General features: G+C 60.0%; 52 protein-coding genes and 1 pseudogene (1 of these 53 only partly in view). 29 read left to right on the top strand and 24 right to left on the bottom strand.

The window, feature by feature from the left end; genetic code table 11:
- Window positions 1-62: 62 nt before the first annotated feature.
- Entirely contained in the window at window positions 63-950 is an 888-nt protein-coding gene (locus ELH03_RS26840; protein WP_128402168.1) for a LysR substrate-binding domain-containing protein, read from the top strand.
- Window positions 951-962: 12 nt separating this feature from the next.
- Here ELH03_RS26840 and ELH03_RS26835 read toward each other — a convergent pair whose 3' ends face one another.
- Both ELH03_RS26835 and ELH03_RS26830 read right to left on the bottom strand, forming a co-directional pair.
- On the bottom strand, window positions 963-2,615 hold the full coding sequence (locus ELH03_RS26835; RefSeq protein WP_130766938.1) for an acyltransferase: 1,653 nt from the start codon (window positions 2,613-2,615) through the stop codon (window positions 963-965).
- Between the two features lie 347 nt (window positions 2,616-2,962).
- Entirely contained in the window at window positions 2,963-4,909 is a 1,947-nt protein-coding gene (locus ELH03_RS26830; RefSeq protein ID WP_128402166.1) for a putative bifunctional diguanylate cyclase/phosphodiesterase, read from the bottom strand.
- A gap of 230 nt (window positions 4,910-5,139) precedes the next feature.
- Between ELH03_RS26830 and ELH03_RS26825 the strand changes: the two genes are divergently transcribed.
- Window positions 5,140-6,177, top strand: a complete 1,038-nt coding sequence (locus tag ELH03_RS26825; protein ID WP_128402165.1) for a class I SAM-dependent methyltransferase — start codon at window positions 5,140-5,142, stop codon at window positions 6,175-6,177.
- A gap of 138 nt (window positions 6,178-6,315) precedes the next feature.
- On the opposite strand, the gene ELH03_RS26820 is transcribed toward ELH03_RS26825, so the two are convergent.
- The 3 genes from ELH03_RS26820 to ELH03_RS26810 are packed head-to-tail and all read right to left on the bottom strand — an operon-like array spanning window position 6,316 to window position 8,762.
- Window positions 6,316-6,786 (bottom strand): cyclophilin-like fold protein, encoded by a 471-nt coding sequence (locus ELH03_RS26820; protein ID WP_128402164.1) that lies wholly within the window; start codon window positions 6,784-6,786, stop codon window positions 6,316-6,318.
- A 13-nt stretch (window positions 6,787-6,799) separates the two neighbouring features.
- The gene (locus ELH03_RS26815; protein ID WP_128402163.1) at window positions 6,800-7,546 is read right to left on the bottom strand and encodes an SDR family oxidoreductase; all 747 of its coding nucleotides are present in this window, start codon (window positions 7,544-7,546) and stop codon (window positions 6,800-6,802) included.
- A 28-nt stretch (window positions 7,547-7,574) separates the two neighbouring features.
- Entirely contained in the window at window positions 7,575-8,762 is a 1,188-nt protein-coding gene (locus tag ELH03_RS26810; protein ID WP_128402162.1) for an MFS transporter, read from the bottom strand.
- A gap of 95 nt (window positions 8,763-8,857) precedes the next feature.
- Here ELH03_RS26810 and ELH03_RS26805 point away from each other — a divergent pair, with 95 nt between their 5' ends.
- A complete protein-coding gene (locus ELH03_RS26805) occupies window positions 8,858-9,754 on the top strand; it encodes a LysR family transcriptional regulator (protein WP_128402161.1) in 897 nt (298 codons plus the stop codon).
- 82 nt (window positions 9,755-9,836) lie between these two features.
- On the opposite strand, the gene ELH03_RS26800 is transcribed toward ELH03_RS26805, so the two are convergent.
- Both ELH03_RS26800 and ELH03_RS26795 read right to left on the bottom strand, forming a co-directional pair.
- Window positions 9,837-10,583 (bottom strand): SDR family NAD(P)-dependent oxidoreductase, encoded by a 747-nt coding sequence (locus tag ELH03_RS26800; protein ID WP_130806823.1) that lies wholly within the window; start codon window positions 10,581-10,583, stop codon window positions 9,837-9,839.
- A 40-nt stretch (window positions 10,584-10,623) separates the two neighbouring features.
- The gene (locus ELH03_RS26795) at window positions 10,624-11,016 is read right to left on the bottom strand and encodes a DoxX family protein (RefSeq protein WP_128402159.1); all 393 of its coding nucleotides are present in this window, start codon (window positions 11,014-11,016) and stop codon (window positions 10,624-10,626) included.
- A gap of 158 nt (window positions 11,017-11,174) precedes the next feature.
- Between ELH03_RS26795 and ELH03_RS26790 the strand changes: the two genes are divergently transcribed.
- A complete protein-coding gene (locus tag ELH03_RS26790) occupies window positions 11,175-11,555 on the top strand; it encodes a winged helix-turn-helix transcriptional regulator (RefSeq protein WP_105008943.1) in 381 nt (126 codons plus the stop codon).
- A 66-nt stretch (window positions 11,556-11,621) separates the two neighbouring features.
- On the opposite strand, the gene ELH03_RS26785 is transcribed toward ELH03_RS26790, so the two are convergent.
- A complete protein-coding gene (locus tag ELH03_RS26785) occupies window positions 11,622-12,116 on the bottom strand; it encodes an Lrp/AsnC family transcriptional regulator (RefSeq protein WP_128402158.1) in 495 nt (164 codons plus the stop codon).
- Window positions 12,117-12,267: 151 nt separating this feature from the next.
- Here ELH03_RS26785 and ELH03_RS26780 point away from each other — a divergent pair, with 151 nt between their 5' ends.
- Entirely contained in the window at window positions 12,268-12,474 is a 207-nt protein-coding gene (locus ELH03_RS26780; protein ID WP_128409765.1) for a hypothetical protein, read from the top strand.
- A 28-nt stretch (window positions 12,475-12,502) separates the two neighbouring features.
- On the top strand, window positions 12,503-16,210 hold the full coding sequence (gene putA, locus ELH03_RS26775) for a trifunctional transcriptional regulator/proline dehydrogenase/L-glutamate gamma-semialdehyde dehydrogenase (RefSeq protein ID WP_130766937.1): 3,708 nt from the start codon (window positions 12,503-12,505) through the stop codon (window positions 16,208-16,210).
- Window positions 16,211-16,368: 158 nt separating this feature from the next.
- On the opposite strand, the gene ELH03_RS26770 is transcribed toward putA, so the two are convergent.
- The 4 genes from ELH03_RS26770 to ELH03_RS26755 all read right to left on the bottom strand — a co-directional run bounded on the left by ELH03_RS26770 (window position 16,369) and on the right by ELH03_RS26755 (window position 20,946).
- A complete protein-coding gene (locus ELH03_RS26770; protein WP_130766936.1) occupies window positions 16,369-17,568 on the bottom strand; it encodes a mandelate racemase/muconate lactonizing enzyme family protein in 1,200 nt (399 codons plus the stop codon).
- A 17-nt stretch (window positions 17,569-17,585) separates the two neighbouring features.
- The gene (locus ELH03_RS26765) at window positions 17,586-18,947 is read right to left on the bottom strand and encodes a mandelate racemase/muconate lactonizing enzyme family protein (protein ID WP_128409763.1); all 1,362 of its coding nucleotides are present in this window, start codon (window positions 18,945-18,947) and stop codon (window positions 17,586-17,588) included.
- Window positions 18,948-19,015: 68 nt separating this feature from the next.
- Window positions 19,016-20,182: a mandelate racemase/muconate lactonizing enzyme family protein gene (locus ELH03_RS26760; protein WP_128402154.1), complete on the bottom strand. Its 1,167-nt coding sequence runs from the start codon at window positions 20,180-20,182 to the stop codon at window positions 19,016-19,018.
- A 53-nt stretch (window positions 20,183-20,235) separates the two neighbouring features.
- Window positions 20,236-20,946 (bottom strand): GntR family transcriptional regulator, encoded by a 711-nt coding sequence (locus tag ELH03_RS26755; protein WP_018246003.1) that lies wholly within the window; start codon window positions 20,944-20,946, stop codon window positions 20,236-20,238.
- A gap of 211 nt (window positions 20,947-21,157) precedes the next feature.
- Between ELH03_RS26755 and ELH03_RS26750 the strand changes: the two genes are divergently transcribed.
- From ELH03_RS26750 to ELH03_RS38090, 7 genes and pseudogenes are all read left to right on the top strand, one after another.
- Entirely contained in the window at window positions 21,158-22,636 is a 1,479-nt protein-coding gene (locus ELH03_RS26750) for an ABC transporter substrate-binding protein (RefSeq protein ID WP_128402152.1), read from the top strand.
- A gap of 75 nt (window positions 22,637-22,711) precedes the next feature.
- A complete protein-coding gene (locus tag ELH03_RS26745; protein WP_128402151.1) occupies window positions 22,712-23,671 on the top strand; it encodes a carbohydrate ABC transporter permease in 960 nt (319 codons plus the stop codon).
- The gene (locus ELH03_RS26740; RefSeq protein ID WP_128402150.1) at window positions 23,668-24,558 is read left to right on the top strand and encodes a carbohydrate ABC transporter permease; all 891 of its coding nucleotides are present in this window, start codon (window positions 23,668-23,670) and stop codon (window positions 24,556-24,558) included. The genes ELH03_RS26745 and ELH03_RS26740 overlap by 4 nt, the downstream gene beginning before the upstream one ends.
- 10 nt (window positions 24,559-24,568) lie before the next feature.
- Entirely contained in the window at window positions 24,569-25,666 is a 1,098-nt protein-coding gene (locus ELH03_RS26735) for an ABC transporter ATP-binding protein (protein ID WP_128402149.1), read from the top strand.
- Window positions 25,667-25,699: 33 nt separating this feature from the next.
- Complete coding sequence (locus ELH03_RS26730; RefSeq protein WP_130766935.1) at window positions 25,700-26,863, top strand: mandelate racemase/muconate lactonizing enzyme family protein; 1,164 nt, start codon at window positions 25,700-25,702, stop codon at window positions 26,861-26,863.
- A gap of 20 nt (window positions 26,864-26,883) precedes the next feature.
- Entirely contained in the window at window positions 26,884-27,633 is a 750-nt protein-coding gene (locus ELH03_RS26725) for a ribonuclease activity regulator RraA (protein WP_130766934.1), read from the top strand.
- 3 nt (window positions 27,634-27,636) lie between these two features.
- Window positions 27,637-27,747, top strand: a pseudogene (locus tag ELH03_RS38090) (sugar ABC transporter ATP-binding protein); the annotation flags it as partial.
- Window positions 27,748-28,102: 355 nt separating this feature from the next.
- Here ELH03_RS38090 and ELH03_RS26715 read toward each other — a convergent pair.
- Window positions 28,103-28,936, bottom strand: a complete 834-nt coding sequence (locus ELH03_RS26715; protein ID WP_128402186.1) for a helix-turn-helix domain-containing protein — start codon at window positions 28,934-28,936, stop codon at window positions 28,103-28,105.
- A 304-nt stretch (window positions 28,937-29,240) separates the two neighbouring features.
- Between ELH03_RS26715 and ELH03_RS26710 the strand changes: the two genes are divergently transcribed.
- Complete coding sequence (locus ELH03_RS26710; protein WP_130766964.1) at window positions 29,241-30,134, top strand: helix-turn-helix transcriptional regulator; 894 nt, start codon at window positions 29,241-29,243, stop codon at window positions 30,132-30,134.
- A 134-nt stretch (window positions 30,135-30,268) separates the two neighbouring features.
- Here ELH03_RS26710 and ELH03_RS26705 read toward each other — a convergent pair whose 3' ends face one another.
- Window positions 30,269-31,105: an alpha/beta fold hydrolase gene (locus tag ELH03_RS26705; RefSeq protein WP_233943426.1), complete on the bottom strand. Its 837-nt coding sequence runs from the start codon at window positions 31,103-31,105 to the stop codon at window positions 30,269-30,271.
- Window positions 31,106-31,133: 28 nt separating this feature from the next.
- On the opposite strand from ELH03_RS26705, the gene ELH03_RS38085 reads away from it, so the two are divergent.
- A complete protein-coding gene (locus ELH03_RS38085; protein WP_245462530.1) occupies window positions 31,134-31,286 on the top strand; it encodes a hypothetical protein in 153 nt (50 codons plus the stop codon).
- A gap of 31 nt (window positions 31,287-31,317) precedes the next feature.
- Here the strand turns inward: ELH03_RS38085 and ELH03_RS26700 are convergent, their stop codons facing one another.
- From ELH03_RS26700 to ELH03_RS26675, 6 genes are all read right to left on the bottom strand, one after another.
- A complete protein-coding gene (locus ELH03_RS26700; RefSeq protein WP_128402143.1) occupies window positions 31,318-32,916 on the bottom strand; it encodes an MFS transporter in 1,599 nt (532 codons plus the stop codon).
- Window positions 32,913-33,356, bottom strand: a complete 444-nt coding sequence (locus ELH03_RS26695) for a DoxX family protein (RefSeq protein WP_128402142.1) — start codon at window positions 33,354-33,356, stop codon at window positions 32,913-32,915. The genes ELH03_RS26700 and ELH03_RS26695 overlap by 4 nt, the downstream gene beginning before the upstream one ends.
- Before the next feature lie 200 nt (window positions 33,357-33,556).
- On the bottom strand, window positions 33,557-35,539 hold the full coding sequence (locus ELH03_RS26690) for an amidohydrolase (protein ID WP_128402141.1): 1,983 nt from the start codon (window positions 35,537-35,539) through the stop codon (window positions 33,557-33,559).
- A complete protein-coding gene (locus ELH03_RS26685) occupies window positions 35,539-35,829 on the bottom strand; it encodes a XapX domain-containing protein (protein ID WP_027686870.1) in 291 nt (96 codons plus the stop codon). The genes ELH03_RS26690 and ELH03_RS26685 overlap by 1 nt, the downstream gene beginning before the upstream one ends.
- A gap of 67 nt (window positions 35,830-35,896) precedes the next feature.
- Window positions 35,897-36,586 carry a hydrolase gene (locus ELH03_RS26680; RefSeq protein WP_128402140.1) on the bottom strand — a complete coding sequence of 230 codons (690 nt, stop codon included), beginning with the start codon at window positions 36,584-36,586 and terminating at the stop codon, window positions 35,897-35,899.
- Between the two features lie 95 nt (window positions 36,587-36,681).
- Window positions 36,682-37,614, bottom strand: a complete 933-nt coding sequence (locus tag ELH03_RS26675; RefSeq protein WP_128402139.1) for a ring-cleaving dioxygenase — start codon at window positions 37,612-37,614, stop codon at window positions 36,682-36,684.
- A gap of 120 nt (window positions 37,615-37,734) precedes the next feature.
- On the opposite strand from ELH03_RS26675, the gene ELH03_RS26670 reads away from it, so the two are divergent.
- Window positions 37,735-38,634: a LysR family transcriptional regulator gene (locus tag ELH03_RS26670; RefSeq protein WP_128402138.1), complete on the top strand. Its 900-nt coding sequence runs from the start codon at window positions 37,735-37,737 to the stop codon at window positions 38,632-38,634.
- A gap of 43 nt (window positions 38,635-38,677) precedes the next feature.
- Window positions 38,678-38,806 carry a hypothetical protein gene (locus tag ELH03_RS38540; protein WP_261319706.1) on the top strand — a complete coding sequence of 43 codons (129 nt, stop codon included), beginning with the start codon at window positions 38,678-38,680 and terminating at the stop codon, window positions 38,804-38,806.
- 32 nt (window positions 38,807-38,838) lie between these two features.
- Here ELH03_RS38540 and ELH03_RS26665 read toward each other — a convergent pair whose 3' ends face one another.
- A complete protein-coding gene (locus tag ELH03_RS26665; protein ID WP_128409760.1) occupies window positions 38,839-40,032 on the bottom strand; it encodes an amidohydrolase family protein in 1,194 nt (397 codons plus the stop codon).
- A gap of 31 nt (window positions 40,033-40,063) precedes the next feature.
- Window positions 40,064-40,888 carry a DeoR/GlpR family DNA-binding transcription regulator gene (locus tag ELH03_RS26660; protein WP_233943769.1) on the bottom strand — a complete coding sequence of 275 codons (825 nt, stop codon included), beginning with the start codon at window positions 40,886-40,888 and terminating at the stop codon, window positions 40,064-40,066.
- A 238-nt stretch (window positions 40,889-41,126) separates the two neighbouring features.
- On the opposite strand from ELH03_RS26660, the gene ELH03_RS26655 reads away from it, so the two are divergent.
- Window positions 41,127-41,900 (top strand): SDR family NAD(P)-dependent oxidoreductase, encoded by a 774-nt coding sequence (locus ELH03_RS26655; protein ID WP_128402135.1) that lies wholly within the window; start codon window positions 41,127-41,129, stop codon window positions 41,898-41,900.
- A gap of 53 nt (window positions 41,901-41,953) precedes the next feature.
- A complete protein-coding gene (locus ELH03_RS26650) occupies window positions 41,954-43,042 on the top strand; it encodes a questin oxidase family protein (RefSeq protein WP_128402134.1) in 1,089 nt (362 codons plus the stop codon).
- Window positions 43,043-43,050: 8 nt separating this feature from the next.
- Here the strand turns inward: ELH03_RS26650 and ELH03_RS26645 are convergent, their stop codons facing one another.
- Window positions 43,051-44,559, bottom strand: a complete 1,509-nt coding sequence (locus ELH03_RS26645) for a flavin-containing monooxygenase (protein ID WP_128402133.1) — start codon at window positions 44,557-44,559, stop codon at window positions 43,051-43,053.
- A gap of 409 nt (window positions 44,560-44,968) precedes the next feature.
- Here ELH03_RS26645 and ELH03_RS26640 point away from each other — a divergent pair, with 409 nt between their 5' ends.
- The 9 genes from ELH03_RS26640 to ELH03_RS26600 all read left to right on the top strand — a co-directional run bounded on the left by ELH03_RS26640 (window position 44,969) and on the right by ELH03_RS26600 (window position 54,881).
- Window positions 44,969-46,264 (top strand): ABC transporter substrate-binding protein, encoded by a 1,296-nt coding sequence (locus ELH03_RS26640; RefSeq protein WP_128402132.1) that lies wholly within the window; start codon window positions 44,969-44,971, stop codon window positions 46,262-46,264.
- Window positions 46,265-46,438: 174 nt separating this feature from the next.
- Entirely contained in the window at window positions 46,439-47,338 is a 900-nt protein-coding gene (locus tag ELH03_RS26635) for a carbohydrate ABC transporter permease (protein WP_128409785.1), read from the top strand.
- A gap of 5 nt (window positions 47,339-47,343) precedes the next feature.
- A complete protein-coding gene (locus ELH03_RS26630; protein WP_128405047.1) occupies window positions 47,344-48,165 on the top strand; it encodes a carbohydrate ABC transporter permease in 822 nt (273 codons plus the stop codon).
- Between the two features lie 10 nt (window positions 48,166-48,175).
- On the top strand, window positions 48,176-49,321 hold the full coding sequence (locus ELH03_RS26625) for an ABC transporter ATP-binding protein (protein ID WP_128409758.1): 1,146 nt from the start codon (window positions 48,176-48,178) through the stop codon (window positions 49,319-49,321).
- Window positions 49,318-50,004: a cysteine hydrolase family protein gene (locus tag ELH03_RS26620; protein ID WP_128405049.1), complete on the top strand. Its 687-nt coding sequence runs from the start codon at window positions 49,318-49,320 to the stop codon at window positions 50,002-50,004. The genes ELH03_RS26625 and ELH03_RS26620 overlap by 4 nt, the downstream gene beginning before the upstream one ends.
- On the top strand, window positions 49,997-50,602 hold the full coding sequence (locus ELH03_RS26615; RefSeq protein ID WP_128405050.1) for a cysteine hydrolase family protein: 606 nt from the start codon (window positions 49,997-49,999) through the stop codon (window positions 50,600-50,602). The genes ELH03_RS26620 and ELH03_RS26615 overlap by 8 nt, the downstream gene beginning before the upstream one ends.
- A 10-nt stretch (window positions 50,603-50,612) precedes the next feature.
- The gene (gene atzF, locus ELH03_RS26610) at window positions 50,613-52,445 is read left to right on the top strand and encodes an allophanate hydrolase (protein WP_128409757.1); all 1,833 of its coding nucleotides are present in this window, start codon (window positions 50,613-50,615) and stop codon (window positions 52,443-52,445) included.
- A gap of 120 nt (window positions 52,446-52,565) precedes the next feature.
- On the top strand, window positions 52,566-53,366 hold the full coding sequence (locus tag ELH03_RS26605) for a BtpA/SgcQ family protein (protein ID WP_128409756.1): 801 nt from the start codon (window positions 52,566-52,568) through the stop codon (window positions 53,364-53,366).
- Window positions 53,367-53,381: 15 nt separating this feature from the next.
- Window positions 53,382-54,881, top strand: coding sequence for an FGGY-family carbohydrate kinase (locus ELH03_RS26600; RefSeq protein ID WP_128405053.1), 1,500 nt, complete (start codon window positions 53,382-53,384; stop codon window positions 54,879-54,881).
- Window positions 54,882-54,975: 94 nt separating this feature from the next.
- On the opposite strand, the gene ELH03_RS26595 is transcribed toward ELH03_RS26600, so the two are convergent.
- Entirely contained in the window at window positions 54,976-56,235 is a 1,260-nt protein-coding gene (locus ELH03_RS26595) for an amidohydrolase family protein (RefSeq protein WP_128405054.1), read from the bottom strand.
- 134 nt (window positions 56,236-56,369) lie between these two features.
- Between ELH03_RS26595 and ELH03_RS26590 the strand changes: the two genes are divergently transcribed.
- Window positions 56,370-57,671, top strand: partial view of a gamma-glutamyltransferase family protein gene (locus ELH03_RS26590; RefSeq protein WP_130766963.1) — the 5' portion only. The gene runs 255 nt beyond the window's last position; 1,302 of the gene's 1,557 nt are visible here — the first part of the coding sequence; the start codon lies at window positions 56,370-56,372; the stop codon falls past the right edge of the window.

The raw sequence follows: 57,671 nt of genomic DNA, 5'->3' as shown, positions 1-57,671 counted from the left end.
GCGTTTCAACGGCATAAAAAATCACGCTCGCATGAGTTTTTATCATGTGAAGAGGAGTTGCGATGCATTTCCGAAGACGGATCCCGTCGCTGACGGCACTGGTCACTCTGGAGGCGGTGCTCAGAAAGAAGAGCTTCACCACGGCTGCGACCGAATTGGGCGTCACCCAGGCGGCAGTCAGCAGGCAGATTGCATTGCTGGAGGAGGAATTCGGCCAACCCTTATTCGTGCGCAAGCATCGGGCAATCGAGCCGACAACGGCATGCATCAACCTCGGAGCCACCCTGGCGAAGAGTTTTGCCGATATTGCCGAGAGCGTGGAGGCGATCCAGTCGCGCAGCCGGGACGTGTTGACGATAGGGGCGACCGTTGCATTCTCTTCCTTCTGGCTGCTGCCGCGGCTGGCCGAATTCCGCCGAGCGAACCCAGGCATTCTGGTGCGAGTGATATCCCAGGACAGCCCGATCGCTCTCGACGACGGAGAAGTCGATGTGGCAATTCGCTATGGTGTGCCCCCCTTCAACGATGGAACCGTCATCGCCTCGCGCGGCGACGTCATCTGCCCCGTCTGCTCTCCCGATTACCTCAGGCGTCGAGGAGATGGCCCGCTAGGCTCCGTCGACGAATTCATCGAAACCGACGTTCTCGATCGTTCCTGGTATAGCTGGGCGCAATGGTTTTCGCTGACCGGCGCCAACATCGAGGTAAAACCGTCGCTTAGGTTCAACCACTATACCGAAACCATCGCAGCCGCGCGCGTAGGGCAAGGGATTGCCTTGGGATGGCGCATGCTGGTGGGCACCTTTCTGGAGGATGGAACCCTGGTGCGGATCGGCGGTGGCGAGCTTGCCGCGGAAGATCGTTACAACGTGATCGTGCCCGTCAAAGCCAAGCGAAGCAACGCGCGCGACCTTGCCGCCGCCTGGCTGACGGCATCACTGCACGGTTGATCAAAGCCGTATTCACAAGCCCAATCCTACAGTGGCCGTTCGGTGGACGCCCTTGGGGACGAAGGCGAAGCGGTCTGCCAGGCCCAGAAAATCGGCCGCCAGATGAATGACGGAAAGCCACATTTCCGTCCCCTGCAAGCTCGGTTGACCACCGTCGGCAAACGGAAACCCCTCGCCATCCCGCCATCTATCCAGAGCCCTTGATATGAGATTGCGGGCGATCGCCTCCCCGTCAGCCCGCCTGTAGTCGGTCTGCCGGGCAATCAGCAGCAGAGGGTGAATCGTATCGAGCAGGTTGCACGCATTGTATTTCGCGGCAACGAAGCCCTTGTGGTTGCGATAATTGAGGTGAACTGTTTCGAGCGAGGCATGCGGGTGGGGAAGTGCCGCGCCGAACTGGGCGTAGGTGCCACGCGTCAGGCGATAAAAGCCGTTCACAGGTTGGAGCCATCCTTCCCCCGCGGTCGGCTCACCCCAGAGCCCCGAAACGCTATTGGCATTCCGGCTCAGCCACTCGAAGAGTTCCTGCCGGGAATTCCTGATGCCGAAATACTTCGCATTGAAGTACATGGCGGTTCCGATCGCATCGACCACGCTGCCGGCGTGCCAGGCCCGGGTTGACCAGGGCAGGGCGCTCAGCCATTCATCCAGCTCTCTTGCGTCGAGCTCGACCGCATGGACAGGTTGCCGTGGACCGGAACCAAGCAGTTCAAGCGCATATCCAACCGCAAGGACGTTATAGAGCGCCTTTGGATCATCCCTCAATGCCCTCCCGTACTCCCGCGAATGCTCTTCCGGGAAAAGGCCGGTCTCCCGTTCTTGGAGACCTTGGAGAAGCTGGACCGTCTCCGCCGGATCGAGGTCGGGTGGCAGGTGGCCGAACCCGGCAGCGATCTCGATTGCATCGCATAAATGCCTGATCGCCGGTCTGCGGACGCCGTCTGCTTCCAGCGATTCATAGGCTCCCTGCGTTTTCCAGCGTGCAAGAATATCCGGCCATTGCTCTTTCGCTTTCTGACCCAGCCTGAGCAATCGATCTTCGACGTCTCCAGTGCCGGATTTCCTGGGTGCCGAGCCTCTAGCTCGCAGCACCCGGGCGGGCACACCACCGGCAATCGACATGGCGGGAATGTCGCCCGTAACCACCGCTCCGGCGGCGATCACCGCACCATTTCCAATTGTTGCGCCATCGAGGATCACTGAATTGGCGCCGATCCAGACATCGTTACCGATCACTATGCCGATGCTAACCACACCTTGCCTGTGAATGGGGATAGTCTGATCTTCGAAGCCATGATTGAAGCCGACGATCGAGGCATGCGAAGCAATCCGGACCCCGTTGCCGCACGTCACCTTGCCGGAAACACAGGCATATGGATTGATGGTGCAATCGTCGCCGAGGATCACATGGCCGCGGACGAGTGCCTGCCCGGCGATCCAGGATCGCTCGCCCATCATTAGGCTTTCGGTGAAGATCGCGGCATGCTCCGCGACATAGGACGTCTCAGCCAACTCCGCACCGCATGATCGCCGGAGTTCCGCCTTGCGGGCGAGGTGAGCGGGATGATCAAGGTCCGACGCAATGTGTTCCCAGGTCAGGTATTGAAGCCTGCGCGCTTCCTTATCTTCGCTCGCCGATGCTTGCGGGCTGTTGGCGTGATCCATCTCGATCCTCATTCTCAGGTTCAGCCGCTGAATATTCCTCTGCCTTCAACGATCCTTTGCCTCGCTACATCAGACGGCGTGATCCGTCTAAAAGCAAGACTTCCGACAATGATGGTACAGCCCTCGTTGAGATGGCCCCAATTGCTTTGGTTGCCGTGTAGGTAGTCGGTTCGGCCGAGGCGCCCGGGTTCATCGCCTGTACGGAAAGCGTACCGCCCGGCGAGAAGATAAGCCGACCGGAATAGGGTATGCTTGCCACGCTTACGTCCGAATCCGCAAAGCCGTCACACGCCACGCACCGATCATCGGCAACGTGCTGAGCCATCTGGAAAAACCTTGAGGTCGAGTTATGCCGCGCTCAGCAGTTCAGCGCTAACCGGCATTCCCATATGAAAGCCCTGGACGCGGTCGATGCGAAGATCCTTGAGAAGGGAAAATTGTGCTGCAGTTTCGACGCCTTCCACCAGGATCGTATTCCCACGATTGCGGATGAGAGCAATCATGTCCTGAAGCATCATCAAACCGCGTGGATTCGAGCAGTCGTGCAGGAAGGTTCTATCGACCTTGACCGTCTGAAACTCGATCGCCCTCAGCCAAGAGAGACCCGCGAAGCCGCAGCCGAAGTCGTCAAGCCAGATCTCGACGCCGAGTGCCCGCAGATCGGCAATGCATTTAAGCACCTCCGACTGCATATCCATGTCCAGGCCCTCGGTGACTTCCAAGGCTAGTCGCGACCCGGAGACCCCACACCGAGCAAGGATATCAGCGACACTCAAAGCAAAGCCGGGAGAACGCAGTTGTATTGGCGACACGTTGACGCTGACGGTAGCCATGCGATCGGTCATCAGTATATCACGGCATGCCGTCTCGATCGCCCACCTGCCCAGTTCGAGGATAGCGCCACTTCGTTCTGCAACGGGAATGAACGTCTTCGGCGAAACCGCGGTGCCGTCCGGCATCCTGAGGCGCATCAAAGCCTCGACAGCTCTTGCTTTCTCGTTCGTCACGTCGAAGATCGGTTGGTACACGAGCGAGACCAGTTTGCGATCAATGGCGGCCGCCAGCAGCGGGACGAGCTTACCAGCATAGTCCTCGGGGCGAGGCAACAACGGATCAAAACTACGAATGCAGTTTCGGCCACTTGCTTTGGCATTGTAGAGAGCGAGGTCGGCTTCACGTACTATTCGTTCAACTTTCTCTCCAACTTTCTCGCGGGTGAAGGCGACGCCGATGCTGACGGTTACGATCGACATATCATCTGGTCGCTCGTCGTGAGCAATGGCAAGAGACTCGACTTCCATTCTGATCTTCTCGGCGAGAGTCATCGCTACCTTGGGGAGGGCGACCGGCATGACCACGATAAACTCCTCGCCACCATACCTGCCGATCATGCCATTGGACGACTCTACAACCGCCTTCAGCGCATTGGCGATGACAGTCAGACAGCGGTCTCCTTGCTGATGTCCGTAGCGATCATTGAAGCGCTTGAAAAAGTCGACGTCGATGAGGAACACGGAGAAGTCGCGGCGTTCGTCTTTCCAGGCGGCCCAGCATTCGTCGAGTCGCCGATCCACAGCGCGCCGGTTGCTTATGCCCGTCAGGTAGTCGGTATGTGAAAGCTCGAGCAGTGACCTTCCGCGCTCGGACGCTTCCCAATGCTGGTGGCGAGCCTCCGCCGCGTTCAGCAACACGTTTCGACGCTCCACGTTCAATCGCCAATTGACGAAAGACGTGAAGGCAAAGCACGAAATGTAGAACAGCCCGAAGGCAAGCTTATAGGTTTGGCTTGAAGGAAAAAATTCCTCGATGGTAACGAAAAATGCGCAGAGAACGAGGCTCGAGGTGATCACCGAAAGCCGAAACGGGAAACTGAAAAAGAGGTTGGCGCCCATCATGAAGATGGCGCCGAATATCATGTAGTATGACATGGCGGTGACGTCGCGGGTGGCAATCGCCGGGTAAAGCCAACCCACATAGCCCACAAGCAGTGCGGCGGCACATGTGATGTCAAGCCAGACGGTTTTCGCATTTGCCAGCCGCAAGGTTTCGAAAGCCAGCAGTGCGATCGTTGCAATGACGAATCGCGCGGCGATCGTCACAGGCGCAACGTCCGGGATAAGCCATCGATCTGGAAGTGCGAAGGCCACATAAACGACGACCGCGATCCAAAGACCATGCCGTGAGCTCCGCCTTCGGGCAGCATCATTTTCAGTTTCCAGAGACTTGAGGGCCTCGGCAAATGAGAAGCTGACGGTCAATTCGTCGCGCCGCACATTAGCGTAAGCCGCGCTCATGCAAAAACACCGGCCTGGCAACGATATAGAGAAGGTAAAAAGTAAGCCATACTTCGGCGCCCTCCAAAGTTACATTCTGCAACCTGAACCCGATTGGTCTTATTGCTGAGCACTCTTAGAGGGATAGGATCTGACCCGCAATAGTAGAAATACTCTTATCCCGTGTAGATTCTAGTCGCATCCTATTTCGAGGTTGATTATGCTTAACGCTATGTCAAAGGGGTCTCGAAATGGAACAAAGCCTGGTCTTAGACGGTGAAAGTCTTGTTGCGCCAGGTGAAATTCGTCGGGCGGCAAGAAGGGTTGCTGCCCCAGATCCCGGCCACCTTATCGTTGCCAGAGCCGAGCTTGCCCTCAGCCTTGACGTATCGATCCGTCAGTTCAAATCCGGCGTCGAGCCTAATGCGATCATCGAGCGTCTTACCGACGCCTTGCATCAGATACGGCGGCGCTTTCATCCGGAGGTGTGGGACGTCATCGTTCCGATCGCGCAATCTCATCCAGTTGCTCACTATCTTCATCAAGATCCATTGACCCGCTGGTCGTTCGAAAAGCCGCGCGGCTATTCTGGCGACGCACGCCTTCTCGACTTCATCTACGGCAGACCTGAGATTGAGGACGCTGTCTTATCAGCCAGCAACTTGGGACGTTCGATCTACGCCTACACTCGAAATGCTTCGTCATCCGTCGCGGTAAGAGAGCGCCGAGACATTCTGGCTCGCCGCGTTGACGAAATCGCTTCGGCCCGGCCTGGTTCCACCGAAGTCCTCGCCATCGCGGCCGGGCATCTTCGTGAGGGGCCTTTGTCACGCGCTCTCGGCGCCGGCGCGATCAGACGCTGGGTAGCTCTGGATCAAGACCCGATGAGCGTTGGAACCGTCACCCGCGATTTCGCCGGCACGTCCGTCGAAGCGGTGAACGGGTCGGTCAAATCCCTGCTCGGTGGAAGACATGCGCTGGGATTGTTCGATTTCGTCTATGCCGCGGGTCTCTATGACTATTTGCCGGACGCGGTGGCCGTAAAGCTGACCAAGAAGTGCGTCAGCATGCTTAAGCCTGGCGGTACATTCCTATTCGCCAACTTCTCCCCGGAGACGGAGGTCGATGGCTATATGGAGACATTTATGAACTGGGCGCTGCTGTTGCGGTCAGAACGAGAGATGGGCTTGATCGCCGGTGAAAGCGTGACCGGGGCGGATGTGAAGGTGTCTGTTTGGTCCGGCTCAAACCGCAGCATTGTTTACTGTGAAATCCAAAGACCGCAGTAGGCCGCACGTTGGCTCGGGGCTGAGAAGAACGAGTCCGCCTGGAAAGGGGCAGTTGCTCCCAATTGCGGAAATTTATCGTCATTGGGTCCTTCATGCTTGAGAGGAAAGCGATTTCAGATTCCGCCCATGGAACCCTTGTTAGATGCGTTCTATGCGGACCGGATACTCGCCGCGCACCAGCAACGGAGCGAAGCCATCGTCGAAGCGGCCGAGCCGGATCAGCCCATCCCAGCGGTAGGCCGCATGGAACAGGGCCAGATTACCCCACGGTTTGAAGTAGCAAAGGTCGCCCGGCTGCTCGTTTCCGAAAGCACCACTGCCTTCTTCGGTCAGCTTGCGCGGCAGATGGACGATCTTTTCGTTCCTGCCGTAGTCCTCGATCTTGAGGTTCAAGGGCAGCATGGAAGCGAGATCGCGTGCCGTCGGATTGTCGGAGAGTGTCGCTGTCAGGGTTAGATTGTTGAAGCCTATCCTGATCCTGACGTCTGTCGCCTCGGGACTCGCCGGGCGGTCTTCGTCTTGCCCTTGCGCCACGAGAGGTAGAGCGGCGGCGGCCAAAGTTCCGCCCAGTACCGCGCGACGGCTCATGAACTTGGATGTCATCGACATAGCACGCCTCGCATTAGACAGGTTGAGCCGTGGGCCTGAACAGGATTTCGTTGATGTCGACATCGTCTGGTTCGTTCACCGCGAAGGCGACCGTTCGGGCGAATGTGTCCGCGCTGATGGCGATCTTGCTGACGAACTCCTTGGTGCCCGCCTGGATGTCCTTTTCGCTGATGTGTTCGAGGAGTTCGGTGCTCACCGCGCCGGGTGAAATGATCGTGGTGCGGATGTTGTATGGCTTCACTTCCTTCCGCAGCCCCTCCGAGAGGGCACGCACGGCAAATTTCGTCGCGCAGTAGACGGTGGCACCCGGATCGACCACGTGGCCGTAGACGGAGGACACGTTGATGATGTGCCCCGACTTCTGCGCCTTCATGTGGGGAAGCGCTGCTGCGATGCCGTAGAGCACCCCCTTGATGTTCACGTCGATCATGCGATCCCACTCGTCAACTTTGAGCCGTTCGAGCGGCGCAAGTGGCATCAGGCCGGCATTGTTCAGCATCACGTCGATGCGACCGAACGCGTTGACGGCCGTGTCGACGAGCTTCTTGACTTGATGTTGGTCCGTGACGTCGGTTTGGACTGCCTTGGCCTTATAGCCCTTGGCGGCCAGCTCCTCAGCCAGCTTAGCGATGCGTTCGCTACGCCGAGCGCCGAGGACGACCGAAGCGCCACGCTCAGCAAGGTGACGCGCGGTGGCTTCGCCAAGCCCGCTGCTTGCCCCGGTGATGACGACCACTTTGTTTTCGATTCCTTGAGACATGATGATCTCCTGTTTTGGGGTTTCTGAATCAGGAACGGCGACCGGCCAGGGCTGCGAGGACAGCCGAACCGGCGAGAAGGCAGGCGGCCAGAAGGAAGGTGCTCCACCATCCCGCGGTGTCGAACAGCATGCCGCCAGCGAAAGCGCCGCCGGCAATGGCAAGTTGGATCAGTGCCACTTGCAGCCCACCTGCCGCTTCCAACTCACCGGGGACGATGGCGGCCATCCAGGTGTTCCAGGCGACCGGAATCGGGGTTGAGAAAAATCCCCACATGACGAGCAGGGATGCCGTAACCGCCGCGAACGGCCCGAGAGCGATCAGCAGCAGGGCAATGAACGCAAGAGCGGCCGGCAAACCTACGAGAGCGAGGAGGAGGTGCCGCTGGGCGACGAAGCCAATGACGGAGGTTCCAGCTAGTCCTCCGACGCCAAGGCCGAGAAGCACCATGGACAGGACATTCAATTGCAGTCCCGTGACGCCTTCGAGGAACGGACGAAGATAAATGGACAGTGCGTTCTGGCCGATGAACGCGAGACCTGTCGCCGCCATTCCAATCGCGAATGTGCGATTGCGCAGCAGCCCGAATATTCTGGCCACCGAGACGGTTGAGGTCGCCGGCATCCTCGGCAGGACGACCAGTTGCCAGACGAGCGCGGCAATTCCGATTGGCACGGTGATGAAGAAGGTTCCGCGCCATCCGATCAACCCGCCAAGAAAACTGCCGAGCGGCGCGGCAAGGACGAGCGCGAATGCGGTGCCACCTTGAAGAAGCGCAATGGCCTTGGGCAGGTCACGGTCCGAAGCCAGGCGTGCCAGAATAGCCGTCGACAGCGACCAGAAGCCGCCGATCGCAACGCCGACCAGGGACCGCCCGACGAGAAAGACAGGGAAGTTGGGTGCGAGGGCAACCGCCAAGCTCGATGCAACGAGAACCGCCGTATAGAGCAAGACGACAGACTTCCGGTCGATCCTCGCCAAGAATGCATTGCCGAAAAGGCTGGTGATAACCGCGAAGACTCCCGACACAGTGATCGCCAATCCGGCTTGCCCTTCTGACACAGAGAGGTCCGTGGCGATCGGGGTCAGAAGGCTCACGGGGAGAAATTCCAACCCCACCAGAAGGAAAGTGAGAAGCGAGAGACAGGTCACCGCCGTCCATGAGGTCGCCGCGTCTTCCGTCAGTGAGGTCTCATTCAATGTCAATTCGACGGTCATACATGTGCTCCTGTCCGTTGCCAAAAAAGATAGCCGGACTGGTTTTGCGCGACTAGAAGCTATAATCTGAACGTCGTGATGAAGGAGATTCAACAATGCGGCGCGACGAGTTCACGGAAATGCGTGCGTTTCTGGAGGTGGCTCAGGAGCGGAGTTTCACCCGCGCTGCATCAAAATTGGGAGTCACGCGCTCGGCGCTGAGCCATACGATCAGCGCGCTCGAAGCACGGCTCGGTGTCCGGCTTCTCTCCCGCACGACGCGTGATGTGGCTCCCACTGCGGCCGGTGCGCGTCTCGTGGAAAGCGTTCAACCCCATTTCGAAAGCATCGCCGCCGGGATCCGCGCGATCGGGGCGCTACGTGACAAACCCTCAGGCGAAGTCCGGGTCGTGTGTCCCGACGATGCCGTCAACCTCGTGTTCCGTGGAAGGCTGCCGGCATTTCTGCGTGACTACCCTGATATCACCGTGGAACTCATCATCGACAATGGTTTCACAAATATCGTCGAACGCCAGTTCGATGCCGGCGTGCGGCTCGGCGAAGCAATCGCGCGCGACATGGTGGCGGTTCGCATCGGTCCCGACGTCTCCTATGCCGTGGTTGGATCACCCGAATACTTTGCGGGCCGCACCGCGCCTTCGACCCCGCAAGACTTGACGGACCACAATTGCGTCAACCTGCGGCTTTCCACCTCAGGCGCGCTCTATGCTTGGGAGTTCAAAAAGGATGGTCGCGAGTTCAGCGTTCGTGTGGAGGGCCAACTCGTGATGAGCAACATAGAACCGGCGATCAATGCCGCTCTTGATGGCATGGGGCTGTCCTATGCGCCGAGGGACCTCGTCCGACAATATCTTGACAGCGGCCGACTGAAGGAAGTGCTCGCGGACTGGGCTCCCACGTTCCAAGGATATCATCTCTATTACCCCAGCCGGCGACATCCATCCCCTGCTTTCTCCGCCTTCGTCGAAGCTTTTCGCTACCGGCATAGGTAACCAACACTCATGTCGAGAGGCTCCGCCGGACAACGGGCGCAACAGACTGCGCCCCTTGCCCATCAACGGTTGCCGAGGCCTGTTATCGAGCGCTGTCGATGATCGCGCCGCCGTCGGGGGTAAGGCTGTATCCCGTAATGAATTGGGAATCCTTGCTGGCCAGGAACAGCACCACCGGGGCAATGTCGTCTTCCGGCGAGCCAAAACGAGCGAGCGCGTTCGTCGGGGGAGGAACATCCTTTTCCGCGGCGCCCCAGGTGTTCGCGACCGGCAGAACGTTGTTCACGGTGATCCTGTCGGCACCCCATTCGCGTGCCGCCGTGCGAGTCAGCGCGCGCACCGCCTCCTTGGCCATGTTGTACGGACCGTAACCAGCCAACCCGATGATGCCGGCCATCGAACCGAAGTTGATGATCCGCCCTTCTCCGCCTTCTCTAAGGTGAGGATAACAAGCCTGCATGAAGCGCAGATACGCGATCGGCCCGGTGTCGAAGTTCCGTTGCATTTGCTCTACCGAAAGGTCGATGACCGAAGACAAGACCGCAGAACCATCGAAAGCATTGTTCACGAGAATGTCGATGCGGCCGTATGCGGCGACAACCTTGTCCACCGCGGCGGTGATCTGATCGGCTTCACCGACGTCGCAGACGACGCCGAGTGCTGCGCCGCCCGCTTCGACGATATCCGCGACAACGTGTTCGACGCCTTCGGATGTCCGCGAAAGAACTGCGACCTTCGCGCCTTCAGCCGCAAACAGCTTTGCGGTGGCGCGGCCAATGCCGCGGCTTGCGCCGGTGATAACGGCAACTTTTCCATTGAGTCGATCCATGTGTATCTCCATTTGATAAGGCTTGGGATTCATCGAGGCGTCAGTGGGCGGCGGCCTTGATGTAAGGGGAAGGGAGGTCGCGGGCGTCGTTCTGCGTCATGAACGAGGTGATCAGCAGCGCCAGGCCGATCGCCGCTGGCAGAGCGCCGACAGGTTTTCGAACGCCGATATGCGCAAGGCCGGATAGCAGCAGGTGAAAGAAGATGCCGGCATAGGCGAGATCGCTGAGCGGGACGCTGACGCGCGAAAGGATCGCGACCGGGCCGAGGACCTTAACAATGATCATGAACGGAACGAGGTTGTTCGCGCTATATCCGAGTTCCGTCAGCGCCTCGCGAACCCACGGTCCCTTTGTGGCATACATGTAGGCTGAGGCGAGGTAGAGCACGGATAGAAGTGCCGTGCTGGTCCAGTATCCGTAAAATTCAAGCATAAGTTCATCCCTGTCGCTGCCCACGCAGCAACATTCCTCTCGTCGGGTCTGTCGGTTTCTATGTGAGAGGCGCTTCTTTTACTGCGCCCCTGATGCATGGATGGAAAATGTCGTCTAAGGTTTATCTTTGCAAGTAGGATGAATTACTTGCAGTTAGTATGGAAAACCAGACCATGGCCGATGGCGAAATCAATATGCATGAGGAGATGCGTCGCGCGTTCGCGCTGCTCTCCGGCAAATGGAAGCTGGAAATCATGTGGCTGCTACATCAGCGGGTCTACCGGTTTGGCGAACTGAGAAAGGCTATTCCCGGCATCACCCAACACATGCTGACGGTGCAACTCCGCGAGCTCGAAGCAGACGGGCTCGTGTCCCGCACCATCTTTGCGGAGGTTCCTCCGCGCGTCGAATATGAGATCACGCAAAAAGCGCGGGGCCTCGGCCCCACCATGGAGGCTTTGACGGCATGGTGGAATGAGTACGGCAAAAGCGTGCCGGTGAAACCGAGCGCACGCGGTCGGAAAGCGAGAGATGGCTGAACTGGCTGTGGGTGGATTGCTACGGCAACTCACCGGCAGCTCGTCATAGCCTCCCAGGGATCACATTCACGAAAAACTCGAACCGGACTTGTCCCAGCCTTCCTTGACCGTCTCCATGGCGACATTCGTCGATGTGCTGGCGACGTGAGGCAGCGTCGAGATACGCTCGCCCAGAACCCGACGGTAGCGGCCGATATCGCGGGTGCGGATTTTTAAGAGATAATCGAACCTGCCTGCAATCATATGGCACTCTTCGACTTCCCCAATCTTCTTGATGGCATCGTTGAAGCTTTTCAGCGCATGCTCGCGGGTATCGGAGAGTTTCACTTCGACGAAAGCAATGTGGTCGAGCTGCATTTTCGACGGATTAAGGATGGCCTTGAAGCCTTCGATGTATCCTTCGCTGATCAGCCTTTTGAAGCGGATCTGGCATGGCGTCTTCGACAATCCGACACGCGTAGCCAGATCGGTGATCGACAGCCTTCCGTCCTCGGCGAGTGCGGCGAGGATTTTTTTATCGAACTGGTCCAATTCACTAAGGATGTCAGTTTCTGTGGCCATTTGAACTCTCGATGACGCATTAATAAGTTCATACGGCCTAGAAACTGTAAAAATCAAGTGAGATCGCGATTTATGGCTGTGATAGATTAGGTGCCGGGTGAAAGAGCGCTGTGATCGGTATCGGCGTCGACCTCAAAACGGGGGATCATACATGCATAACAACGAAGCGGATGATGACCAAAAACCCGACCTGCTCGTTCACTACCGGCCGGTGGCAATAAGGGCCGTGGCGGCGGCACTCACCCTCAAGCGCGACAAGCCGAATGCGCGCCCGCTTCGCGAGACCGAATATTCCGGCCCCGCTTTCACGGATGATGCGCTCTGGGACGATGAGCCCGCTGTTCCATTTATCCGCTAGACCAAACATCGATTGAATAGGGACTCCCATGTTGAACGCAGCGCCCCCCTCCACGCCCTCCCATGATCCCGTCGACGGCGCGCCGTTCTCCGGCTTTGCTCCACCGATCCGACCGCAATCCGAACTTCGCCAGGCCATCACGGCAGCCTATCGCCGACCGGAAACCGAATGCCTGCCGCCGCTCGTTGCCGCAGCGCGTGTCTCCGAGGCAAAACGCTATGACATTCGCAGTACGGCCCGCAGCCTGATCGAGGCGTTGCGCGCCAAGCACAAGGGGACCGGTGTCGAAGGGCTGGTGCAGGAATACTCGCTCTCCAGCCAGGAAGGCGTGGCGCTCATGTGCCTCGCCGAAGCGCTGCTGCGTATTCCCGATACCGAAACCCGGGACGCGCTGATCCGCGACAAGATTGCCGAGGGCAACTGGACCTCACATATCGGCGGCGGAAAATCCATGTTCGTCAACGCCGCCACCTGGGGTCTCGTCGTCACCGGCAAGCTGACCTCGACGGTCAACGACCGGAGCCTGTCGGCAGCGCTGACGCGGCTGATCGCGCGCGCCGGCGAGCCGGTCATCCGTCGCGGCGTCGATATGGCGATGCGCATGATGGGCGAGCAGTTCGTCACCGGCGAAACGATTGCAGAGGCGCTGAAGCGCGCCCGGCCGCTGGAAGCGCGCGGCTTCCGCTATTCTTACGACATGCTGGGCGAGGCGGCCACGACGGGCGCCGATGCCGAGCGTTATTACCGGGATTACGAAAAGGCGATCCACGCCATCGGCAAGGCGTCGGACGGGCGCGGCATCTATGACGGCCCGGGCATATCGATCAAGCTTTCGGCCCTGCATCCGCGCTACAGCAGGTCGCAGGCTGGCCGGGTGATGGGTGAGCTGCTGCCGAAGGTCAAGGCGCTGGCCGTTCTCGCCAAGACCTATGATATCGGCCTCAATATCGACGCGGAGGAGGCGGATCGGCTGGAGCTTTCGCTTGATCTCCTCGAGGAGCTTTGCTTTGCCCCGGAGCTGACCGGATGGAACGGGCTGGGCTTCGTCGTGCAGGCCTATGGCAAGCGCTGCCCCTTCGTCCTTGACTACATCATCGATCTCGCGCGCCGTTCCGGGCGCCGGGTCATGGTCCGTCTCGTCAAGGGCGCCTATTGGGATGCAGAGATCAAGCGCGCCCAGCTTGATGGTCTCGACGACTATCCGGTCTATACCCGCAAGATCTACACCGATGTCGCCTACGTCGCCTGCGCGCGCAAGCTGCTCGATGCTCCGGATGCGGTCTTCCCACAATTTGCAACCCACAACGCGCAGACGCTCGCGACGATCTATCGTCTGGCGGGTCCTGATTTCGCTGTCGGCAAATACGAGTTCCAATGCCTGCATGGCATGGGCGAACCTCTCTACGACGAGGTCGTCGGAAAGGAAAGACTGAACCGGCCCTGCCGCATCTATGCGCCTGTGGGAACACATGAGACGCTGCTCGCCTATCTGGTGCGACGCCTTCTGGAAAATGGTGCCAATTCCTCCTTCGTGCACCGCATCTCCGATCCGAATGTCTCGGTCGAGGCCCTGATCGCCGATCCCGCCGAAATCGTCGCAGCCATGCCTGTCGTTGGCGCGCCCCATGCGCAGATCGCCTCGCCGAAGGCTCTTTACGGCAATGCCCGGGCCAATTCCGATGGTCTCGATCTTTCGAACGAGGCCACCCTTTCGGATTTGGCTGAGGCGCTCGCCTCCACGGCTGCTGCCCCGTGGCACGCACTTCCCATCCTTGCCGACGGCTCTGCGGATGGGGTGACGCGGGAGGTTCTCAATCCTGCCGATCACCGGGATGTTGTCGGCACGGTGACCGAAGTGAAGGTCGAGGAGGCCGCGCGCATCGTTCACATGGCGGCGGAGCATGCGCCACAATGGGCTGCCGTGCCGCCGGCCGAGCGTGCCGCCTGCCTGGAGCGGGCGGCCGACATCATGCAGGCCCGCATCAAGACGCTGATGGGCATCGTCATGCGCGAGGCCGGCAAATCCGCGGCCAATGCCGTCGGCGAGGTGCGTGAGGCCATCGACTTCCTGCGCTACTATGCCGAACAGGCTCGCAAGACCCTCGGCCCCTCGCATGCACCGCTCGGCCCGGTCGTCTGCATCAGCCCGTGGAATTTCCCGCTGGCGATTTTCACCGGACAGGTCGCCGCAGCCTTGGTGGCCGGCAATCCCGTGCTTGCAAAACCTGCCGGCGTCACGCCGATCATCGCTTCGGAAAGCGTGAAGATCCTCCACGAGGCGGGTGTGCCCGTTGGTGCCTTGCAGTTCGTGCCCGGCAGCGGCCGCCTTGGGGCCGGCATGGTCGGGGCGGAGGAGACGGCAGGCGTCATGTTTACCGGGTCGACCGAAGTTGCCCGCATGATCCAGGCGCAGCTGGCGGAACGGCTGTCGGCGAGCGGCAGGCCGATTCCGCTGATCGCTGAAACAGGCGGTCAGAACGGCATGATCGTCGACTCCTCGGCATTGGCCGAGCAGGTGGTGGCCGACGTCATTGCCTCTGCTTTCGATAGCGCCGGTCAGCGCTGCTCGGCGCTCAGGGTTCTCTGCCTTCAGGACGATGTCGCCGACAGGACCCTCAACATGCTGAAGGGCGCCTTCCGTGAACTGACGATCGGTCGTACCGATCGGCTGAGCATCGATGTCGGCCCTGTCATCAACGATAGCGCAAAGGCGGAGATCGACCAGCATATCGAGAAGATGCGTGGTGCCGGTTGCGCGGTAGATCAACTGCGGCTGCCGGAAAGTGCGGCGGCGGGGACGTTCGTTCCGCCGACGATCATCGAAATCAAGTCGCTGGCGGACCTAACGAGGGAGGTCTTCGGACCGGTGCTGCATGTCATCCGTTTCAGGCGAAACGGGCTCGACCGTCTGATCGACGACATCAACGCATCGGGTTATGGTCTGACATTCGGGCTTCACACCCGGCTTGATGAAACGATCGCGCATGTGACCAGCCGCATCAAGGCTGGAAACCTCTACGTCAACCGGAATATCATCGGCGCCGTCGTTGGCGTGCAGCCTTTCGGCGGCCGCGGTTTGTCGGGAACGGGTCCGAAGGCCGGCGGTCCGCTCTATATCGGCCGGCTGGTGCAGCGTGCGCCTGTGCCGCCGCAGCAGGATTCCGTTCATACGGACCTTGCCCTTCGTGACTACATTGTCTGGCTCGATAAGAAGGGCCTGTCGGGCGAGGGGGAAGTGGCGCGTGGATATGCGAGCCGTTCGGCGCTCGGGCTCGAACGTGAGCTCACCGGTCCGGTCGGGGAGCTCAATCTCTATGCGCTCCATCCCCGCGGCCGTATTCTCGTCGTGCCGCAGACGGAAGGCGGGCTTCATCGCCAGATCGCCGCAGCCCTGTCGACCGGCAACCACATCGTCGTGGACGCAGGTTCCCTATCGAAGTCAGTCCTGGCGGATCTTCCGGCGGCTGTCGCCAGCCGGATTTCCTGGACATCGGATTGGGAAAAGGACGGACCGTTCTCAGGCGCCCTCGTCGAAGGCGATCGTGACAGGGTTCTGGCCGTCAATCAGAAGATCGCTCACTTGCCCGGCCCGCTTCTGCTGGTCCAGGCCGCGACGACCGAGGAATTGGCGAGCGATCCCGAGGCCTATTGCCTGAATTGGCTGCTGGAGGAGGTGTCGACGTCGATCAACACCGCGGCTGCCGGCGGCAATGCAAGCCTCATGGCCATCGGCTGAGTAACAGGACGAGGGCGCAGAAAATGCGCCCTCGAAACTCCAGACGGAAAAGAGGGCCTCTTCCCATACCGGCGGGCCTTTCTGAGCGCCGCATGACCCGAAGCGTGTCATTCCCGTCATTTGCGTAGACGATTCACGTCAAGCAGGTGGAGGGAGGTTCAGTCGAAGAAGCCCGCATCCTCTTCCCTGAGATATCTCCTGGCCGCTTCGGCATCGATATCGAGGCCCAGCCCCGGCGCTTCCAGTAGGTCGACCATACTGTCCTTCACGATCTGCGGGGGCAAGCCGACTACCAGATCCTCCCACCAGGGGTCGGTGGCGCTCGGATATTCAAATGCGATGTAATTTGCCGGCAAGGTGGCGCAGACATTGATCAACGCGCCGAGGCCTAGCAGGCCGTTGGCAACCCCGTGCGGTGCCATCAGGATCGAGTGCATGTAGGCGTGCTCGGCGACCCATTTGAGTTCGGCAATACCGCCAATATCGGCTGGATCGGGGCCGATGACGCGCACCGCCTGCGTCTCGATCAGTTCCTTGAAATTGTGCCGCAGGTAGATCTGCTCGCCAGTATGGATTGGTGTCGAGGTGGAGATGGTCAGTTCCCGATAGGCCTGCGGATTGACCCACGGCACATAGTCGCCAGTCAGCATGTCCTCGAGCCACATCAAATTGTACTTCTCGACCGCGCGAGCGAACTTGATCGCATCGGGCAGCATCCAGCCCGGGCCGCAGTCGAGCGCCAGGCTGACTTTGTCGCCCAGCACTTCCTTCATCGCGATCACGCAGTCGAGCATGTGATTGAAACCGCGCTCGCTGATCACGCCCTGATCCATGGCGCCGTGATAGCCGGCCTTCTTCTGCGTCGCGCCGTAGTGGAAGCCTTCAATGGTATCCTTCATGTTGGAGTGGAACGAGATCCCTTGCTTGACCATGAAGAAATTCTGCGGCTGCTCCATCATCCATTTGACGTCAGCGGCGTAATCCTCCGGCCGGTCGCCCGTGCGTTTCCGGCGGATCGAGCCGTTGTAGACGCGCACCTTGTCGCGCACCTTGCCGCCGAGCAGTTTATAGGCGGGCACGCCCGCGGCCTTGCCGGCAATATCCCACAGCGCATGCTCGATAGCGCTTACCGCCGCGCCGTACGGCTTGAAAGAGCCGCGTTGGCGGATCTTCAGCATCACTCTCTCGACGTCGGTCGGGTCCTCGCCGATCAGCGCCTCGCGGAAATGCAGCACCCAGGGCTTGAGGTAGGACTTGGTGAATTCGACTTCGCCCAAGCCATGGAGGCCCTCGTCCGTAACGATGCGGACGATCGGGTGTTTGCCGATAACGGCGCAGCGGAGGTCGGTGATCTTCATCTTCGTTCCTTTTCGCCTCAGCTCCAGGTGCGATCCCAGGAATACTCATCGTCCCAGTGATCCGTGGGCTGCCAGATGCCGGTGACACCCGGTTGCAGATGCTGCGAGATCACCTCGTCGACGACGTCGTCAATCCCCAGGCCCGGCTTGTCCGGAACAGTGATAAAGCCGTCCTTCACGAGTGGCTTGGGAAGGCCAGTGACGATATCGTCCCACCAGTCGACATCGACGGAGTGGTATTCGAGCGCCATGAAGTTTTCGGTCGCGGTCGCCACATGTGCCGCGGCCATTGCGGCGATTGGACTTTCTGCCATGTGGATGGCCATGGCGACACCATGGTCCTGCGCCATATCTCCAATCTTCTTGGTCTCGAGGATGCCCCCGCTGGTGAGCAGGTCCGGGTGGATAACCGAGATGCCGCCGCTCTTGAGCAAAGGCCCGAAGGCCTCCTTGAGGTAAATGTCCTCGCCGGTGCAGATCGGAACCGTGGTGGCGTCCTGCAACTGTCGATACTGCTCGGTGTACTGCCACGGGATCACGTCCTCGAGCCAGGCTGGCACGTATTTTTCAATTCGCCTGGCAAGGCGAATGCCGTTTTGCACTGAGATGTGGCCGATGTGGTCGATGGCGAGCGGAATATCCATGCCGATGACCTCACGAACCTCGGCAATGTATTGCTCAAGGAAGTCGAGGCCCTTGTCGGAAAAGTGGAGGCCGGTAAACGGGTGCGGGACGTTATGCAAATCGTACGCAGCGTTGCGGACGCGCCGTTCTTCAATGGTCTTCAGCGGGCCGCGGCCGGGGTGGTCGCGGTACCCTTCAAGTGAGCCGGCAGGAGACACGACCGCACCGGGCACATCCGCGATCTGCATCAGCCCCAGATCCATCTTGAGGAAGGTGAACCCGAGCTCCATGCGTTGCTTGAGGCGCCTCCCGGTCTCGGTGCCGCTCGGCACGGTGGCGTCGGTGTCGCAGTAGACGCGCACTTTCTCCCGAAACCGGCCGCCGAGCATCTGGTAGATGGGGACGCCATAGGCTTTGCCGGCAAGATCCCACAACGCGATTTCGACCGCCGATACGCCGCCGCCTTGCCGGCCGTGCCCGCCGAACTGCTTGATCCGGCGAAACAGGCGGTCGATGTTGCAAGGGTTCTCGCCAAGCAACCGGCTCTTCAACATCAGCGCGTAGGTGGCGCTGGCGCCGTCGCGCACCTCGCCAAGCCCGACGATGCCCTGGTTGGTGTAAATCTTGAGCAGCGCCGAGGTGAAGGGCGCGCCGACAATTTCGGCTACCCGCATGTCGGTGATGCGAAGGTCGGATGGCCTGGAATGCGTGTTCACCCGATTGAGCGCCTCGTCGGCTCCATCTGCCTCTGGCATGATTTGTCCTCGTTCTGGTCGGCGGGGCTCGTCGTCGCGCATGCTGAGGCGACGCAGAGCGTTGCTAGCTAGTCCAGCTCTATCTCGTGGCCCTGAAGGTAGTCGCGGTTCATCTCAACGCCGAGGCCAGGCTTCGGCGTAAGCTTGAGGCTGCCGTTCGAAACATCGAGTGGTGTGTCGATGAGGTGATCGTATTTGCCCAGGTTCCACTCCGACGTTTCGAGTTTGTAGAAGTTAGGAACGGTCATCATCACCTGCGCTCCCGCAACCACGTTGATCGGTCCCGCTGCGTCGTGCGGCGAGACCGGGATGTAGTAGGCTTCGCATAGGGCAGAAATTTTCTTGAGTTCGGTAATGCCGCCGGTCCAGGTGACATCAGGCATGATGTAGTCGGCGAGCTTGTTTTCGAGCACCGGCACGAAATCCCACTTCGTGTGGCCGCGCTCGCCCCACGAGATAGCGGCGCTGACCTTCTCACGGACCTGCTTCAGAGCGTTGAGGCTCTCGGGCGGACAGGGCTCCTCAAACCAGTCGATCTGACCGGCTTCCTCGAGGCTCCGGCAGAGGCGAATGGCGGTGGGAACGTCGAAGCGGCCATGCGCATCGATGAGAATGTCGACATCAGAGCCCGCGGTTTCACGGATCAGAGCCGTGAGTTCGGCGGCTTCGCGCTCGTCCTTGCGGGTCATGCTGCCATCGAGGTAGCCGTCCCGCTGCTCGCGAGACTGTCCATCGGCGGTGCGGCCTTGGTGGGGGAAAGGATCGAACTTGAGCGCAGTGTGGCCGGACTCGACGATGTCTCTAATTTCGCGGACCACAGCCTCCTTGCTGGTAAATTTGGCCTGGTTGGGATGGGTGTAGAGCGCGATTTCATCGCGTACCGGTCCGCCCAACAGCTCGTAAATCGGCTTACCAAGAACTTTGCCTCGGATGTCCCAAAGGGCTATGTCGATGGCGCTTACGCATTCGACTGCGGCGCCGCGACTGCCCATATAGGTGAAGCTGCGGAATATCTTGTGCCACAGATACTCGATACGCGCCGGGTCCTCGCCTGTTACAGCGGCACCGATCTGCCGCAGGATCGTGCAGAGGGCGCGATTGGCGAGCCTTGTCGTGGTGGTGATCTCTCCCCAGCCGCTCACCCCCTCGTTGGTTGTCACTTCGACGAACAGAAACTCTCCCCAATAAGAAGCATCGGATCTGATTAGCCACGGCCGAACGCTGGTGATTTTCATCTCAACTGCCTTTACTGACGTGGTCGGGATAACGATATTCCAGGCTATGTATTCTATCCTGCCCGAGCGGCGTTACGCGCACGCATGTGTTCGAGGATGTGCCGGCCGGAGCCCTCGACATGGCGTGCAATGAGTTCGGCTGCCTCGTTCGCATTTCCCGCTTTTACATGCGCGATGAGCTCACGGTGCTCGCTAAGGATCGCGGCACGCCGGGCGAGCGTGAAGTTGAAACGCCGGCTCACGGCTCGAAGCACTTCGCGATGCTTCCACCAAAGCTCGGCGGCATGGCGGTTGTAGTGCTTTTGGTACATTACGGTGTGAAAGGCGGTGTCCAGCTCGCTGTGCCTCAACGTGTCGGCGAAGTCGTTTTCTTCAATCAGGCCTTGGATGCGTTCGAGTTCAGCAATGTCCTCGACGGTGGCCATATTCACGAACCATCGCGTCAGTGCCGGCTCGATCAAGACTCCGATCTCGTAGATGTCCCGAACAAAATCCTGATCTATGGGCCGCACGCGCGCTCCGCGGTTGGGAACGAGGGTGACAAAGCCTTCGCCCCGCAACAGTTGCAGAGCCTCGCGCACGGGGTTGGTTGAGGTGCCGTGGCGCCGGGCGAGATCGGTGACCACAAGTCGCTCGTTGGCGGCGAGCCGCCCTTCGATGATGTCTTCCCTGATCAGTTGATAAAGCGAGGCGCCCTCGCTGGAGGCCCCGAGAGCGTCGATCCCTTCGGGGGGCTTTGCTTTAAAATCGCTTGTTTCGGCCAAGGCTGTCCCCAATCAATACACACATTGATCTCGTTATCACGCAAGATTGCTATAAACAATGTACGATTTGTCTAGTTGACAGGCAATTCGCGATCTGGAAATGTATAAAAATCTCGAAGGGATACATTGGCTGAAAGCGTCCCGCGGCCGATGAACAAAGACCGTTCGCCTCGATGCAGAGCGGCATGGGAGAGAACCTGGAGGATACCCTATGACGAGGATTTTACTCGGCGGTGCCATCCTGCGCGGCACTGTCTCCACTGCTTTGATGGTATCGCTGATGTCCGCGTCGGCGCTGAGTGCGCCGGTCGACTTGAGCAAGTGGTCGCCGGAATATGTGCGCTCCATTGCCGGCACGCAGGATTTCGACACGGCGGGCGATTGCGGCAAGGTCACCCCGCTCGACTACAAGGGGCGACTGACTTTCTGGTATCAGGGCGTGTTCGAGGGCGACCCCGACCTCCTGCGCCAGTATTACAAGGAGTTCTTCGAGACCTTCCGCAAAACCTATCCAAACATCCAGCTTGAGGAACAAGCCCTCACCTATAACGACCTTCTGGACAAGTTCCGGACCGCGCTCTTGGGCAATGCAGCGCCCATGGCGGTCCGCCTGCAAATCCTGGGTGGAACCGAGTTCGCCTCAAAGGGCTATCTGCAGCCGCTCAAACCCGAGGATGTAGGGTATTCGACCGAGGACTTCTGGCCCGGCGCAATGAAGGCCGTGACCTGGGAGGACGTGACCTACGGCATTCCAACCAACAACGAGACGATGGCGTTCATCTGGAACGCCGACATCTTCAAGCGTGCAGGCCTCGATCCGGACAAGGCTCCGGCAACCTGGGACGACGTCGTCAAGTATTCCAAGCAGATCCACGACAAGCTCGGCATTGCCGGTTACGGCCTCGTGGCTCGCAAGAATGCCGGCAATACGCCGTATCGCTTCATGCCGCAGCTGTGGGCCTATGGCGGCGGCGTCTTCGACGAAGCCACCGCGAGCCCGACCTATAAGCAGGTCGAGCTCAACAGCCCGCAGAGCAAGGCGGCGCTGCAAGCCTCGTACGATATGTATGTTCGCGACAAGTCGGTTCCGGTTTCGGCACTCACCAACCAGCAGGCAGATAACCAGCCCCTCTTCCTCGCTGGCCAGCTCGGCATGATGGTCTCGCACCCGTCCGACTACAACGTCATGCTCGACCTGCAGAAGAAGGCGACGGGCACCGACAAGGACAAGGCGCAGACCGTCATCGACAACATGCGCTACGGTCTGATTCCGACTGGCCCCGATGGCAAGCGTGCCGTCGTGTTTGGCGGCTCGAACATTCACATCCTGAAGCCCGAGTATGTCGAGGGCGGCAAGGTAGACGAGCCGGCTGCAAAGGCTATCATCTGCATGTGGTCTAGCCCCGAATGGTCGCTGAAGATGGCCTACGCCGGCTCGAACCCGGGAAACCTTAACGGCTTCAAGACCAAATGGATGAAGGAGCGTCTGGACAACATCAAGTTCCTTGATGTCACGACCTCGATGCTGCCATACGGCATCCCGTTCCCGGCGCTGCCGCAGTCCCCCGAGATCATGAATATCATCGTCCCGGACATGCTGCAGAATGCCCTGACCGGAGCCATGACCGTCGACCAGGCAGCGGACGACGCGGCCAAGAAGGTAAAAGACCTGATGGACGGCGGACTCTAGTCCAAGCCTGACCACGATCTGACCGGCTGCGCCGAGAGTGCGGCCGGTTGTTCCGAAGAATAAGGGCACGCCACGGTGACGATCTTGATCGGCAAGGCAGAGACTCGCCGAAGACTGCAACCCGATAGGTCCGGCGTGCTGCGAAAGATTTGGGAGCATCGCGCTGACTACGCGTACGTGCTCCCCGCGATCGCCGTGATGCTCATCGTCATAGCCTATCCGATTTACTACACGATCGAGCTGTCGTTCTTTAATACGCCGCCTGGCCTGCAGCTCCGGGACAAGATTTTCATCGGCCTCGGCAACTACACCGCCATCCTCACAAGTCCGGTGTTCTGGAAGGTCACCTCGAACACTCTTATCTGGACACTGGGATCCACTTTCATCTCATTTGTCCTGGGGTTTGCCACCGCGCTGGCGCTCCATCGTGACTTTGTCGGCCGCGGCCTCCTGCGCGCCGTCCTGATCATTCCCTGGGTCATCAGCGCGGTCGCCGCGTCCTATATCTGGAAGTGGATCTACCATTCGGACTTTGGGATCATCGGCGCGGTGCTGGTCGGCCTCGGATTGGCCGACCGACCGCCGAATTTCATCGACAGCGTCAGCACAGTGCTGCCGTCCCTGATCGTCGTCAATATCTGGCGGGAGTTTCCGTTTGCCATGATCATGATGATGGCTGGCCTGCAGACAGTCCCCGACCAGTTGCTGCGCGCCGCAAGAGTCGACGGAGCCAATGCATGGCAGCGGTTCTGGCACGTCACCTTCCCGCATTTGAGAAACGTCTCGACGGTGACGATCCTTCTGCTGGCAGTGGCCAACTTCAATTCTTTCATCATCCCCTGGATCATGACCGGCGGCGGGCCGTCGAACGCATCGCATATCTGGATCACCCACATTTATGAGCTCGCCTTCGGCCGTCAGCGCTGGGGTGTGGCATCGGCCTATTCGGTGCTGCTGTTCCTGTTCCTGATGTTGCTCGGCTACTTCTACGTCCGTGCGCTAAGCGGCAACGAGCGGAAGGATGGGACCGCATGAGCACGATTGCCGAGACTGCTCCTCGAGGCCAGGCCCGTCGCCGTATGCGCATCGACGGATGGCGGTGGGGCGGACGCATCTTCCTCGCGTTCATGCTGCTTTACACCGCCTTGCCGATGATCTGGATGCTGATCACCTCGATCAAGTCCGGCTTCGCGGCCATGCAATTCCCGCCGCAATGGTGGCCTGACCAACCCACCCTTGACAGCTACCAGAAGCTGCTCGATCCGCAAAACAGCGTCGGCCAGGACTTCCTTCGTTTCTTCTGGAACAGCCTTTTCGTCTCCACTGCCACGACCATCCTTTCGGTGATCGTGGCGGTTCCTGCGGCCTACGCGTTTTCGCGCTTCACCTTCCCGGGCCGGAACTTCCTGTTCTTCGCCGTCTTGCTTCGCAATATGTTCCCGGCGGTGATCTTTCTCGTGCCGCTCTTCATCCTGATGCGCGCGATCGGGCTGGTGAACACGCATGGGTCGCTCATTCTCACCTACCTCACATTCGGCCTGCCGCTGGCAATCTGGCTCCTCAAGGGCTTCTACGACAACATCCCGGTGCAGCTCGAGCAGGCGGCGCGCATCGACGGGGCAACGCGGTTCCAGGCATTTATCCTGATCGTGATGCCGCTCTCGGCGCCAGGAATCATCGCCACGGCGATCTATTCCTTCATCGGCGCGTGGAACGAGTACATCTACGCCTACACGTTCCTCTCCAAGAACGACCAGTTGACACTGCCGGTCGGCATCCAGCGCTTCTTCTCGGAAAACACGACGGACTTTCCGGGCCTGATGGCGGCCAGCTTTATGATGAGCGTGCCCGTCGTGGTCCTGTTCCTCGTCCTGCAACGATACTTCGTACGCGCCCTGACAGAAGGCGCAGTCAAGCACTAGGGAGTTGCCGGTGGCCCACGTGGTCCTCAAAGATCTTGTCAAGACCTATGGCAGCTTCAAAGCTGTCAACGATGTTTCGCTGACGGTCAATGACGGCGAATTCGTTGCGCTCGTCGGCCCTTCAGGCTGCGGCAAAACAACAACGCTCAATCTTGTGGCGGGGCTGATCCCCATCACATCGGGCGACATCGTCATCGGGGACCGGGTGGTCAACGACCTCGACCCCAAGGACCGGGACATCGCAATGGTGTTCCAGAACTACGCGCTCTATCCGCAAAAATCGGTCTATAAAAATCTGGCCTTCCCGCTGCAGATGCGCAAACTGCCAAGGGACGAGATCGACAGGAAGGTCAAGGAAGCAGCGCGAGTGCTCGACATGACGCAACTGCTCGAGCGCAAGCCGCGCGAACTTTCGGGCGGGCAACAGCAGCGTGTGGCGCTCGGCCGTGCCCTCGTTCGAGATCCGGCGGTATTCCTGATGGATGAACCACTCTCCAACCTCGACGCGAAGCTGCGCGTGCAGATGCGGTCGGAGATCAAGCGCTTCCACCAGGACCTCAAGGCAACGATCATCTATGTGACGCACGACCAACTCGAAGCCGTGACCATGGCCGACAGGATGGCGGTGATGAACGGCGGCTACCTGCAGCAATACGATTCACCGGCGCAGGTCTTTGCCCATCCGGTGAACATGTTCGTCGCCAGCTTCGTCGGCAGCCCGGCAATGAGCCTTGTTCCGCTGGAGGCATCAACGGCAAGCGGCAATACAGTGTTGACCAGCGCGGAGGGCTGGCGCCTCGAGCTCTCGCCACACAACGCCCAGAAGGTCGCGAGGGCAACCACCAAGAAAGTCGTGCTCGGCGCACGTCACTCGACGATCAGGCTGCACAAGAGTGCGGTGCCAGGAAGCATTCCTGCCAAGGCCTACACGGTGGAGCCGACCGGAGACGTCACCTTCGTACAGGCGTTCCTGTCTGGCGCCATCGTCAACGTCAGCGTGCCGCCGACCATTGCCGTCGCGCCCGACGAGCCGATTTGGCTCGAGTTCGACCAGGAGCGGATGCATCTGTTCGACGGCGAAACAGAAATGGCCCTCAAGGCCAACTGAGACAGAGCCGATGCATCTGGAACGAGGGTGTGGATGACTACGAAGCTTAAAATCACCGCTATCAAGCCCTATCCAGTATGGGTAGGAACGCGCAACCAGATGCTCGTCAAGGTCGAGACCGACAATGGCATCTTCGGATGGGGCGAGAGCGGCTTGAGCGGTCGCGAGAAGGCCGTGGTCGGCGCGATCGAGCACTATCGCGAGTTTCTCATCGGCCACGACGCGATGCAGATTGGTCGGATCTGGCAAGAAGCTTATCGCAGCCAATATTTCGAAGGCGGGCGCGTTCTGCAGGCGGCAATTTCCGCCATCGACATTGCCCTTCATGACATCAAGGGCAAGGCGCTGGGGGTGCCGGCCTACGATCTGTTGGGCGGCAAGCAGCGCGACCGCATTCCTACCTTCGCCTCGACCGGTGACGAGGCCGAGGGCGATGTTGCCATCGAACGCGCCCGCGAACTACGCGCACAGGGGTGGCAGACGATCCGCTTCTTTCCCATCGGGCAAAACAGCAAGGACATCTTTGAGCCGCGCGAATCGATCGGCGCTACAGCAAGCATGCTAAACAAGGCGCGCGAGGCGCTGGGCGACGACGTCGTCCTCGGCATCGACTATCATCATCGGCTGTCGGTGGCAGAGGCGGCGAGCTTCTGTAACAAGCTCGGCCGCGGCGTGCTTGATTTCCTCGAGGAGCCAATACGAGACGAGACACCCGAAGCCTACGAATCCCTGCGCACGATGACCGACATCCCGTTTGCCATCGGCGAGGAATTTGCCAGCAAGTGGCAGTTCCTGCCCTACATTGAGCGCGGCATCCATCAGTTCAACCGGCTCGATGTTTGCAATGTTGGCGGGCTCACCGAAGCGATGAAGGTGGCTGGCTGGAGCGAGGCGCACTATGTGGACCTGATGCCGCACAATCCCCTTGGCCCAGTCTGCACGGCCGCGACCATCCATCTCGCCGCCGCGGTGCCGAATTTCGCTTGGCTCGAGACCAGGGTGCCCGAAACAAAGCTCGGCTTCGACAATTCCGACTTCTTCCCCGTGCAGCCACGGCTCGACGGTCCCGACTATCCGGTCAGCGATCTGCCGGGGCTCGGCGTCGAGGTCAACGAAGAGGCGGTCAAGGCGGAGAGCTTTCGGTTCTGGGAAGCGCCTCACCTGAAGCGCCGCGACGGTTCTGTTACGAACTGGTAGTTCATCCACCGGAGTCTAAAATGACGCATACTCCCGACATTACGCGACCGCCCAAAGATATGATCGACGCACTGAAGGAAATCGGCGCCGCGACGGTTGCCGGCACGCTTGGCCACATGGGCTTCCGCAATCCGCACATGGTCGGTCCCGTGCCGCAGAACCGCGGGAAGTCGATCGTCGGGCCGGCGCTGACGCTCCAGTTCATGCCGCAGCGGCCGGACCTCTTCACCGAGGGAGAATATGCCGATCCAGAGACGCAGTTGCACCGGCACGTGCTCTATCACGCGCAGGAGGGTGATGTGGTCGTGGTCGACGCGCGCGGCGACATGAGCTCGGGCGTCTTTGGCGATATGATGTCGACCTATTTCAAAGGCAGAGGCGGCGCTGGCATCGTCATCGACGGGTGCATGCGCGATCGGCCCAATGTCGAGAAGCTAGATCTCCCACTATGGCTGCGTGGCTGGACTCCCAACTACCATGTGCAGACCAGCATCTATCCCAATGCCGTCAACGTTCCGATTGCCTGCGGCGGTGTCACGGTAATCCCCGGCGACATTATCGTCGCCGACGACGACGGGGTGGTGGTGCTTCCAGTCGCAATGGCCTCGAAGGTAATCGAAGAGTCGGAAAAGCATCACGATTGGGAGGAATTCTCGCGAGTGAAGCTTATGGAGGGCGGGTCGTTGCAGCGCTACTATCCGCTGCATGACGATGCCCGCGGAGAGTACGAAGAGTGGCGCAAAACAAACCGCTCGGAGAACCGAAGTTAGCCTAACCTCTTCGAGGATGGCGTCAGCGACGGCGGCTTCCGGATGGAAGGCGGTGTTTCCCTGCCGCTTCCGCCGCAATTGAGCCAAAGCGCGGCGCGCACCTGCGGCATCCGCCGAAGCCTATTGCCTGAATTGGCTGCTGGAGGAGGTGTCGACGTCGATCAACACCGTCCTTGTGGGGATTGTCGACGGAGGATACATCCTATGGTAGCATTCATGCTTCAAGATCCTCTTGGTCAGCAGAGCATTTTTGACATCAGATCTTGAAAGCATTGGCGGCCATGGTCGCCGTTATTTACCCTCGATGATGAAACAGTCCTGGCATCGGCACGAGCCGACCCTGAAGGCTTACGCGAGAAGTCGACGTCGCGACTATTGACCGATTTCAACCTGGCCCGTCAGTCGGGTCTGAAGTTCGACTTCAATCAAGATCTCCAGTTCGGCGAATCGTCCAACGGGATTGTCTGGATCAGGCGTTACGCCGCCAATTGCCAGGCGTGGTGCCGACGATAGCTGCAAAGACGCGCGTGAAATGGCTTTGATCCGCGAAGCCGCAGGCGATGGCCACTTCGGCGAGCGGAGTATTTGAGGTCCGCAAGAGGTCGCGGGCACGGTCTATTCGCTCACGAAGGACCCATTGATAGGGCGTCATACCGGTCGTCTGACGAAAAGCGCGAATAAAGTAGCCACGTGACAGGTTGCAGACCTGAGCGACGTCGGAAATCGACACGGTGCCATCAAGGTTTTCGAGAAGCAGGCTTTTCGCCAGATCCTCATGCGCCCGCGAAAGGCTACCCGACCTATCGGAGCCTACCATTGGCCGGCCGCCGTAGCGCTGGACTAGGTAGGTGCCGATGGCCGTCGTCATTTGTTCGACGAAAAGCGCGTTGGCTTCGTCTGGCTTTTCGAGCGCCGGGATCAGCGCCCGAGCGAGATTAGCAAGCACAATATCTTTTGATGCGGTTTCAACTGACAGCGACGTTATGCCGGGCATTTCAGCATCATCGGCAATTTTGCCGAGGGACGCTGGCGAAATTTCAAACAACACGAAATCGAAAGGACCGCGGAGATCCGCCTTGTAGGCGTCCGAGAGATCGCGAATATAGATCGAGTTCTCGGTAAAGTCGTGGGTTGTCGCACGATGTTCGTGGAAGATGCGGCGCGTGTGGCCACCGAGCGAGGAAACCCCCACGACGAACCCTCGATCGCTTGCCGGTGTCATGACCTGATCGAGTTCAGTGTTGACTGTCGCCTTCCGAAAGATATCGATGTCTGAACCAAATAGGCTTTGGTTGATCGACAACTGCTTCAACGAGCACCCGAACCCGTCGGTCGAGTTTCCAGTGGAAGATTGCTGGCGGAGGGGGAAAACTTGGACCACGACGCAGTTCTTTCATTTCTAGACACTCGAACACGGGACCTGCCGGCTTTGGTAGCTTTCCCACGCTACGCTTGCCTCACGACAATTTATTAAATCGGCCCCGCGAGGATCCTTTTGTTCAAGATTGCCGTTTGAAACCTGTGTAGGAAACTTTGAAGCGCGGCATCTCGTCGGTACGGCTATACAGTCCCAAGCCAGGATGATCGAGACACATATGAGTGAAGCGTTGACAGTCAGTGAGAGAATTGCGGCGTGTTTTGGGATTAATGCCGTAAGGGCGCTGGCAATCAGGCCTCTTTACGAGGCAAAGCTCGCTGTCGTCCATCTCGATCACTCCTATGACAATAGCGAACACACAATCGTCCTGCCGGCTGATGACGCCTTTCTGGTCATGCTCTATCTCGTCGATGTTGATCATTGCGACGTCCTGCCGGACGGAGCACGGACACCTCTGAAGACCTATTCCAGAGGTTCTATGTGTCTCATCAGTCTGAGGAATGGCGCCGCAATTTGTGTTCGTGGCCGCTTCGAAGCACTCGCGTTTCATATCCCAAGCGCGCTTTTTATCGAGCTCGCGGAGGAAGCAGGCGAGCCGCGTATTGATGATCTCACAACCTGCCGCGGGATTGACGATCAGGTGGTTCGCAACATCGGCGGCGCGCTGATGCCAATGTTCGACATGCCGGACGAGGTCAGGGACACACTGCTTCCTCATATCGGATTAGCATTAAGCGCCCATCTTGCGCATCGTTACGGGCGGTCCCCCATCCAGCACCTTTCGGGCACCGGTCAGTTGTCTCCGCTGCAGGAAAAGCGCATCAAGGCGTACATAGCTGCGAACCTATCGAGCGGCACACCGGTCGATAAGATCGCCGAAGCGTGCGGATTTTCAGTCGATGAGCTCTGTTCCGGATTCTTGAAAACGACCGGGCAGTCTGTTTCGGAATGGATTGCGTCATATCGAATAAGCAGAGCCCAGTCGCAACTGAACAGAACCGGCGAAACCATTGCCCGGATCGCTGAAGAGTGCGGGTTTCCGGACGAAAATGAACTCGTCGCAACCTTCACGAGGGTCGTGGGGGTGCATCCCGCGGCTTGGCGCTCGAGCAACCGACACTGACACAAAACCATCGATCAGCACTGCTGGGCTTTGAGCTCAGCTTCGCTCAGGACTGTCCTGGTGACAGCCAGCTTGGTCGGATTTGTTCGGCCGGATCCGGGTGCAGTGAAGACAGCCACACCCGGACGGTCCAATTAAGCTTGGATGAACGCCAAGAGGTCGGCGTTCAGGACCTCAGCATGCGTTGTCAGCATGCCGTGCGGATAACCCTGATAGACCTTCAGGGTGCCATTCTGCACCAGTTTGACGGAAAGCTTGCCAGCGTTGTCGATGGGCACGACCTGATCGTCGTCGCCGTGCATAACGAGCGTCGGAACGGTGATTGCCTTCAGGTCTTCCGTCTGATCGGTCTCGGAAAAGGCCTTGATCCCATCGTAATGGGCCTTGGCGCTACCCATCATGCCCTGCCGCCACCAATTCTGAATGACGCCTGGATAGACCTTAGCGTCGGGACGGTTGAAGCCGTAGAACGGACCGGTGGGGAAATCGACGAAGAGTTGTGCGCGGTTCTCGGCCACCCCCTTGCGAATGCCGTCGAAGACTTCCATCGGAAGGCCGCCCGGATTTGTCTCGGTCTTGAGCATCAGCGGCGGAACGGCGGAAACCAGAACGGCCTTGGCGACGCGCCCGGAAGGCTGACCATATTTTGCGACATAACGGGCGACTTCGCCGCCGCCAGTCGAGTGGCCGATGTGGACGGCATTCTTCAGATCAAGCGCTTCGACGACGGCAAAGGCGTCGGCAGCGTAGTGGTCCATATCGTGTCCGTCGGAAACCTGTGCCGAACGACCGTGACCACGACGGTCGTGGGCGACGACGCGGTAACCCTTCGACAGAAAGAACAGCATCTGTGCGTCCCAATCGTCCGACGAGAGCGGCCAGCCATGGTGGAAGACGATCGGCTGGGCATCCTTCGGACCCCAATCCTTGTAGAAAATTTCGACGCCGTCCTTGGTGGTGATGTAGCCCATTCTGTTATCTCCTTTGATTGAGGTGGGGGTGGAAGAAATGTTGGCAGCAAATCCGAAAGATGTGGGGAGTGCCATGGCGGCTGCAGTGGCAGCTCCGGAAAGCAATGCGCTGCGGCGGGTGATGGAAGGGAAATTCTCGGTCATTGTCGCGTACCGTGATCCTTTGATGGCTATGATTTGAAGGTAGTGGGGGATGCCGCTCTCCCGCGTTGCTAGGCGGCCCCCGGCCGGTTGATTGTGAGGAAATGCCGGACGACCGGCTTGTCCGTTCCTGAGTGATAGGCGAGGACCTGGCCCTGTAGGTCAGCATCGGCATTTGAAACCCGCTTGTGCTGGCGAAGATGCTCTGCCCAGGATTCGACCATGAACCATTCGACGATCTTTTGCGGATCAGCGGAGTCTTCCGTCACCCCCCATCCGTAGGCGCCGTCCCGGCGCCGCTCGTGGGACATCTCATCCAGCGCATGCAGGAAGGCTGTGCGATGATGTTTTTCGACATGGTATTCGATGAGGATCAGAACAGGTCCGCGGTCGTGGGCGATAGGCTCGGCGACCAATGGTTCTGGCCAGTGATTGGACGGCACCATATCCGCGTCGCCGGCCGGCAGCTTTAAGCGATGCATGATGAAGCCCGCAATGAGCAGTCCAACCGCGCCGATCATCAGCGCTCCCGGCACCCCGGCAGCTTCACCAACGGCACCCCAGCCAAGGCTACCTGCCGTCATCGCACCATTGAAGACGGTGAGATAGACCGCCAGGCCGCGACCGCGGACCCAGTTCGGAAGCACGGCCTGCGCTGCGCCATTCAGCGTGGTCAGGGCGGTGATCCAAGCGCCTCCGAGAAAGAGCAGGACGATAATGGCAACCCATTTTGGCGGCGCGAGCGACAAAGCGCCCATGACGAGTGCTGTGATAACAGCGGCCCCTAGAAGCAGGCCATCGGCATTCAAGCGTTCGCGCAGTTTAGGCATGAGCAATGCGCCGCCGATCGCGCCGGCTCCAACGGCGCCAAGCAGGATACCGTAGAATCCTGCATCACCGCCGAGCAATTCTCGAGCGACGAGCGGCAGGAGTGCCCAGACGGCACTGGCGAAGGCAAAGAAGATCGCCGCGCGCAAAAGTACGACATGCAAGGGCTTGCTGGCCCGGGTGTAACGCAGGCCTGCACGGAACGCGCCGAAGAAGCCTTCAGCCAGCGCATCATTTGCGTTCTTTGGCCGCGGCCACCAGACGAGCGCCGCGATGACGACGAGATAGCTCGCAACATCCGCGCCATAGGTGACGCCCGCGCCGAAGGCAGCAAGGAGAAGCCCCCCGGCGGCCGGCCCGATCGACCGGGCGATATTGATGCCGAGCGAGTTGAGCGCGACGGCACTCTTGACGTCTTCTCTCTTCACCAGTTCCGGCACGATCGCCTGCCAGGTCGGCCCCATCAACGCGGCGCCGACGCCGCCAAGGAAGGTCAGGCCGATCAGTGCACTGACCGAAAGCATGCCGGTGTTTGCCAGGATCATGAGGCTTACGCTGACTGACGCGAGCAAGATCTGCACGGCGATCAGGAACTTGCGACGATCGAGAATGTCGGTGAGTACGCCTGCAGGTATCGCCAGGAGGAAGATCGGCAAGGTTCCGGCCGCCTGCACGAGAGCGACGGCGGCCGGCGAGGCCGATAGATCAGTCATGAGCCAGGAACTGGCGACATCGCGCATAAAGCTGCCGGTATTGCCGAGGACGGTTGCAGCCCAAAGAACTGCGAAGACTGGCTGGGCAAGGGGAGCAAAGCTGCCCCCGGAGGATTTGGTAGTGCTCATTTGCCTGCTCCCTTGGTCAAATCAATTGCCGCGACAATGATGAAAGCGCCAGCAAGCCCGAGATGTTCGAAGAAGGCGTTGGTTGCCATCATGCGGTCCATGCCCGCGGGCAACTCCCAGAAACGAAGGGCGATAAGGGTGGCAAGGAGCGTGAACGCGGCGAGCGCCAGCGCACCTGCCCAGCGAAGGACCCCCGACACCACCATGGCCGAGGCCGCCAATTCGAAGGCGATGACGGCGACTGCGAAGAATGCCGCCGGATGCAGGCCGAAATGGTTCATTTCAGCGACTGCGCTGTTGAAATCAAAGATCTTGGTAATTGGCCCCTGGATATAGGCCGCGCAGAGAGCAAGGAGCGCGATGAACCGTGTTGCCGGTGCAGCGATGATCCGCGCAAGAAGCGAGCCCCTGCGACTAGTGGACGAAAATTGGTCAATCATGTCTGCTCCTGTCGTGTCGTCGATCGAAACAAGCGGCTTTGTTTGCCGTGGATGGGAGCGATATTGGCCAGAAAGATTACCGCCAACAATTGCATCAATTATTTCGATTTAATTGCGATTATCGCAATAAATGATTTGATAGATCGAAGTGGGCAGCGAAGAGCGCTGCCCACTCAATGCGGGCGCGATACCGCGTGGGGTCACACGGCCCAGCAGGCACAACCAAGCGCGCCGAAGAAGCCCTTGAGATCGGCAATCGGCAGCTTTGATGTCCAGGCGCCGGCGTGGTCGTGACCATGGACGTTGCAGGAACTGGCGCAGCCGCAGGTCGAGATCGCGGTGCGACGCAAGGAGTTCATGCCTGCGCCCTGCGGTTCGCCCCATGCCGCATAGCCGCCGAACGTGCGCACGGGAGACCAGTCCGGCATGGCGGGAGGCACGTCGCTCTCGTCGAGTGACTTGAAGTCGCCCGCACCGAAGACGATCTTGCCGCCGACCATGGTCAGATCAGAGGTCAGGAAGGAGATCTCGTCTTCGGCGCAGGTGAAGAAGTCCTTATCCGGCACGACGAGGTCGGCGAACTGGCCCTTTTCGATCCGGCCCTTCTTGCCTTCCTCGTTAGAGAACCAGGTGACCTTCTCAGTCCACATGCGCAGTGCCGTCTCGCGGTCGAGGCAGTTGGCACGTGGATAGAGCTGCATGCCGCCGACGGTCTTGCCCGTGACCATCCAGGAGAGCGAGACCCATGGATTGTAGGAGGCGACGCGGGTCGCATCCGTGCCAGCAGAGACGTTGATGCCCTTATCGAGCATGCGCCTGATCGGCGGTGTCGCTTCTGCAACGCCGTGGCCGTATCGCTCGACAAAATATTCGCCCTGATAGGCCATGCGGTGCTGCGTGGCGATGCCGCCACCGAGCGCTGCGATGCGGTCGATAGAGCGATCGGAAATCGTCTCGGCATGGTCGAAGAACCAGTTCAGGCCTTCGAGCGGGATATCCTTGTTGACCTTCTCGAAGACATCAAGGGAACGCGAGATGGTCTCGTCATAGGTGGCGTGAAGCCGCCAAGGCCAGCGGTTTTCAGCGAGGACGCGAACGACGTCCTCGAGCTCGCCTTCCATCTCCGGCGCCATGTCCGGGCGTGGTTGACGAAAATCCTCAAAGTCAGCGGCCGAGAATACGAGCATTTCGCCAGCGCCGTTGTGTCGGAAGTAATCGTTTCCCTGCTTGTATTTGACCGACTGCGTCCAGTTGAGGAAGTCCTGCTTCTCTTCCTTTGGCTTCTGCGTGAAGAGATTGTAGGCCAGACGTACCGTAAGCTGGTCCTCGTCCGAGAGCTTCTGGATCACCGCATAGTCGTCCGGGTAATTCTGAAATCCGCCGCCGGCATCGATGACGCCGGTGATTCCCAACCGGTTCAGTTCCCTCATGAAGTGGCGGGTGGAATTGACTTGATATTCGAACGGAAGCTTGGGGCCTTTCGACAAAGTCGAATAGAGAATACCGGCATTCGGCTTGGCGAGCAAAAGGCCCGTCGGATTGCCGTTGGCGTCGCGGGTGATCTCGCCGCCTGGAGGGTTCGGCGTGTCCTTGGTATAGCCGACGGCGCGAAGGGCAGCACCGTTGAGAAGTGCGCGGTCATAGAGATGCAGCAGAAAGACTGGCGTATCGGGTGCAACCGCATTGATCTCGTCGATCGTCGGCAGACGCTTCTCGGCGAACTGGTGTTCGGTGAAGCCGCCGACGACACGCACCCATTGCGGAGCGGGCGTGATCGCCACCTGTCGTTTCAGCATGTCCATCGCATCGGCGAGCGACCGCACGCCGTCCCAGCGAAGCTCCATGTTGAAGTTCAGGCCACCGCGCACGACGTGGGTGTGGTTGTCGATCAGACCAGGCAGCACACGCTTGCCCTTGAGATCGACGATCTTCGTATCCGGTCCGGCAAGCACCATGATGTCGCGGTCGGTACCCACGTCCATGAATAGGCCGTCCTTGACGGCGATTGCGGTGGCGTTCGGATTTGCGCGATCAAGCGTCGTGATCAATCCATTGTGAAGAACGATGTCTGCGTACATGGAAGCGGCTCCGGTCTTGTGGGGATCGGCGGCATTGGCCGGTGAAAACAAGTTTGAAAAGGCGAGGCTCGATGCTGCGCCCAGGAATGTGCGGCGCGTCGTCATCAGCTTTTCCCCGATGTTGAATCTTCATGGGGTGGGTTCACCGCCACCACGTTTTTCCCGCCCTTCGGGAGGTGACCGAACATGTGCGGCTTGACCTGATGAAGCCAGGAGACGGCGGCAGGCTCGCGAGCCCAAATGCTCTTTGCCAGTGGCACGAGCTGCTCGCCGACAAGGATGCCGAGCAGCCCGATGAGCGCGACGACAGGCGGGGCAGGCGAGCGGACATTGAGCAGGCTGTAGATCACGCCCACCAGCAGGCCGGCACCGAGTGACAGAAGATAGAGTTTCATGGGGGAACCTCGCGTGGTGAAAGAAAATCACTCCGGCAGGACGCAGCCTGCCGGAGTGATTGACAGTTTACTTGGCAGGGTTCGGGCCGATCCGCTTGCCGTGCTTGACGCGTTCGGCACCACCGTGGACATGCGTAACAGCATAATCGATGCCCATGCCGTAAGCGCCGGAATGCTCCTTCACCAGCGACGTGACCGCGTCGTAGGTTTCCTTGCGGGCCCAGTCGCGCTGCCATTCCAGCAGGACCTGCTGCCAGGTGACCGGAACGACGCCGGCCTGCACCATGCGGTCCATCGCATATTTGTGCGCATCGACGGACGTGCCGCCGGAAGCATCCGCAACCATATAGATTTCGTAGTCGGTATCGTTCATGCAGGAGAGCGCGAAGGTCGTGTTGCAAACCTCCGTCCAGAGGCCAGCGACGACAATCTTCTTGCGGCCATCGGCAGCGTGCTTGGCAAGCGCGTCGCGGACGTTCTGGTCGTCCCAGGAATTCATCGACGTCCGCTCAAGGATATCATTGTCCGGGACGACAGCGAGCAGTTCCGGGAAAGTGTTGCCCGAGAAGCTGTCGGTCTCGACGGTGGTGACAGTGGTCGGGATGTTAAAGATCCTCGCCGCCTTGGCAAGACCGACGACGTTGTTCTTCAAGACCTGGCGGTCGATCGATTGGACGCCGAAGGCCATCTGCGGCTGCTGGTCGATGAAGATGATCTGACTGTTCTGCGGGGTGAGAACCTGAAGCTTGCTGGACATCTCGTGTCTTCCTTTGACTAGGTTGAAGATAGGTAATGGGGCAGGGAAGGCGGCACGTCTTGAAAGTTATGCCGCCTTATTGTTGGAAAGCGACGTCAGGCGGCGAGCGGTGTCAGCCCGGCCTCGATCTGGTCACGATAAGGCTCGTAGCGAGCCGGCAGCTTCAAAACCTCGCCGAGGTGTGCCGTATCTTCATCGCGGTCGAAACCGGGTTCGTTCGTGGCGATTTCGAACAGCACGCCGCCGGGTGTCCGGAAGTAGATGGCCCAGAAGTAATCACGGTCGATGACAGGTGTTACCTGGTAACCCGTGTCCATCAGGGCCTTGCGGACTTCGAGCTGCTTTGCACGGTTCTCGACGGCGAAAGCGATGTGATGCACCGAACCTGCGCCCTGCCTTGCGAAAGGCGTTTTCGGAAGGACCTCGAGGTCGATAGTGTCCGCACCATTGCCGCCGGGGATGATGAAGCGGGTAACGTCACCATCCGTTTCGGCGCGCTGGTAGCCCATGAAACCGAGCAGTTCGGACGTGGCAGCGGCGTCATGCAGGCGGAACTTAGCACCGGTGAAGCCGCGGATGCCAACGCTTGCATCGATGCCGGCGCCATTCCAGGCCTTGCGGCCATCGTTTTCCGTTTCGATAAGGGCAAACCCTTCGCCATCCGGCCCGTTGAACAGGAGGCGGGCAGCGCCGAAGGCCGTGTCGGTATGCAGGTTGCCGGCTCCCTTTGCCGACAGGCGATCCTGCCAGAAGGAGAGTGAGCCCTTAGGCACTGCGAACTGTGTTTCGCTGACTTCGCCAACGCCTGGGCGGCCGCGCATCACGTCGGGAAAAGGGAAGTAGGTCATGACGGAGCCCGGGGTGCCGGCCTGATCACCGTAATAGAGGTGGTAGACGTTGGGGTCGTCGAAATTCACGGTCTTCTTGACGCGGCGCAAGCCGAGCGTGTCTGTGAAGAATGCGTTGTTCTGACGGGCATCCAATGCCATCGACGTGATGTGATGCAGTCCCTTGATATCCTTGATCATAATGCTCGCCCTTCCGCGGCTGCGTTGGTTTGTCTGGTGTGATTGAAAACCTACGCCCGTTGATCATCGGTCAGAATTGCAATAATAATTGTCAGTGAATTGCCTCAGGTGAAATAATCAATGAACGACTACAAGCTTCTTCGAACCTTTCTGCTGGCCGCCGAAAAACGGAACTTCGCGCAGGTCGCACGCGAGCTCGACATGACCCCCGCAGCCGTCACGCGGGCGATCGCGGCCCTGGAAGAAGACCTGGGTGTGCAACTCTTCGTGCGGACCACGCGCCAGGTGTCGCTGACGACCGACGGCGCGATCTTCGCCGCCCAGATACAGCCGGCGGTGCAGGCGTTGGACAACGCGCGCAAGGACGTGATGAATACCCACAAGGCGGATCATGGCCGCCTGCGGATCAGCGCGCCGACCTGGTTCGGCCAGCAGGTCCTGCCGCCCATCCTCTCGGCATTCAAGGAACGCTACCCGAAGATCAGCTTCGAGATCTCGCTTGCGGATGGACTCGTTGATATCATCGATGACGACTATGATCTGGCAATCCGCATTTCCGCGGCACCCTCGGACAAGTTCACGATCTGGCGCAAGATCAGCGTCGTGCGCCGTATCCTCGTCGCAGCGCCGGGCAGCCGGTTTTCCGACATGAAGCATCCGAACGAACTCATTCCCGACGATTGCCTGGCCTATAGCGGTGACAGCAAGCGGGAGACCTGGACGCTGTCGGACGGCAGCGGCAGCGCCACGATTTCTGCGGGCCGGGCATTCAGCGCCAATAGCGGAGAGGTGCTGGCGAGGATGGCGGCCGACGGCGTCGGGATCGCCATGCTGCCCAAGTTCCATGTGGCCGAGCATCTCAGGACCGGACGGCTCGTCCACGTCCTGCGGGACTGGGCGCCGCCGGACTTGTGGTTGACCCTGTACTACCCCCCGTATCAGGTGCTGCCGCCCCGTATCGCCTCGTTCTCGAAGTTCTTTGAACAGCAGGTCCCGGCGTTCATGGCCGTAATGGAGTGAGTTGCGGTCGCGATGCCAAGGTGACAAGCCGGGGAAGCTTTCGATGAAGGACGGCCTCAGCCAGCAGGAAGAGCTGCGAGCTGATGGCATTTGGGACGCCGGTCCACTTGAGGTGGAATTGCCAGTGCTGGCCGACAAGATTGCCGGGGCTTCAGATGAGCCCCGACCCTGATGGCTGAAGCCAATTTTTAGGCGTATCTGTACTTAATGGAGGTTTCCATCCTGAGCGACAAGCCGACCGCCTCTATAGACGGAGCGCGATCTTGGGACTGAGACGACAGCCTCGGCTACATGCTCCGCTTCAAGCACAATGAAATCGGCCTTTGCGCCGATTTTCAGACCGTATCCCTCCAGTCGCAAGGCCTTGGCACCGGAGGCGGTGACCACATCGAATGCCGCATTCAGTTCTTCATCGGTATAGAAGCCCGAACGGTAGCCGATCATCATCGCCCGGCCGAGCATGTCGCCATCGCCATAGGGCCACCAGGAATCGCGAATGTTGTCGCTTCCCGAGAAAACCGTGACACCTGCCGCGCGCAGCAAGGCAACCGGGGGAAACGATTGTGCGCCGGGCGCATTGGTCATGATCGACACACCGCTGCGCGCCAGTTCATCGGCTGCGCGTTTCGTAACGTCGGGAGCGACGTCGCCGAGAGCGTAGGCATGGCTGATGGCCACGCGGCCCTCCAGGCCCAGCGTACGGGTTCGGGCACAGATCTGCTCGATCGTGAAGACGCCGAGCAAACCGGCATCGTGCAGATGGATATCGACATCGACGCCGCGCCGCGCCGCCACGCCGAACACTACGGCAAGGTGGCCTTCGATATCACGGTCGAAGCTTCCCGGGTCCAGACCTCCGACCAGATCGGCGCCAAACTCGATCGCCTTGTCGAGGAGATCGGATGTTCCCGGGCTTGTCAGAATGCCGCTCTGGGGAAAGGCGACAAGCTGGAGATCGATGAGGCTACGATATTCCTCGCGGACCGTCAGGATCGTTTCGAGCGAACTGAGACCCACGGAGGCATCGACCATGACGTGACTGCGCATCGCGGTCGTGCCGTTGGCGATGCAAAGCTCCAGCTGCTTGCGGGCGCGCACGTCCATCGGCTCGGCGATCGCCATGTTCTCATGCTGGAACGCGACACGTTCTCGCACGTCGAAACCGTTGGTGCAGGGCCTGTGGGGAATCCACTTGCCGCCGTAGAAGCTGGTATCGAGATGGATATGTCCCTCGACCAAGCCCGGCAGGACCAGCCGACCACCGAGATCGACCACCGTTTCGCCGGCCTGGACCGGCACCGTGCCGGCCGCCGATATCGCTTCTATCCGGCCATCGCGGACCTTGATATCGACCGGACCGGCCTCGGCAAGCCTTCCATTGGAAAAAAGTGTCGCCACGTGGCATCCTCACTCTCTTGGCATCAGCGCGTCATGCGGCCACGATGATCCGGACACCGCGCTCGCCCAATGCGGCGGCGAGATCGGCGGGGGGCGGCGCATCGGTGACAAGGATGTTCACCTTTTCAAGCGGGACGATCCGCGACAGGGCCCGGCGTCCGAATTTGGATGAATCACACAGCACGATCACGCTGCCTGCATTCGCGATAAAGGCGCGTTTGACTTCGGTATCTTCGGGCGAATAGTCGTAGAAGCCGCTTGGATCCAGACCGGAAACGCCGATGAAGACTTTGTCGAGAAAATGGCTCTTGAGTGCTTCAACCGCCTGCGGCCCAATCACCGAATATTCTGGCCAGCGTACCTGCCCACCCAGAATGTAGACGTTGCTTTTTCCGTCCGCCATCAGCATGCTGACGCGCAGATTGTTGGTAAAAACGCGCAGATCCCTCCGGGACGCCAAGGCCCCCGCGAGCGCCAGGATGGATGTGCCGACATCGAGGCCGACGGATTCGCCCGAGGCGACCAGCTTCGCCGCCGCCTCGGCGATCGAGGATTTCTGCACCGCTTGCCGGCGCATGCGCTGCTCGAACGGTGGCTCGTCCTCGTCGAAGGCGAGCGTCGCCAGCGGACCTGCGGCGACCGCACCGCCATGCGTGCGTTCGAGCAGTCCGCGTTTTCCCAAAAGATCGAGATCGCGGCGTACCGTCATACCGGAAACGCCAAGCTCGTCGGCAAGGCTCGTGATCGACACGAAGCCGTTCTTTTCGAATGAAGCAATGATATGCGTCTGCCGCAGCACCGCCGGAACCCGGTCGGTCCGGCCTTCGCTTGGACCGGTATTCGGCTCAAGATCCATCTCGGTGTCTGCGGGTTGGCCTTTTTCCATGCTTGCTTCCGTAAACGGGTTGCCAAAGAGCGCCTGGCCGTTCTCGCGTCGTTCCTGACGGTTGCTGCCAGGGTCGCGATTTATCGGCTGTTTGTGCGTAACACAGGCATACGCGTGAATAAAGGTTGTTTTTTGTTATATAATGTTCAAAGATGCGAAAAATCGTTAAACAGCGCTCGTTTCCCAGCTTGCGAGATCAAGGGGCTTCATGTCGGAATTCGTAGGAAAATCAGTCGTGGTCACCGGCGGTGCATCAGGCATCGGCGCGGCAATTACCAGAACGTTTCACGCAGAAGGCGCGCGGGTCACGATTCTCGATCTCGATGGTCACCGCGCCGCTGCTCTTGCCGATGAGCTGGGCGAAAGTGCTTTTTTCGGCAGCATCGACGTGCGCGATCGCGCCTCCGTGCAGGCGGCGATGGACGCCGTGATCGCCGAGCGGGGCGGCATCGACATCCTTTGCGCCAATGCCGGCGTTTCGACCATGCAGGCCTCGGTTGATCTGACGGACGAGGACTGGGACTTCAACATGGACGTCAACGCCAAGGGTGTTTTTCTCTGCAACCAGATTGTCGTTCGCCATTTTCTAGCGACGGGAAACAAGGGCGTCATCGTCAATACCGCTTCGCTCGCGGGCAAGGTCGGCGCGCCGCTGCTGGCACATTATTCCGCCAGCAAGTTTGCAGTTCTGGGCTGGACGCAGGCGCTTGCACGCGAACTCGCTCCCTCCGGCATCCGCATCAATGCCGTCTGCCCGGGCTTCGTACGCACAGCCATGCAGGAGCGTGAAATCATTTGGGAAGGCAAGCTTCGCAACATGACGCCAGACGAGGTGCGTCAGGAATATGTGACGCTGACGCCAATGGGGCGAATCGAGGAGCCGGAAGACGTGGCTGTGGTCGTTCGGTTCCTGGCCTCCGACGGCGCCCGCTTCATGACCGGACAGGGCATCAACGTGACCGGCGGCGTTCGCATGGACTGATGAAATTGCGCCGCACGGACTACGCGATAGCGCGGGGGGAATGGATGAAAACGATGGAACGAAACCCTCAGATCACTGTCGACACACAGCCTGATTCACCAAGCGCCATCTACCGTCATCCGAGGGCCAGTGCGCGATTGCGGCCGCTGATCGCAGACGTCGGCCAGCGCAGCGGCGAATTTCCGGATTATCTTGCCAATCACCTGCCTATGGTGCTGGAGGCCATGGGCAGGCTCGGCGCAGCGCCGGAGCGGCTGGAAGCCTATGCCCGTCACTATACACTCGCCCATGCAGTGCCCTTTCCGCCACCGGCTGTTTCATCGCTCACCGATGCGACCTGGCGCTCGGCGCTTGGCCAGCGCGATCGGGAAACCGATCTGCGCGACTATTTCGCCGACGTCGTTTCAAGGATTGGTGGCAACGAAGCCATCCGTCTTCATCTGCCCACGCTTTTCCCCGGCGTGGCGGCCTCCGCCACCCATGGCCTTATGCGTCTTGCCTACGCCGTCCTGCGCCGTGACGAAACGGAGATCGGCATCGCGCTCGGTTACTGGGCCGCGACCTATCTCGCCTTTCCGCCGCCACTCGCCGGCTCGCTAACCGTAGACGACCCGGCCGAACTGATCCTCTCGATGCAATCGGAACCGAGTTTCCGCAATATCGCCGTTTCCTCGACGCTTTTGTGGAGATGGATCGAAGCTGTGGGCCATATACCCGCTTTTCAGCAGCGCCTCGGGCGGCTTGCGCCAACGGACGATCTTCTGATCCGGATGCGCCAGGCCTCTCTGGCGCTTTACGCGGGTACGATGAGTTTCGAGGCGCTTCACGCTCTAACCGGCAGCCATTGGCTGCGCCTTGTCAGCCCCCATCTCGATAAACCGCAAATCCTCGCAGTTCATTTCTGGGAAGTCGTGCTGTCGCTTTACACCAAGATCGGCATGCCGGATCTGCCGAGTGCCGAGATGCTCGACGCCTGGCGCAAGCTGCAAGTCCCGCCTGACGAGGCGATCGCCGCAGCCGCCGTCGCCTCCGACGACGAGCACGATCACTCGCTCGTCTTTTCGGCACTCGAGGAATACCGCCACACCGGCGATCCTCTCTATCGTGTCGTCGCAGCGCGCCGGGTCGGACTCATCGAATGATATCTGGGTTAGCCTGACTTGCCAGGCGCCGATGGCGGCTCGAAATGGATTTTGTCGTAGGCGTCGAGCGACCGGTAAAACAGATCCGCATCCTGCAGGAACAGCCCGCGACACAGACCGGCAACAAGCCGTGGGATCCCTGATTTCAGCCCGGTAATGCCGTTGCAGACCGGCCCGAGGCTTGGAACGGCCGCGCTGTTGAAGATGTGGATATCGCGCAGCAACGGCCATTGCCCGGGCGTCTTCTCCTGAAATTCGAAGGCAGAGCCGAGATAGGGATAGGCCAGAAGATCACCATCGACCTCGCCTTCCGGCGGTGTGAAACGGTCGCTCCATGTGGCCACGGCATCGACGATGCTGCGAAGTTCCGGCCGGCGCCGGAGATCGACGCTATATCCGGTGCCGAGCAACAGATGGTCGAAGGCGAAATCGCCGACAGCGGTTGCCACGGCGATACGCTCATCCTGCATCCCCAGCGCTTCGATCCGGGCACCCATGACGAGCCGGCATGCCGGGAAACGCATTGCCCGCTCGAACATCTCAGTGGTCGGCGGCGTTCTGAAGGCGAACATCCGGCGCGCGAACCGGTATCGACTGAGGTCATCCAGATCGGCGAAGTGATTGAGAAAACCGGCAAAATTCGACCAGTCGAGCACTTCGGTGCGCGGCAGGCTGCGCGAGCGCGCCAGTACGGTCACCGATGCTGCGCCGGCCTCGAGCGCTGCCACCGCCCAGTCGAAACTCGACGCCGCCGCCCCGATGACGCCTACTGCCCTGCCGGACAGAAAATCCAGACCGACGACCTCTCCGCTGTGTGTCCAGCGTTCGCGCGGCAGGGCGCCGGAGATAGCGGCTGGTACATTAAGACCGCCAGCACCATCCATGCCGGTCGCCAGAACGACCTTGCGACAGGCGATCACGCGCTCGACACCGGCTTCTTCGACACGCAAAGCAAGATGATTGTCGCGCGCCTCGATTCCGGTGAGGCGCACGCCGTTTTCGACCGCCATGCCGACAACACCCCGAAACCAGACGAGATAGGCCATCCAGTCACCGCGCTCGATCTTGTCGAGCGTTTCCCAGCTCTGCACACCATACCTTGCTTCGTGCCATGCGCGGTAGGTCAGCGACGGCACGCCAAGGTCGGGACCCGTCAGATTCTTGGGGGACCGCAACGTGCGCATCCGCGCCGTGTTAAGCCAGGGTCCTTCCCGCCCTGTGGGCGCCGAATCGATCACCTTTACGCGCGTCACGCCTTGGCGCATCAACCCGAAGGCCAGCGACAGTCCGGACAGTCCGGCGCCGACGATGACCACATCGTTGATCACACGGCCATCTTCATCGCGCCGCTCGGGAATCCAATCCCGCAAGGGCGTTTCGATAACCGCCAGTTCCAGCCGGACACGCTTTTCAAGCAACGTAAGGGCGTCGTCATCCGCAATTCGTGGGGCGACCCCCGCAAGTGCGCTGCGCGCATCAGTTGCTGATGTCTCCGGAATGCCCGTTGCGCTCTGCATATTCATGCTCCCCGTCGACCTTGAGGCGAGAATAGTGACTGCGGGAAAGTTGTAAAGTGTGTGATTATGTTATTTTTCTCTCTCACTTCCGCATTTGTAGCTGGGAATTAACAACGGAATCCATCAGCGCCGCTCCTTGGAATGGAGATCTTCGCTCCTTGCAAAAAGGTGTACATTTCTTAGGCATAGAATTTTTCTCCAGATTTCGTAGGGTTTCGGGGCGAAGCTTTAAAAATGCCGCTATAAAATGCAGATCATGCCGAATCTTTAATCAGTCCGCAGAACTATTCATCATCAATGTTCAGTTTCGTTATATTTGCGCGTTTAATGTGAAATTTTGTTTGACAGCCGCTCAAGCTCAGATAGCTTCGCTTCAGATCTTCAATCTCGTAGGAAAGGCTGGCAGCACATGACCATGATCTCCGAATTCCCGATGCCCCGGACGACCCGCCTGCTCAGCATCGCTCTTATGACGCTGATGACATCGACAGCTTTTGCGCATGCCAAGCCGCTGGATGGCGTCACTCTTACGCTTGCCTCGCAGAACGATCCGTTTGCTGGCGTCCTGACCAAGCTCGCTGCGCAATTCAAGGAAGACACCGGCGCCGAGCTGAAGGTCGAAGTCATGGATTACGGCACGTTGCTGACCAAGACGACCGCCGATTTCGTCGGGGACACCAAGGGCTACGATCTCGTGACCATGGACATCGTCTGGGCCGGCGCCTATGCGGAAAACGGCTATTCCGTCGATTTGACCGATTGGGTCAAGCGCGATGCAGCGGAACTCGACCTCGACGACATCTATCCGGTTATCCTTGAATCGCTTGGCCAGTACAACGGCCACTATGTTGCGTTCCCCTTCGCCGCCTACGCCAATGTTCTTGCCTATCGCAAGGACCTGTTCGAGGCAGCCGGCCTCGCAGTGCCCAAGACCGTGGAAGAGTTGGTGTCGGACGCCAAAAAGCTGACCGACCCGTCCAAGAAGCAATACGGCTTCGTGGCCAACGGCCAGAAGGGTCCGGCGGTCGCGCAGGACTGGATGCAGTACAACAACCAGATGGGTGGCTCCATTCTTGGAAAGGACGGCCTGCCGGCGCTCAACTCGCCCGAAAACGTCGAGAGCCTTGCCGTCTACAAGCAATTGTTCGTCGAGACCGCTCCTCCCGGCGCAATCGAATATGATTGGGGCGGGCGCGAGGAAAGTTTCCGGCAGGGTGCTGCAGCCATGATGCAGACGTGGTCGGTCGGCGCTCCCGGCTATTCCGATCCGGCGTCGTCCAACGTCGTCGGCAAGGTCGGCATTGCCGTCGCGCCGGTCGCCAACGGCGTTTCGCCGCAATACGGCGTGGGCGGCTGGGGCATGGCGATCAATGCCGATATCGATGCGAAGCAGAAGGAAGCCGCCTGGACCTTCATCAAATGGCTCACCAGCAAGAAGATCCACAAGGAATTCAATCTGGAAGGCGCCGGTTCGTTCATGCGCAAGAGCCAGATGACCGATCCGGACCTGACAGCAAAATTCGACTTCCTGCCTGTCGTCGCCAAGACCTATGAAAACGGCAATGGCGACTATCGTCCGCGCATCCCTGAATATCCGGAAATCCAGGACATCCTCGGCGCCGCCGTCAACTCCGTTTTGGCAGGCGCTGCCGAGCCGAAGGCAGCCCTGGACGAGGCTCAGGCGGAAGCCAAGAAACTTTTCTAGACTTTCCTGCTTCGATCCAGCGAAGATCAGCCTCCCCGCCGAAAGGCGGGGAGAAGGTAAACGAACGGGTATCGCGTTCAAAACGTCAGGAATGAAACCGACATGAGCCAGCCATTCCTCGCCACGGGCGAAGCCGCCGGCGGACAGCGGCGATACGGCATGAGTCTCTTCCCGATAAGCCGCAGTTTTTCCGATCGCCGCCGTTTCTTCCTCTTCTTCATGGCGGCGCCGGCTGTCCTTTATGTGCTGGCCGTGGGCATCTGGCCGCTGGCTCAGGGCGTCTGGTACAGTTTCTTCAATTACAATCTGCTGCGTCCGGCCCGCACCAAATTCGTCGGCCTTGGAAACTATGTCGAAATCTTTTCGGACCGTTCCGCTCGCCAGGCGATCGCCAATACCTTTCAATTCACCATCGCCAGCGTCAGCCTGCAGCTGATCTTCGGATTCGGACTGGCGCTGCTTTTGTGGCGTGACAGTCGCTTCAACCGCATCGCGCTGGCTTTTCTGCTCGTTCCCGCCACCATCACGCCGCTGGTCGTCGGCCTCATCTTCAAGGCCCTTCTCGGCGCGGACTACGGGCTGGTCGGCTATTTTCTAGCCGACGCCGGCATCGGTCCGCGAACCGGCTTCCTCACCGATGCGGGAACGGCACTCTGGGTGCTGATCCTCATCGATTGCTGGGAATGGACCCCGCTCATGGCGCTGATCCTGCTTGCCGGGCTCAAATCCCTGCCAAACGACGTTCTGGAGGCAGGCCGCACCGACGGGGCCACGGCCTTGCAGCGCTTCACTCTCCTCATCCTGCCGCTGATGCTGCCTTCCATCTTCCTCGCGCTCATGCTGCGCATGATGGACGCGTTCCGTGTGTTCGATTCCGTCTTCGTCACGACCGGCGGCGGCCCCAACGATGCGACCAACACGCTGATGGTGCTGGCGGTGAAGGAGGGGCTTCAGTTCTTCAACGTCGGCTACGCTTCGGCGATCGGCAACATCACCATGCTGTTCATCGCCGTCATGGCAGCCGTGCTTCTGCTCGTCGTGCGCGGTGCTGATGTCCGGATCAACGGGAAGTAATGCCGATGTCGAAGGTCTCCACACGTCAGATCGTGTTCGAGCGGACAGCCGTGCTGGTCATCACGGTGTTGTTCCTGCTGCCCGTCCTCTGGCTGATCACCACGGCCTACAAGCCGTCCAATCAGATCTTCTCCATTCCCCCGAAGCTCGGCTTCCAACCCACGTTAGACCAGTTTCGCGGGATGCTGTCTTATTTCGATGTCGTATCGCTGTTGCGATCCTCCATCGTGATCAGCCTCGGCACCACCGTTCTTTCACTGCTCCTTGGCGTTCCCGCCGGTTATTCCCTTGCCCGCTCGCGTTCCCGCTACGCCAATTTCTTCGCCTATTTCTTCCTCGCCATCCGCATGGTTCCGGCCATCGCGGCGCTGATCCCCTTCTATCTGATGATGCGCGATATCGGCTTGCTCGGAAGTTGGTGGGCCGTGATCATCATCAACACCATGCTCAACTGTGCCTTTGTTACCTGGATGATGTTTTCCTATTTCCGCGCCCTGCCGCGAGATATGGAAGAAGCGGCACTTACGGATGGCTGCACCCAGATCGGCGCGTTTCTCAAGGTCGCGGTGCCGGCGGTTCGCTCCGGGATCATCGCCTGCGTGCTGTTTTGCGTGATGTTTTCCTGGAACGATTTTCTCTACCCGATGTTCCTGACGACACTCGATTCCAAGCCGATCTCCGTGGCCCTGCTGACCGCTTACGGCACCAAGGATGTCACCTGGGGCTCGCTCGGTGCCTTGGCGCATTTCTCCACAATTCCAATTGTCCTGATGGCGCTGTTCCTGAACCGCTACTTCGTTCAGGGCGCGACCAACGGCGTACAATAGGAGCCAATCGATGGCCCAGATTTCCTTTGAGGATGTTTGCAAAACCTATGAGGGCGGTCATTCCGCGCTGCATGGACTGAACCTCGATATCGTCGATGGCGAATTCATGGTTCTCGTCGGGCCGTCCGGCTGTGGAAAGTCCACGGCGCTGCGCATGATTGCCGGCCTTGAAGACATCACCGGCGGCACACTGCGCATCAACGGACAGGTCGCCAACGATCTGGCGCCGCGCGACCGCGACATAGCCATGGTGTTCCAGTCCTATGCACTCTATCCGCATCTGACGGTTGCCGACAACATCGCCTTCGGTCTCAGGGTCCGCAACGTCAAGCGCGAGATCATCGAGAAGAAAGTGCGCGAGACAGCGGCCCTGCTCGAACTCACCGACTATCTGGATCGCAAGCCCGCCCGGTTGTCTGGCGGCCAGCGGCAGCGCGTTGCCATGGGCCGTGCTCTGGTCCGCTCCCCCCATGCTTTTCTCATGGACGAACCGCTCTCCAATCTCGACGCCCGCCTTCGCGGCCAGATGCGCGCAGAGATTGCCAAGCTGCAGCGCATGAGCGCTGTGACGACCGTCTATGTCACCCACGATCAGGTCGAGGCGATGACGATGGGCCACCGGGTCGCCGTGATGAACAAGGGCACCCTCCAGCAACTCGACACGCCGCGCCGTCTCTATGACAGGCCGGTCAATCTGTTCGTTGCCAGCTTCATCGGTTCGCCGCCGATCAATTTCCTGGAAGGGACCATTGCGGCAAAAGACGGAAAGCCTGTGGTCCAACTGGGCGCTTTCACCCTGTCGCTCGGTGCCATAGGCGAGCGCGCCGAAATCGTGCCCGGACGCAAGGTAATCGTCGGCATCCGCCCCGAAGCACTCAAGCGGTCGGGCGATACCGGCGGGGTTGGCACGATTTCGGCGCGCACCGCCTTTGTCGAGGACCTGGGCGCAACGCTTCTGGTTCATCTTGATGTTCAGGGTGCCACCATGATCCATTCCACCGTGATTGAAGAGGAAAAGGATCTGATGTCCGTCCGTCCGCGCCTGCGTTCGATGATCGACAGCGGTCATCCAGTCACGACGGGCGATATGCTGACCTTCGCGGTCGATCCTTTGGCCATCCACATCTTCGACGCGGAAAGGGGCATGGCGCTATGAGCGAACACCCCGCATCAGGCTTCTGGCCACGTGGTGGCACGTCCGTCAAAAGCGCGATGGCGATTATTCTCATCGACATGCAGATCGATTTCTGCGCGCCCGGCGGCTGGATCGATCAGCTCGGCGAAGACGTTTCCAACACCCGCGCCGTCATTCCGCCAATTGGCCAGGCACTTGCCGCTGCAAGGACCGCCGGCATCGCCGTTATCCACACACGCGAGGGGCATTTGCCTGATCTGTCCGATCTCCCCGCCAACAAACAATGGCGCACCCGCGTCCATGGGCTGGGGATCGGCGACATGGGCGCCACGGGCCGGATCCTCGTCCGTGGCGAACCAGGGTGGCAGATTATCCCGGAACTCGCTCCCGAAGCTGAAGAATTGGTCATCGACAAGCCCGGCAAATCCGCCTTCCATCAAACGGATCTGGAAGCGGAACTACGCAACCTCGGCATCTCCCGTCTGGTCATCACCGGCGTCACCTCGGACTGCTGCGTCCAGTCAACCATGCGCGACGGTTTCGAGCGCGGCTTCGAATGCGTCCTGCTTGAGGACTGCACGGCCGCCGTCGAAACGCCGAACCATCTGGCGACGCTGGAGATTCTGAAAGCCTTTGGCGGCCGCTGGGGAGGTGTCTCTTGCCTTGCCGCCTTCCAAACCATGCTGGAGCACGCCGATGTCTGACCGCGGCATCAGAACACTCCGCCAGATCCATGCGGAACCGTATTCCTTTCCATTCGACGGGCATTGGTCATCGGCTGATACCGCCCTGTTGCTGCTTGGTTTTCAGAAGGGGACGATTTCCGCGCTCTCTGCCATGCCGGCATTTACGACGGCACTGGACCTGTTGGCGGTCGCCCGTGACTGCGGCCTGCTCGTCGTGGCAGCGCGCCGCGTCGCCCGACGGGACGGTGACGATGTCGTGCCTGCCGAAGGCTCCGGCGGCTGGGACTTTCCGCCACAGCTCATTCTCCCAGACACAGCACTGGTGGTCGATCATTCCGGCGACAATGCCTTCTACAGGACGCCCCTTGAAACCGAGCTGAAGGCTCGTGGCATCCGCAATCTTCTGATCGCCGGATTGCCGACGGAAGGGCTGGTTCACGCCACGCAACGCACCGCCAACGATATGGGTTTCGAGTGCCTTGCCGTTGCCGACGCCTGCCAAGGCACGAGTGAGACGCGCCATGTCGCGCAATTGCGCATCACCACATTCGGCAATGGCCTGTTCGGCACCGTTGCTGCCGCCGCCGCCGTAAAAGCGGCCCTTACAAAAATCTGAGGAACCTGCGATGTCCAAGCAAGACTGGTCTGCCGCAACCGGCAGTCTCGATCTCGACACACTGACCAAGGCCTATGCCACCGGCGCCCTGACGCCAACCATGGTCATTTCCGCCATCTACGACCGTATCGCTTCGCGTGGCGACGACCACGTCTGGATCCATCTCGTATCGCGGCACGATGCACTCGCAGCGGCGGCAGCCCTTGAAGCCAAGGGGCATGAAGACCATCCGCTCTGGGGCATCCCCTTCTCCGTCAAGGATTGCAACGACATCGTCGGCCTGCCCACCACCAATGCGCTGAAGGAAAGCGCCTATATCGCCACCTCCAGCGGTCAGGCGATCACGCGGCTGTTCGATGCCGGCGCCATCCTGATCGGCAAGACAAATATGGACCAGTTCGGCATCGGCCTCGTCGGCATGCGCACACCCTACGGCGCCTGCTCCTCGGTTTTCGACGAGCGCTATATCTCAGGGGGGTCGAGCTCCGGGTCTGCGGTATCAGTCGCAGCCGGCCTCTCGTCCTTTTCCATTGCCAACGATGCAGCCGGTTCTGGTCGCGTGCCGGCAAGCTTCAACAATATAGTCGGCATAAAGCCCACTCCGGGCCTCATCAGCAATGCTTGCGTTTCGGGTGGCGGATGCGTGAAAACCATCGAGACTCTTGCGGTTTTCGCACTGACCGTCGAAGACGGCATGAAGGTGACAGACGTGATCGGCGGCTACGATCCGACGTACCCGTTCTCCAAACCGGAGGCCGATTCCGTCCCGCTGACGCCAGCGACCCCGCCGCCACGCTTCCGCTTCGGCATCCCCAAGGGCGAAGCTCTGGGTTTCTTCGGTGATACAGAGGCCGAGCGCCTGTTCGCAGAGGCCGTGGCCCGGATGCGGGATTTGGGCGGAGACGTTGTCGAGATCGATTTCGCCCCTTTCGAGGAAACGCAGCGCATCCTCTACGAGGGCCCGTGGATTTCGGAGCGTGCCCTCAGCCTTGATGCCGTTCTGGAAAAACACCGCGACGCCATTCATCCCGTGACACGCCAGATCCTCTCCAATTCGGGTAAGTTCACAGCCCTCGATACGTTTGCAGCCATCCACCGCATCGCCGAACTCAAGCGCGACACGCGGTCCGTCTGGGAGGATATCGCCGTCCTGATGGTGCCGACCGCGCCGACCATCTACACAAAGGATGAAATCGCCGCCGACCCGATCTCGCTGAATGCTAAGCTCGGTATCTACACGAACTTCGTCAACCTGATGGGCCTTTGCGGCATTGCCGTGCCCAACGGTTTCCGCAACGACGGATTGCCGCTTGGCGTGACGTTTCTGGCGCCTGGCTTTCAGGAAGCCAAGGCGGCGGGGATCGCCGCTGCCTTCCACCGTTCGACCGGTCTCTCGCTCGCCATGTTCGACAATCCCTATCCCGAAGCGGCAGCCCTGCTGCTTGAAGGAGATTACCGTGAGATCGCCGTTGTCGGCGCCCATCTTTCGGGCATGCCGCTCAATCACGAACTGACGACACGCGGCGGCATCTTCCGCCGCGCGGCAAAGACAACCGACGCCTACCGGCTCTACGCACTGAACGGCACTGTTCCGCCCAAGCCCGGCCTTATCCGCGCAGCAGATGGCGGCGCCGGAATCGCGGTCGAAGTCTGGGCCTTGCCGGCCGCCGGCTTTGGCGATTTCATCGCCCGCATTCCAGCACCGCTGGGTGTCGGAAAGCTGGCACTCGAGGACGGCTCGGAGGTCACCGGCTTCCTCTGCGAAAGCACGGCCATCGACGGCCAACCCGACATCACAGCCTATGGCGGCTGGCGGGCCTACCGCCAAAGCGTCGCGGCCTAGAAATGATCGACGAATATCCAGCACATCACCTGACAAACTCGAACACTGGAAACACGCATATGCCTGACCCCGGTTCACCTCGATCCGGACATCGGCATGCCTGCAAGGAAGGAAAATACAATGGTCTTTGATTGCTTCGGCGACCGCAAGAAGGTCGTGATCTCCATGGCGCATATCGGTGCGCTTCCCGGCTCGCCGCTCTATAATGCGGACGGCGGCGTTCAAAAACTGATCGACGACGTCCTGACGGATGTCGAGAAGCTGCAGGACGGCGGTGTCGATGCCATCATGTTCGGGAACGAAAACGACCGGCCCTACGTCTTCAAGGGCTCGCCGGAAAGCATTGCGGCGATGACCGCCATCGTTCAGGCGATCAAACCCGCCATCAAGGTTCCTTTCGGCGTCAACTATCTCTGGGATCCATTGGCAAGCGTGGCCATCGGCGCCGTGACCGGCGCCAGTTTCGTACGGGAAATCTTCACCGGCCTGTTTGCATCCGACATGGGCCTCTGGCAGCCGGATTGCGCCAGTGCCTCGCGTCTGCGCGCTGCCCTTCGTCGCGACGACATGAAATTGCTGTTCAACATCAATGCCGAATTCGCCTATTCGCTCGACCAGCGGCCCATCGCGCTGCGGGCCAAGAGCGCGGTGTTCTCGTCACTGGCGGACGCGATTCTGGTGTCCGGTCCGATCACCGGCCAGCCGGCCGAAGCGTCCGATCTGCGCTCGGTGTGCGAGGCCGTGACGGAAGTGCCCGTCTTTGCAAACACCGGCGTCAATCTCGACAATGTGCGCGATGTCCTGTCCATCGCGCAAGGCGTGGTGATCGGCACGCATTTCAAGATCGACGGCAATACGTGGAACGCCGTTGACGGCAGCCGTGTCAAGCGGTTCATGGATTTGGTCGAAACGCTGCGCTAGATTGGAGATTGGCGAATGACCATGGTCCTTGGCCTCGATATCGGAACGACCTCGACCATCGGTATCCTGCTGAGGCTGCCTGACGAAATCCTTGTCACCGCATCTCGATCCGTTTCCCTTCGATCGCCGGATATCGGCTGGGCGGAGGAGGATCCGGCAGACTGGTGGGCAAACGTGTGCTCGATCATTCCGGAGCTTCTGGAAAAGAGCGGGGCGAAGGCAAGCGACATCCGGGCGATCGGCACGACAGGCATGCTGCCGGCCGTGGTTCTGCTCGACGAAAACGGGACTGTCATCCGACCGAGCATCCAGCAGAGCGACGGCCGTTGCGGCGCGGAAGTCGCCGACCTCAAGGCCGAATATGACGAAGCGGCATTCCTGGCAAAGGCCGGAAACGGCATAAACCAGCAACTCGTCACTGCCAAGTTGCGCTGGATCGAACGGCACGAACCGGACAACTTCAAGCGCATCGCCACTGTCCTCGGCTCCTATGACTATATCAACTACCGGCTAACGGGCGCGCTTGCCGTGGAGCAGAACTGGGCGCTCGAAGCGGGTTTCGTCGATGTCACGCGGCACGAGATCGATGACGGCCTCGTCGCACTCGCGCATATACCGCGCTCAGTCATTCCGCCGAAGCGGGTGTCGCATGCAATCACGGGTCATATCGATGAAAAGGGCGCGCGCGAAACCGGACTTGCCATCGGCACGCCGGTCGTTGCCGGAGCAGCTGATATGATCGCTTCGGCGCTTGGCGCTGGCGTCGTCGATGCGGGCGATGTGCTTCTCAAATTCGGAGGCGCCGTCGATATCCTGACGGCGACGGATGTCGTGCGTCCCGACGCTCGCCTCTTCCTCGACTATCATCTGGTGCCGGGACTTTTCATGCCAAATGGATGCATGTCGACCGGCGGCTCGGCGCTGAACTGGTTCATCGAAACCTTCGCCGGCGGAGAAAAGGAAGCCGCTAAGGCCGCCGGGCTGACGATCCACCAGCACCTGGACGGGATGGCGGATAAAAAAAGTGCCGGCGCCGACGGATTGACGATCCTGCCCTATCTTCTCGGCGAAAAAACGCCCATTCACGATCCCGCCGCACGCGGCGTGGTTGAAGGTCTGACCTTGTCGCATGATCTCGGCCATATCTGGCGGGCCTTGCTCGAATCCTATGCCTATGCCATCCGCCATCATATCGAGGTCCTCATCGACATGGGCCACAGGCCGACGCGCTATTTCGTCTCGGACGGCGGCGCGCAAAGCCGGATCTGGATGCAAATCGTCGCCGATGTTCTCGAAGCCCCGGTCCAACGCCTGTCCGGTCATCCGGGCTCCTGCATAGGCGCAGCCTGGACCGCCGCGATCGGCGCAGGGCTGACAGATGATTGGCGCGGCATCACACGTTTCGTCACCTTCGCCGAACAATTGCAACCAAACTGGGAAAACGGCGTCCACTATGGAAAGGCCTATCGCCGCTACCGCGATCTCTACGGGCAGCTTTCTCCCCTTTGGCAATGACAATCAGGGTGCTTCGCGTGTCGAAGGGATATTTGGTGACGCTTCACCGTCGCGCGGAGAGCCATCTATGCGGAACGCTAGACGCCGAAAGCCGCTATTCCAGCCGATCATCGAGATTTTGGTGTTGTTGCCCGAAGAGCAATCGAGATGCCGGCCGCAAAAACGTCTGCCGACCATTTTTCCAGCCGGTCACTGCGGGGGAAAGCCTGGCTACGGCATCAGCGCCGGATACCGCATCGAACAGAACGAGCGTGGCGGGACCGCCGACGTCAAGCGCATATTGCTCCAGGCCCAGGAGCCGGGCGGCATTGATCGTGATCATGTCAAAGACCGCTTCGAGGGCCTCGGCGGTCCCGATCTGCGCGACATTGGCATAAAGATTGGCCATGCGGATGAGACTGACATCGCCGAAGGGGGTGAACGGATTGAGGACATTGTTGGTCGAGATCGTCGTGAGGACGCCGAGTTCCGCCAGCCGGTGTGCCGGCGTAATGCCGCGCGGAACAAGATGCGTTGCCGCCCGCCCCGTCAGAAACAGATCCGTTGCCGGCAGCACGGTTACCGCAATGCCGGCTTGCGTCAGACTGCGGCCGACGGCCTCGAATGCCTCCGGCGGCAGGGCAGACAGCTTCGTCACATGACCGACCGATACGCGCCCCTGGTAGCCACGCGCCAGAGTTTCGGCGATCACCAGGGGAAGATTGGATCCGGCCGGATCGAGATCAAAGTCCAGATGGAAATCGACCGGCACGCCGTAACGCTCGCCAAGATCGAAGATCCTGCGGATATGGTCGTCCGGGTTCGGATCGGTGTAGGGGCATCCGCCGACGAGATCCGCGCCGGACGCCAATGCCGTGTCCAGCATTTCCTCCGTACCCGGATCATTGGTCAGCCCTTCCTGGGCGAAGGCACAGATTTCGATGTCGATGGCGGCGGCGTAATCGGCACGCAGCCGCTTGATGGCGTCAAAAGACCGGAACCCGGCGCGCCCGTCGACCTCCACGAATGTGCGCAGCCGGTTCGTGCCGTTGAGGATCGCCTGCTCGACGATCCCGGCAGCGCGCGCGTAAACATCCTCCTCGGTGAAGGCAGCCTTTGCCTTCGACGTCTCGCTGACGGCTTCACCCAGCGTTCCCGTGCAGAGCACGCATCGACCGATAATCCCAGCCTTGTCGAGATGGATATGCGTTTCGATCAAGCCCCCGCTGATCAACCGGCCGCGGGCATCGTACTCCGGCGCATCGCAAACGAAGTGGGGCGCCATCGCAGCAATCCGGCCATTGGCGAACGCGATATCCGTAAAGCCATCCAACCCCGGCAGAAATGCATTGCGGATCACGAGATCGATGGCCATGCTTGTCTCCTGGGCGTGTATTGGTGACACGTTGAAACCGGTTTTGCCCAAAAGACAAGCCTTGGAAGAAAGAACGCATGACGCCGAACGAACCAGCGACCCATGGACCCGGATTTGCGCAGGGACGAGGTGGCATGGTGACGAGCCCGCATGCGCTGGCGAGCGAATCCGGCGCTCGTATTCTGCGGGATGGCGGAAATGCACTCGACGCCGCGATCGCCATCGGCGCGACGATTGCGGTGGTTTATCCGCATTTCTGTGGTCTTGGCGGCGACGCTATCTGGATCGTCGCTGATGAAGAGGGCCGAAAGGACTGCTTCCTCGGTATCGGCCAGTCGGCCAGCATCCTGCCCGGCTTTGACGGCGACATCCCCTTGCGAGGACCACTGTCGACGCTCACATCCGCCTGCGCGGTGGATGCCTGGCGTCACGCCCACGACTATTCTGTCCGGAATTGGGGCGGTGGCCTTTCCTTTTCCAGTCTGCTTGACGACGCGATCGGGCACGCGGCGGACGGTTTCCCTGTCACGAAATCGCAGAGCTTCTGGCTGGATTTCCGAAAGTCCGAGGTCGTGAACTGGCCGGGCTTGAGCGAGGTTTTCATGCCCGACGGCATCGCCCCTCAGGTCGGGACGACTTTCCAGCAGCAAGAGCTGGCGGCATCGCTGCAACTAATCGCCCGCGACGGTCCGCGAAGCTTCTACGAAGGCGAACTCGGCGCACGGATTGCAAAAGGGTTGATGGCCGCGGGATCGCCGCTCACCTCCGCCGATCTTGCCGCGACCCGGACACGCCAGAGCGAACCGGCAAGCCTGCTTTATCGCGGCGTGGAACTACTTGCCCCGCCGCCACCGACGCAGGGCATTTCGACGCTGGCGATCATGGGCATTCTGTCTTATTTCGATATAAAACAGCTGACATCCGGCGGCGCCGATCATATTCATCTTTGCGTTGAAGCGATCAAAAGAGCCTTTCTGGATCGCGGCCTGATCGCCGATCCGGACTTCGCGGACCAGCCAGTGGAGGATTGGTTGAGCCGGCCGCGCCTGGCAAGATTGGCACGCTCCATTGATCTTGAACGCGCAATGGACTGGCCGCAGCTTTTCCGCCCCGGCGACACCGTCTTCTTCGGCGTGACCGATTCCTCGGGCAGAAGCGTCAGCGTTCTGCAAAGCACCTATTTCGACTGGGGTAGCGGCGTCGTTGTCGGCGACACCGGCATTCTCTGGCAGAATCGCGGCGCTGCCTTTTCCCTTGATCCCAGGCATCCGAATGTCATCGCCCCGAAAAAGCGCCCTTTTTACACGCTCAATCCGGGACTGGGGCTGAAAGACGGTAGACCAGCCTATATCTACGGAACGCAGGGAGCGGACGGCCAGCCGCAGACACTGTCGATGATCCTGACGCGCCTGATCGATTTCCGCGAAGATCCGCTG

Origin of the sequence: Rhizobium beringeri, from assembly GCF_004306515.1 — a bacterium.
GTDB classification, from domain to species: domain Bacteria; phylum Pseudomonadota; class Alphaproteobacteria; order Rhizobiales; family Rhizobiaceae; genus Rhizobium; species Rhizobium beringeri.
Note: the sequence above shows the minus strand (reverse complement) of the source record. Positions and strands in the feature narration are given on the sequence as shown.

Bases quoted from the DNA above. Each gene is read 5' to 3' on its own strand.
- ELH03_RS26825 (WP_128402165.1), top strand. From the start codon at position 5,140: ATGGAACAAAGCCTGGTCTTAGACGGTGAAAGTCTTGTTGCGCCAGGT.
- ELH03_RS26650 (WP_128402134.1), top strand. From the start codon at position 41,954: ATGGAACGAAACCCTCAGATCACTGTCGACACACAGCCTGATTCACCA.
- ELH03_RS26795 (WP_128402159.1), bottom strand. From the start codon at position 11,016: ATGCTTGAATTTTACGGATACTGGACCAGCACGGCACTTCTATCCGTG.
- ELH03_RS26815 (WP_128402163.1), bottom strand. From the start codon at position 7,546: ATGTCTCAAGGAATCGAAAACAAAGTGGTCGTCATCACCGGGGCAAGC.
- ELH03_RS26600 (WP_128405053.1), top strand. From the start codon at position 53,382: ATGACCATGGTCCTTGGCCTCGATATCGGAACGACCTCGACCATCGGT.
- ELH03_RS26835 (WP_130766938.1), bottom strand. From the start codon at position 2,615: ATGGATCACGCCAACAGCCCGCAAGCATCGGCGAGCGAAGATAAGGAA.
- ELH03_RS26640 (WP_128402132.1), top strand. From the start codon at position 44,969: ATGACCATGATCTCCGAATTCCCGATGCCCCGGACGACCCGCCTGCTC.
- ELH03_RS26690 (WP_128402141.1), bottom strand. From the start codon at position 35,539: ATGACGACGCGCCGCACATTCCTGGGCGCAGCATCGAGCCTCGCCTTT.
- ELH03_RS26725 (WP_130766934.1), top strand. From the start codon at position 26,884: ATGACGCATACTCCCGACATTACGCGACCGCCCAAAGATATGATCGAC.
- ELH03_RS26740 (WP_128402150.1), top strand. From the start codon at position 23,668: ATGAGCACGATTGCCGAGACTGCTCCTCGAGGCCAGGCCCGTCGCCGT.
- ELH03_RS26810 (WP_128402162.1), bottom strand. From the start codon at position 8,762: ATGACCGTCGAATTGACATTGAATGAGACCTCACTGACGGAAGACGCG.
- ELH03_RS26750 (WP_128402152.1), top strand. From the start codon at position 21,158: ATGACGAGGATTTTACTCGGCGGTGCCATCCTGCGCGGCACTGTCTCC.
- ELH03_RS26705 (WP_233943426.1), bottom strand. From the start codon at position 31,105: ATGGGCTACATCACCACCAAGGACGGCGTCGAAATTTTCTACAAGGAT.
- ELH03_RS26695 (WP_128402142.1), bottom strand. From the start codon at position 33,356: ATGATTGACCAATTTTCGTCCACTAGTCGCAGGGGCTCGCTTCTTGCG.
- ELH03_RS38540 (WP_261319706.1), top strand. From the start codon at position 38,678: ATGAAGGACGGCCTCAGCCAGCAGGAAGAGCTGCGAGCTGATGGCATT.
- ELH03_RS26770 (WP_130766936.1), bottom strand. From the start codon at position 17,568: ATGAAGATCACCGACCTCCGCTGCGCCGTTATCGGCAAACACCCGATC.
- ELH03_RS26660 (WP_233943769.1), bottom strand. From the start codon at position 40,888: ATGGATCTTGAGCCGAATACCGGTCCAAGCGAAGGCCGGACCGACCGG.
- ELH03_RS26730 (WP_130766935.1), top strand. From the start codon at position 25,700: ATGACTACGAAGCTTAAAATCACCGCTATCAAGCCCTATCCAGTATGG.
- ELH03_RS26655 (WP_128402135.1), top strand. From the start codon at position 41,127: ATGTCGGAATTCGTAGGAAAATCAGTCGTGGTCACCGGCGGTGCATCA.
- ELH03_RS26820 (WP_128402164.1), bottom strand. From the start codon at position 6,786: ATGTCGATGACATCCAAGTTCATGAGCCGTCGCGCGGTACTGGGCGGA.
- atzF (WP_128409757.1), top strand. From the start codon at position 50,613: ATGTCCAAGCAAGACTGGTCTGCCGCAACCGGCAGTCTCGATCTCGAC.
- ELH03_RS26800 (WP_130806823.1), bottom strand. From the start codon at position 10,583: ATGGATCGACTCAATGGAAAAGTTGCCGTTATCACCGGCGCAAGCCGC.
- ELH03_RS26790 (WP_105008943.1), top strand. From the start codon at position 11,175: ATGGAAAACCAGACCATGGCCGATGGCGAAATCAATATGCATGAGGAG.
- ELH03_RS26625 (WP_128409758.1), top strand. From the start codon at position 48,176: ATGGCCCAGATTTCCTTTGAGGATGTTTGCAAAACCTATGAGGGCGGT.
- ELH03_RS26765 (WP_128409763.1), bottom strand. From the start codon at position 18,947: ATGCCAGAGGCAGATGGAGCCGACGAGGCGCTCAATCGGGTGAACACG.
- ELH03_RS26595 (WP_128405054.1), bottom strand. From the start codon at position 56,235: ATGGCCATCGATCTCGTGATCCGCAATGCATTTCTGCCGGGGTTGGAT.
- ELH03_RS26620 (WP_128405049.1), top strand. From the start codon at position 49,318: ATGAGCGAACACCCCGCATCAGGCTTCTGGCCACGTGGTGGCACGTCC.
- putA (WP_130766937.1), top strand. From the start codon at position 12,503: ATGTTGAACGCAGCGCCCCCCTCCACGCCCTCCCATGATCCCGTCGAC.
- ELH03_RS26840 (WP_128402168.1), top strand. From the start codon at position 63: ATGCATTTCCGAAGACGGATCCCGTCGCTGACGGCACTGGTCACTCTG.
- ELH03_RS26675 (WP_128402139.1), bottom strand. From the start codon at position 37,614: ATGATCAAGGATATCAAGGGACTGCATCACATCACGTCGATGGCATTG.
- ELH03_RS26700 (WP_128402143.1), bottom strand. From the start codon at position 32,916: ATGAGCACTACCAAATCCTCCGGGGGCAGCTTTGCTCCCCTTGCCCAG.
- ELH03_RS26785 (WP_128402158.1), bottom strand. From the start codon at position 12,116: ATGGCCACAGAAACTGACATCCTTAGTGAATTGGACCAGTTCGATAAA.
- ELH03_RS26685 (WP_027686870.1), bottom strand. From the start codon at position 35,829: ATGAAACTCTATCTTCTGTCACTCGGTGCCGGCCTGCTGGTGGGCGTG.
- ELH03_RS26670 (WP_128402138.1), top strand. From the start codon at position 37,735: ATGAACGACTACAAGCTTCTTCGAACCTTTCTGCTGGCCGCCGAAAAA.
- ELH03_RS26680 (WP_128402140.1), bottom strand. From the start codon at position 36,586: ATGTCCAGCAAGCTTCAGGTTCTCACCCCGCAGAACAGTCAGATCATC.
- ELH03_RS26760 (WP_128402154.1), bottom strand. From the start codon at position 20,182: ATGAAAATCACCAGCGTTCGGCCGTGGCTAATCAGATCCGATGCTTCT.
- ELH03_RS26615 (WP_128405050.1), top strand. From the start codon at position 49,997: ATGTCTGACCGCGGCATCAGAACACTCCGCCAGATCCATGCGGAACCG.
- ELH03_RS26645 (WP_128402133.1), bottom strand. From the start codon at position 44,559: ATGCAGAGCGCAACGGGCATTCCGGAGACATCAGCAACTGATGCGCGC.
- ELH03_RS26830 (WP_128402166.1), bottom strand. From the start codon at position 4,909: ATGAGCGCGGCTTACGCTAATGTGCGGCGCGACGAATTGACCGTCAGC.
- ELH03_RS26630 (WP_128405047.1), top strand. From the start codon at position 47,344: ATGTCGAAGGTCTCCACACGTCAGATCGTGTTCGAGCGGACAGCCGTG.
- ELH03_RS26780 (WP_128409765.1), top strand. From the start codon at position 12,268: ATGCATAACAACGAAGCGGATGATGACCAAAAACCCGACCTGCTCGTT.
- ELH03_RS26605 (WP_128409756.1), top strand. From the start codon at position 52,566: ATGGTCTTTGATTGCTTCGGCGACCGCAAGAAGGTCGTGATCTCCATG.
- ELH03_RS26805 (WP_128402161.1), top strand. From the start codon at position 8,858: ATGCGGCGCGACGAGTTCACGGAAATGCGTGCGTTTCTGGAGGTGGCT.